Origin of the sequence: Collinsella sp. LCP21S3_C7, from assembly GCF_052118485.1 — a bacterium.
Lineage (GTDB): Bacteria > Actinomycetota > Coriobacteriia > Coriobacteriales > Coriobacteriaceae > Collinsella.
Genome location: NZ_JBQKHC010000019.1, coordinates 1 through 41,351 on the forward strand (window position 1 = coordinate 1; position 41,351 = coordinate 41,351).

At 59.0% G+C, this 41,351-nt stretch carries 30 protein-coding genes and 1 pseudogene; 4 read left to right on the forward strand and 27 right to left on the reverse strand.

The window, feature by feature from the left end; translation table 11 throughout:
• Positions 1-73 (forward strand): IS3 family transposase (locus ACTQ1E_RS07255; RefSeq protein WP_441015707.1); only part of this gene is annotated, 73 nt, incomplete at its 5' end.
• 244 nt (positions 74-317) lie between these two features.
• Here the strand turns inward: ACTQ1E_RS07255 and rpoD are convergent.
• The 11 genes from rpoD to ACTQ1E_RS07310 all read right to left on the reverse strand — a co-directional run bounded on the left by rpoD (position 318) and on the right by ACTQ1E_RS07310 (position 16,397).
• Positions 318-1,661 carry an RNA polymerase sigma factor RpoD gene (rpoD, locus tag ACTQ1E_RS07260; RefSeq protein WP_441033483.1) on the reverse strand — a complete coding sequence of 448 codons (1,344 nt, stop codon included), beginning with the start codon at positions 1,659-1,661 and terminating at the stop codon, positions 318-320.
• Between the two features lie 110 nt (positions 1,662-1,771).
• Positions 1,772-3,880, reverse strand: coding sequence for a DNA primase (gene dnaG / locus ACTQ1E_RS07265; RefSeq protein ID WP_441565573.1), 2,109 nt, complete (start codon positions 3,878-3,880; stop codon positions 1,772-1,774).
• Entirely contained in the window at positions 3,873-4,880 is a 1,008-nt protein-coding gene (gene ribF / locus ACTQ1E_RS07270; protein WP_441565575.1) for a riboflavin biosynthesis protein RibF, read from the reverse strand. Before ribF ends, dnaG begins: the two co-directional genes overlap by 8 nt.
• A complete protein-coding gene (gene truB / locus ACTQ1E_RS07275) occupies positions 4,877-5,809 on the reverse strand; it encodes a tRNA pseudouridine(55) synthase TruB (RefSeq protein WP_441565577.1) in 933 nt (310 codons plus the stop codon). The genes ribF and truB overlap by 4 nt, the downstream gene beginning before the upstream one ends.
• 15 nt (positions 5,810-5,824) lie before the next feature.
• Positions 5,825-6,868: a DHH family phosphoesterase gene (locus ACTQ1E_RS07280; protein ID WP_427719632.1), complete on the reverse strand. Its 1,044-nt coding sequence runs from the start codon at positions 6,866-6,868 to the stop codon at positions 5,825-5,827.
• The gene (gene rbfA, locus ACTQ1E_RS07285; RefSeq protein WP_006234038.1) at positions 6,861-7,271 is read right to left on the reverse strand and encodes a 30S ribosome-binding factor RbfA; all 411 of its coding nucleotides are present in this window, start codon (positions 7,269-7,271) and stop codon (positions 6,861-6,863) included. Before rbfA ends, ACTQ1E_RS07280 begins: the two co-directional genes overlap by 8 nt.
• An 11-nt stretch (positions 7,272-7,282) precedes the next feature.
• On the reverse strand, positions 7,283-9,958 hold the full coding sequence (infB, locus tag ACTQ1E_RS07290) for a translation initiation factor IF-2 (RefSeq protein WP_441033496.1): 2,676 nt from the start codon (positions 9,956-9,958) through the stop codon (positions 7,283-7,285).
• A 91-nt stretch (positions 9,959-10,049) separates the two neighbouring features.
• On the reverse strand, positions 10,050-11,297 hold the full coding sequence (nusA, locus tag ACTQ1E_RS07295; RefSeq protein ID WP_154515419.1) for a transcription termination factor NusA: 1,248 nt from the start codon (positions 11,295-11,297) through the stop codon (positions 10,050-10,052).
• 1 nt (position 11,298) lies between these two features.
• Positions 11,299-11,793 carry a ribosome maturation factor RimP gene (rimP, locus tag ACTQ1E_RS07300; protein ID WP_427794683.1) on the reverse strand — a complete coding sequence of 165 codons (495 nt, stop codon included), beginning with the start codon at positions 11,791-11,793 and terminating at the stop codon, positions 11,299-11,301.
• Between the two features lie 256 nt (positions 11,794-12,049).
• Positions 12,050-14,626: a leucine--tRNA ligase gene (gene leuS / locus ACTQ1E_RS07305; protein ID WP_427747319.1), complete on the reverse strand. Its 2,577-nt coding sequence runs from the start codon at positions 14,624-14,626 to the stop codon at positions 12,050-12,052.
• Between the two features lie 259 nt (positions 14,627-14,885).
• Positions 14,886-16,397, reverse strand: a complete 1,512-nt coding sequence (locus ACTQ1E_RS07310; RefSeq protein ID WP_427794684.1) for an IMP dehydrogenase — start codon at positions 16,395-16,397, stop codon at positions 14,886-14,888.
• A gap of 193 nt (positions 16,398-16,590) precedes the next feature.
• Here ACTQ1E_RS07310 and ACTQ1E_RS07315 point away from each other — a divergent pair, with 193 nt between their 5' ends.
• Positions 16,591-16,935, forward strand: coding sequence for a winged helix-turn-helix domain-containing protein (locus ACTQ1E_RS07315; protein WP_427719637.1), 345 nt, complete (start codon positions 16,591-16,593; stop codon positions 16,933-16,935).
• A gap of 104 nt (positions 16,936-17,039) precedes the next feature.
• On the opposite strand, the gene ACTQ1E_RS07320 is transcribed toward ACTQ1E_RS07315, so the two are convergent.
• The 14 genes from ACTQ1E_RS07320 to ACTQ1E_RS07385 all read right to left on the reverse strand — a co-directional run bounded on the left by ACTQ1E_RS07320 (position 17,040) and on the right by ACTQ1E_RS07385 (position 37,132).
• On the reverse strand, positions 17,040-18,029 hold the full coding sequence (locus ACTQ1E_RS07320; protein ID WP_441565579.1) for a PLP-dependent transferase: 990 nt from the start codon (positions 18,027-18,029) through the stop codon (positions 17,040-17,042).
• 66 nt (positions 18,030-18,095) lie between these two features.
• Entirely contained in the window at positions 18,096-18,761 is a 666-nt protein-coding gene (locus tag ACTQ1E_RS07325; protein ID WP_427728733.1) for a DUF4956 domain-containing protein, read from the reverse strand.
• 3 nt (positions 18,762-18,764) lie between these two features.
• Positions 18,765-19,556, reverse strand: a complete 792-nt coding sequence (locus ACTQ1E_RS07330; protein ID WP_441048824.1) for a polyphosphate polymerase domain-containing protein — start codon at positions 19,554-19,556, stop codon at positions 18,765-18,767.
• Positions 19,543-21,312, reverse strand: coding sequence for a CotH kinase family protein (locus ACTQ1E_RS07335; RefSeq protein ID WP_441565581.1), 1,770 nt, complete (start codon positions 21,310-21,312; stop codon positions 19,543-19,545). Before ACTQ1E_RS07335 ends, ACTQ1E_RS07330 begins: the two co-directional genes overlap by 14 nt.
• Positions 21,302-22,846: an exopolysaccharide Pel transporter PelG gene (gene pelG, locus ACTQ1E_RS07340; protein ID WP_441565583.1), complete on the reverse strand. Its 1,545-nt coding sequence runs from the start codon at positions 22,844-22,846 to the stop codon at positions 21,302-21,304. Before pelG ends, ACTQ1E_RS07335 begins: the two co-directional genes overlap by 11 nt.
• Before the next feature lie 3 nt (positions 22,847-22,849).
• On the reverse strand, positions 22,850-24,277 hold the full coding sequence (pelF, locus tag ACTQ1E_RS07345; protein WP_441565585.1) for a GT4 family glycosyltransferase PelF: 1,428 nt from the start codon (positions 24,275-24,277) through the stop codon (positions 22,850-22,852).
• On the reverse strand, positions 24,274-26,154 hold the full coding sequence (locus ACTQ1E_RS07350) for a DUF2194 domain-containing protein (protein WP_441565587.1): 1,881 nt from the start codon (positions 26,152-26,154) through the stop codon (positions 24,274-24,276). The genes pelF and ACTQ1E_RS07350 overlap by 4 nt, the downstream gene beginning before the upstream one ends.
• Entirely contained in the window at positions 26,151-27,056 is a 906-nt protein-coding gene (locus tag ACTQ1E_RS07355; protein ID WP_441565589.1) for a hypothetical protein, read from the reverse strand. The genes ACTQ1E_RS07350 and ACTQ1E_RS07355 overlap by 4 nt, the downstream gene beginning before the upstream one ends.
• Positions 27,053-29,191: a DUF4118 domain-containing protein gene (locus ACTQ1E_RS07360; RefSeq protein WP_441565591.1), complete on the reverse strand. Its 2,139-nt coding sequence runs from the start codon at positions 29,189-29,191 to the stop codon at positions 27,053-27,055. The genes ACTQ1E_RS07355 and ACTQ1E_RS07360 overlap by 4 nt, the downstream gene beginning before the upstream one ends.
• Positions 29,192-29,485: 294 nt before the next feature.
• Positions 29,486-30,304, reverse strand: coding sequence for a hypothetical protein (locus ACTQ1E_RS07365; protein WP_441565593.1), 819 nt, complete (start codon positions 30,302-30,304; stop codon positions 29,486-29,488).
• Positions 30,305-30,306: 2 nt separating this feature from the next.
• Positions 30,307-31,407 carry an AAA family ATPase gene (locus tag ACTQ1E_RS07370; RefSeq protein ID WP_441565595.1) on the reverse strand — a complete coding sequence of 367 codons (1,101 nt, stop codon included), beginning with the start codon at positions 31,405-31,407 and terminating at the stop codon, positions 30,307-30,309.
• Between the two features lie 1,942 nt (positions 31,408-33,349).
• Entirely contained in the window at positions 33,350-34,291 is a 942-nt protein-coding gene (locus ACTQ1E_RS07375; RefSeq protein WP_441565597.1) for a reverse transcriptase domain-containing protein, read from the reverse strand.
• The gene (locus ACTQ1E_RS07380; RefSeq protein ID WP_441565599.1) at positions 34,275-35,282 is read right to left on the reverse strand and encodes a retron St85 family effector protein; all 1,008 of its coding nucleotides are present in this window, start codon (positions 35,280-35,282) and stop codon (positions 34,275-34,277) included. The genes ACTQ1E_RS07375 and ACTQ1E_RS07380 overlap by 17 nt, the downstream gene beginning before the upstream one ends.
• 440 nt (positions 35,283-35,722) lie before the next feature.
• On the reverse strand, positions 35,723-37,132 hold the full coding sequence (locus ACTQ1E_RS07385; protein WP_441565601.1) for a hypothetical protein: 1,410 nt from the start codon (positions 37,130-37,132) through the stop codon (positions 35,723-35,725).
• 888 nt (positions 37,133-38,020) lie between these two features.
• On the opposite strand from ACTQ1E_RS07385, the pseudogene ACTQ1E_RS07390 reads away from it, so the two are divergent.
• Both ACTQ1E_RS07390 and ACTQ1E_RS07395 read left to right on the forward strand, forming a co-directional pair.
• Positions 38,021-38,398 (forward strand): annotated as a pseudogene (locus ACTQ1E_RS07390) (hypothetical protein); the annotation flags it as partial.
• A 433-nt stretch (positions 38,399-38,831) separates the two neighbouring features.
• Complete coding sequence (locus ACTQ1E_RS07395; protein ID WP_441565607.1) at positions 38,832-39,275, forward strand: RICIN domain-containing protein; 444 nt, start codon at positions 38,832-38,834, stop codon at positions 39,273-39,275.
• Positions 39,276-39,446: 171 nt separating this feature from the next.
• Here the strand turns inward: ACTQ1E_RS07395 and ACTQ1E_RS07400 are convergent, their stop codons facing one another.
• Both ACTQ1E_RS07400 and ACTQ1E_RS07405 read right to left on the reverse strand, forming a co-directional pair.
• Positions 39,447-40,274 carry an ATP-binding protein gene (locus ACTQ1E_RS07400; protein ID WP_441565603.1) on the reverse strand — a complete coding sequence of 276 codons (828 nt, stop codon included), beginning with the start codon at positions 40,272-40,274 and terminating at the stop codon, positions 39,447-39,449.
• Entirely contained in the window at positions 40,271-41,218 is a 948-nt protein-coding gene (locus ACTQ1E_RS07405) for a DDE-type integrase/transposase/recombinase (protein ID WP_441565605.1), read from the reverse strand. The genes ACTQ1E_RS07400 and ACTQ1E_RS07405 overlap by 4 nt, the downstream gene beginning before the upstream one ends.
• Positions 41,219-41,351 lie beyond the last annotated feature (133 nt).

Here is a 41,351-nt window from a genome sequence, read left to right on the forward strand (position 1 = left end):
CACGAGGAGGCGCCAGGTTAAACTGAAGGGACTGACCCCGGAGGAGTTCCGGAGACAGTCCCTTGCGGCGTAGTTCTTATTTAAGCCGTCCAAGTTTTGGGGTGCAGTTCATTTTGGGACGGGGCTTTTTTAGCTACCCAACCTGGGGCCTTTAAAGCTTGAGCCGCGCATTGAGATAGGGCAGCTAAAAAAGCCCCGTCCCAAAAAGACTAAAAAAGCCCCGTCCCAAAAAGACTACCCGTGCCCCAACTGCCGGCCCTTGTTACATGAAAGCGCCCTCAAGCGGATGTGCTTGAGGGCGCCTCTTGTTTGCGAGGTTAAGACTCAATGTAGTCTTTGAGCTTGCTGGAGCGGCTGGGGTGGCGGAGCTTGGCCAGGGTCTTGGACTCGATCTGGCGGATGCGCTCGCGCGTGACGCCAAACTCGCGGCCGACTTCCTCGAGCGTGCGGGGATGTCCGTCGACAAGTCCAAAGCGCAGCTCAATAACCTTGCGCTCACGATCGGCAAGCGAGTCGAGCACCTGGGTGAGCTGCTCCTGCAGCATGGAGAAGCTGGCGGCATCGGGCGGAACGATGGCCTGGGAGTCCTCGATAAAGTCGCCCAGCTGGGAATCCTCTTCCTCGCCGATAGGAGTCTCGAGCGACACGGGCTCCTGCGAGATCTTCTGGATCTCGCGGACGCGGTCGGCACTCATGTCCATCTCGGCACCGATCTCCTCGGGGGTCGGGTCGCGACCCAGATCCTGGAGGAGCTGGCGCTGCACGCGGACCAGCTTGTTGATGGTCTCGACCATGTGTACGGGAATACGGATGGTACGGGCCTGGTCGGCGATAGCGCGCGTGATGGCCTGACGGATCCACCACGTGGCGTACGTGGAAAACTTGAAGCCCTTCTGGTAGTCGAACTTCTCGACGGCGCGGATCAGACCGAGGTTGCCCTCCTGGATCAGATCCAGGAACAGCATGCCGCGACCGACGTAGCGCTTGGCGATGGAGACGACCAGACGGAGGTTGGCGCTGATGAGCGCCTGCTTGGCCTCGAGGCCCACGTTCTCGATACGAGTCAGACGACGCATCTCGGCGCGAGTGAGCTCGATCTCGCCCGCCTCGGCGGCCTCGAGCTTCTCGGTGGCCTCGAGACCGGCCTCGATCTTCATGGCCAGATCGACCTCTTCGGAGGCAGTCAGCAGGTCGACCTTGCCGATCTCCTTAAGGTACATACGAACCGGGTCACCGGTCAGCATCACCGTGGAGGCATCGATGCCACGCACGCGAGAACGCGAACGGGACGTGCGGACGGTGCGCTTCTTTTTGCTCTTGCAAGAACCCATCTCGGCATCGGCCTGACGGGCCATCTTAAGCTCATGATCGTCGAGCGAGCCGGAATCGTGCTCCTCGTCGTCATCGAAATCGTCGGTATCGTTATCGTCATCGTCGACGTCCATGGGGGCGTCGTCGTTTCCGCTCGCGGAGATAATCTGGATGCCGCTGTTGCGCAGCGCGGAATAGACCGCGTTGAGCTGCTCATCAGAAACATCGATATCCTTCAGGACGACCTGGATCTCGTCCTCGGTTACCGAAGTCCTGTTTGAGCCGTTGCCCATGAGCTTAGCAACGTAGGATTCCAGCTCAGTACCCGTGCTCTCAGTCTTATTTGGCACAGATTCTCCCTTCGTAGTCCACAGGACACATTACTTTAGCACACACTTATACGTCTATACCCAAAATTCAGACTGGATATAGCAGATAACATGCCGATTGACCACAACATCTAGGCCTGATCGGGACCCGCGGCCTCCAAACCAATCAACCGGAACGGATCGGCCACGCCGCCAATCGACTTCTGGAGCTCGCGCTGGCGCAAAGAATCCTGCGCGGCCTGCATGGTCAATGCACGGCGCGCGTCATCGTCGAGCGACCGGTCCTGGCGCAGCTTGGCCTGGGCAGCCCGCATACGGCGCTTGATGGTGTAAAGCTCAAGCGTATCGAGCATAAAGACGATGTTCGTCTCGGTGGGGTGCTTGCTCGTCGCCGAGATGCGCCCGGCGCTGACAAGCGAAGCCGCCTCGGGACACACCGCGCGCGCGGCGTCCATGCACGCCGCGGGGTCGGTGCCCGGCGGCGTCGCGAGCACGGCCCACGCGATGGACTCGTGACGGGGGTCTACCCACTCAATCGAGCAGATGCGATCGGTGTACGTGCGGAATAGGTCGGGGTAGCTGGTGAGCATCGTCAACAGCTCGCGCTCCCCCGCCAGAGACTTCCGCTCCAGATCGGTCAGCACAATCGGCGTCGCCGGAACGGAAGCGGTCGAAGCAGACCCCGCGGGCGCCGCGTCCATGCCAGCAGGCACATCGATCGGCGGCATATCGTCGACGACCTCGACCGGCGCGGCCCCGTAGGCCTCGAGCGGCACATAGTCGTACGGTTCCTCCTCGACCGGTGCGGATACCGGCGGCGTCGTCCCCGACGCCCAGGCGCCGCGAGATGCCCCCTGCGGACCGGACACCCGACCGCCCGCGCTGCCTGCGCGCTCGGCCTGTGCCCGCTGGCGCTCGTAGTTCTGCTCGCGACGACGCTCGGCGTCCTCGCGCTTGGCGACATCGCGAAACACACGGCCCGAGCTCGAGCGTACCGTCTCCAAATCCAGGCCCAGAAGGTCGGCGATCTGGATAAAGTACGTATCGATCATGTAGCTATCGCGCAGCGGATAGATGAGCGTCAGCGCATCCTCGAGCGCCTTGGCGCGACCGCCCGGCGTGGTAATGTCGCTCGACTCCTGCAGTGAGCGGTACACAAAGTCCATGAGGGGCTCGGCGGCGTCGATACGCGCCTGCAGTGCCTCGCCACCATGCGCCGTGACGAACTCCATAGGGTCGTTGCCGTCGGGAAGCACCACGCAGCGCAGGTCCATCGAGTCCTGCTCGATAAACTGAATCGCGCGGCGCGAGGCCTTTTGACCGGCGGCGTCACCATCGAACATATACACAATGCGCTTGGCAAAACGGGTGAGCGTCTTTACGTGATGTTCCGTCAGTGCCGTGCCCAGCGTGGCGACGACGTTTTTGATCCCCGCCTCCCAGCAGGCGATGCAGTCGGTATATCCCTCCACCACGATGGCGGTATCCTGCGCGACGATAAACTCCTTGGCCCAGTTAAAGCCGTAGAGGTTTCTCTTTTTATGAAACACGCTCGTCTCGGCGGTGTTGAGGTACTTGGGTTGGCCGTCGCCCATAATACGACCGCCAAAGGCGATGTTATGACCCTGTTCGTCAAAGATGGGAAACATCACGCGGTCGTAAAAACGATCGGCGAGCTGTCCGCGCCCGCGGCTCACGGCCACGTTGGCGTCGATCATCTCCTGCGGGGTAAAGCCCTTCTGCGACAGATGGGCCACCAACATATTGCGACCCGGCGCAAAGCCCAGGCAGTAGCGACGGCAGACGTCGCCACCCATACCGCGGCTGGCAAAGTACTCACGCGGACGGCTGTCCTTACCGCGCATGAGCATGGTGTGATAGAACTGGGCCGTCTCGGCGCACAGGTCATAGATGCGGGCGCGCTTGGTGCCGCGATCGCGCTGCGCGCCGGTATCGTGCAGCTCAATGCCGGCACGATCGGCCAGGTAGCGAATCGACTCGGGAAAGCTCAGGTTCTCGCGCTTCATGATGTAGGTGAAGACGTCGCCGCCCTCGCCGCAGCCAAAGCAGTGCCAAACCTGCGTAGCGGGGATAATGTGAAACGATGGGGTCTTTTCGCCATGGAAGGGGCAGCAACCCCAAAACTCATGGCCGCGGGGCTTGAGCTCAACCGTTTCCTGCACAATGGCAACCAGGTCGGACGCAGCGCGCACCTGGTCTTTCTCCTCATCGCTAATCACGGATGCTCACCCCCTGCTCACCCAAGTTATGACGGATATCGTCAATATTACCCTCGACGGTCGCGATAAGCTCGTCCAGCGAATCGAACACGCGCGAAGGACGCAGCCAACGCGTAAACGCCAACGAAACCGAACGTCCATACAGGTCGCCCGCATACCCGATCAAGTTGGCCTCGAGATGCGCCGAGGCGGCATCGTCGGCATACGTCGGCGGCAGGCCCACGTTGACGGCAGCGGGCCACACGGTATCGTCGACCAGCACAAGGCCCTCGTAGACGCCATCGGCAGGCAGCTGGATTCCGTTTGGCACCAACAGGTTTGCCGTAGGAAATCCCATATCGGAGCCCTCGTGGCGACCGTGAATCACGCCGCCGCGCACCATATAGGGACGGCCGAGTAGATCGGCTGCCAGCTCAACGTGGCCCAAGCTCAGCTCACGTCGAATGCGGGTGGCGCAGATAGCCTCGCCGGCCTCGCACAGCAAATTGTGCCCATACACGTCAACACCGCGCTCAGCGCCCCATGCCTGCATCTCGGCAACGCCCGAGGCACCGCCGCGGCCCAGCCTAAAATCGCTGCCAACGCGAATGGAGCGAATGTCGACAACATGCGCCAACAGCTCAAGAAAGCCCACGTGATCGAGCGACGCTACCGCAGGCGTAAAGGGAACAGCCACCACGGCATCGACCCCAGTCTGAGCCAGGGCATGCAGGCGGTCGGCCGTCGTCATCAATTTTTGAGCGGGCGCAGGGCTCACCACAACATCTGGATCAGGGTCAAACGTTACGACAACCGCTTTGCAGCCGTGGACGCGCGCATCGCGAATGACCGCGTCGATCAGCTCACGATGTCCCCTATGCACGCCATCGAACACGCCGATGGCAATCGAGGCGGCACCCATAGACTCGCAGTCACCAAAAGCATCAGCCAAAACGATGCGGACCTCCGCCGCCGCGCCCACAAAAAATGTGCGCGCGAGCTCGCGAGGGTCCAGCATCATCGAACACCGCCGATCGCCTGCGGAAAGACGTGCTCCATCACAAAGCGACCATCCTCGATACGAGCCAAAGCCTTGAGCCCGCCATCGAGCACCAGCGCAAACGGTGCCTTCGACACATCGAAGCCGGCGAACGCGCGATCAATAGGAATACGACGACCGCACAGCAGATCTTCCGCAAGATTGCCCGGCAAGTCGACGCGCGTGGCGCCGAGGGCCGCAATGGGGTCCAAGGCAAAGCCGGCAGCGGACTCGGCAGAAAGTTCCTCGACCGCATGGCAGGCACCGATGGAGACAATGCCAGAAGCGGTACGGCGCAGCGCGGAAATATGCGCGGCACTATCGCAGGCGCGACCCAGGTCGCGAGCGAGCGCACGGATATAGGTGCCCTTGCTCACCGAGAAGGCAACGGTCCAAATGCAGAAATCGCCCTCGCCACTCACGGCGATCAGGTCGGCAGAATATACCTCGACCGGGCGCGCGGGCAACTCAACGGCATTGCCCTCACGTGCAGACTTATAGGCGCGCACGCCGTTGACCGAAATAGCCGAAAACGCCGGCGGGATCTGCATCTGAGGGCCCAGCATGGCGCTCAAGCGCTCACGGGCATAGGCCGGATCGCGCAGCTCGGGTGCAATGGCAACCGTACGGACGGCCTCGCCTTCCGCATCGTCGGTATTGGTCTCGGCGCCAAACGAGATATCGGCGACGTAACTTTTGGTATCGAGGGTAAGCATGCCCAGCAGACGCGTAGCCTGGCCCACGCCCACCACCATGACACCCGACGCCATGGGGTCGAGCGTGCCGGCATGACCGACGCGCCGCTCATGGAGGGCGCGCCGGCACCGCGATACCACGTCGTGGGACGTGCAGCCCACCGGTTTATCGACGGCGAGCAGCATATTCAATTGAGAAGGCGTACGACGAGCCATGTACCATCCAAAAAGTTAGAGCTCGACGGTCACCGAAGCGGGATCCTCCCCCACCAGCTCGGCCAGCATGGGAAGTGCCGCGGTGAGCGTCTCGAAAATCGTTCCGTTATTGGTAAAGCCGGCGGCAGCGTGATGTCCGCCTCCGCCAAAGTTGGCCGCAATCTCGGAGACATCCATGTCGCCCTTGGAGCGCAGGTTTCCGCGCACCTTGGTATCGCCCTCGATGCCCTTAAGGAACAGGCAGACCTCGACACCCATCACCGAGCGCACCACATCGACCAAGCCGTCGCACTCATCCGAGGTGACGCCACATTCCTTAAGATCACTTTCGTACGCGTAGCTATACGCCACGCGCCCGTGCGCGACCGTCTTGATGCGGCCCATGACGATGGACTTGAGGTGCAAGAACTCGACGCGCATGCTCTGATAGACCTCGAGCGCGACACGCGCCGGGTCGGCACCGTGCGCCACCAGGCGCGAAGCCGCATGGAACGCAGCGGCATCGGCATTCTGATACTGAAAACGACCGGTATCGGTAACCAGGCCGCAGAGCAGACAGGTGGCGATGCGATCGCGAACGACAATGCCGCAATCATCCAAAAAGCGGTCGATAATCATGGCGCACGCCGCGGCATCGACACGCCTCAGGCTTACCTCGGCAAACTCCTCGCGCGCCGGATGGTGGTCAAAGCACACCACATGTTTGGAGCGGCGGAGCACGTCGGCCGAGTTGTTCAGACGCTCGACAACCGGCACATCCACCGAGATAAACAGGTCGGGATCGCCCGTAAAGCTCGAAGCCGGCACCAGACGATCGGCGCCTTCCATAAAGCGGTAAATACGCGGAACGGGATCGTCGTCTGCGAGCAGCAGCGCGATGTCCTTGTCGGGGAACGCCTTCATGAGCGAGAGGCCCAAGCCCAACACGGAGCCCAGGGCATCGCCGTCGGGAGAGGTATGACCCGAGATCGCAATGGAGGACGCACCCTCGATAAGCTCGAGGATGCGTCGTTTAATATCTGCAGACTCGCACGAGACGAGGTCGGCGGAATTAGTCATCTAAAGCTGCCTCCTGGGCGGCATCCGCTATGGGATAGCCGTCCTCGTCCTTTTCGATCGCCAGCGTGGCCGGGACATTCTCCAGCGCACGCGTAATGCGCTCGGCCTCATCGGTCGAGCGATCGATGCGAAAATCGAGCTCGGGCGTGACGCGCCAGTCGAGCGAGCGAGCCAACAGGCTGCGAATACGGCCCTTGGCGCTGGCGAGCGCCTCCATGACCTCATCGTAGCGGCTCGCATCGCACGACACGTACACGCGCGCGAACGAACGGTCCACCGCGACCTCGACCGCGGTCAGGGTGACCAGGTCGAGACGCGGATCGGAAACCTCAAAGAGAAGGATATAACCGAGCTTCTCGCGAAGCTGCTCGCCCAGACGGCGGGTTGCCTGCGTTTGCTTCATAGCGCTACCCCCTACTCGGTACGGGCAACCTGGTCGATACGGTAACCCTCGATCTGGTCGCCGGGCTTGATGTCCTGGAAGTTCTCCAGGCCAATGCCGCCCTCGGAACCGCTCTTGAGGCTCTTGGCCTCGTCCTTGTAGTGGCGCATCGAGGCGATCTTACCGTTAAAGACAACGATGCCGTCGCGCACCAGGCGCACGGAATCGGTCGCGGCGATCTCGCCCTCCTCGACGCGGACACCGGCGGCGATACCGACTTTGGGCACCTTAAAGGTGTCCAGGACGGTCGCGGTACCCGTGGAGACCTCGACCTCGGTGGGCTTGAGCATGCCGATACGGGCAGCGTCGAGCTCCTCGAGGCACTTGTAGATAACGTCGTAGCAACGAATCTCGACGCCCTCGCGCTCGGCAGCGGAGCGGGCCTTACCGTCGGGACGCACGCCAAAGCCAATGATGATGGCGTTGGAGGCGTCGGCCAGGACGACGTCGGTCTCGTTGATGGCACCGACCGCGGAGTGGATCGTGTTGATGCGGACCTCGGACTGATCCATCTTGTCGAGCGAGTCCTGAAGGGCCTCGATGGAGCCCTGGACGTCGGCCTTGATGATCAGGTTGAGCTCCTTGACCTCGGCGTCGGCGATGGTCTCGAAGAGGTTCTCGAGCGTGACGTGCTTCACGCGGCTCTGCTCCTCGATACGGGCCTTGAGCGAGCGCTCATCGGCCAGGGCGCGCGCCTCGCGCTCGTCCTCGAACACGCGGAACTCGTCGCCGGCGTTGGGGACGGACTGCAGGCCCAGGATCTCGACGGCGTCGGAGGGACCGGCCTCGGTGACGGCGCGGCCCTTGGGGTCGAGCATGGCGCGAACGCGGCCATAGGTAAGGCCGGCGACCAGCGTATCGCCCACGTGCAGGGTACCGCGGGTCACGAGCACGGTAGCGACCGAGCCGCGGCCCTTGTCGAGCTTGGCCTCGAGGACGTTGCCCGAGGCGAAGGTATCGGGGTTGGCCTTGAGCTCGAGCACGTCGGCCTGGAGCAGCACGGTCTCCAGAAGGTCGTCGATACCGATCTTCTGCTTGGCCGAGATGTTGACGAACATGTTCTGTCCGCCCCACTCCTCGGGGATGACGCCGTACTCGGTGAGTTCCTGGCGCACACGGTCGGGGTTGGCGCCGGGCTTATCGATCTTGTTGACGGCGACGACGATGGGAACGCCGGCGGCCTTGGCGTGGTTGATCGACTCGACCGTCTGGGGCATGACGCCGTCGTCGGCGGCGACGATCAGGATGACGATGTCGGTCACCTTGGCGCCACGGGCACGCATGGCCGTAAAGGTAGCGTGGCCCGGGGTATCGATGAAGGTGATCTTGCGGTCGTTGATCATGACCTGCGAAGCGCCGATGGCCTGGGTAATGCCGCCAGCCTCGCCGGCAGCAACGCCGGTGTGGCGGATGGCGTCGAGCAAGCTCGTCTTGCCGTGGTCGACGTGACCCATGACGGTGACGACCGGGGCGCGGGGCTTAAGGTCGGCGGGATCGTCGTAGAACGAGAAGGTGTTCTCCTCCTCGGGGGTGATGATCCTGATCTGACGGCCCAAGTCGTCGGCAACGAGCTCGACAAGGTCGTCGGACATGGACTGCGTCATGGTGAGCGGCGTGCCCAGCAGGAACAGGCGCTTAATGATGTCGTTGGCCGGAACGTCAAGCGCCTCGGCAAGCTCCTGGACGGTAACGCCCTGGGAGACCTTGATGGCGTCGAGCTCCTCGGGGTTCACGCCCTGGGCCAGCGCCTCCTCAATCTTGCGCTCCTCCTGAGCCCTAGCGGCCTCGCGCTCGCGCTTCTCCTTGCGCTTCTTGCGGCGACCGGTGGACTCGCGAGAGGCCTCCTCGACGGCGGCACGGGCCTCCTCGAGAACCTTCTCGCGGCTGTACTCCTCGGCCTCGCGCGCCATGCGGCTGTAGTGGTCCTCTTCGCTGTTGTGACCACCCTTGCGCTTCTTGCCCTTGCCCTGCTTATCGGGGTTGGGAAAATCCATGCCGGCAGCGACATTGTTGCTGGCGTTGGTGCGATGGCTGTGCGGGCGGTTCTCGGAGGCGTTGCGGTCGTTGCGACGGCCGCCACGACGATCGTTGTTGCCACCGCGACGGTTGCCGCGCTCGGCCTTGGCCTTGTCCTCGGCGTCCTTCTTCTCCTTGAGCACGGTCTCCTGTGCGGCGATCTGATCGAGCAGCGAACGGAAGCGCGAACCGGAGTCGGAAGCGGGAACGGCGCGGCGCTGGGCCTCGCGAGCAGCCTCCTCCTTTTCGCGGGCAAGGCGCTCCTGCTCGGCCTTCTTCTTGGCCTCGGCCTCGGCACGGGCTGCCTCCTCGGCGGCCTGGGCGGCGGCAAACTGGCGGCGCTCCTCCTCGCGTGCCTTCTCGGCGGCGATGCGCTCGCGCTCGGCCTCGGCGGCACGCGCTGCCTCCTCGGCGGCGGCAGCCTCCTCCTCGGCCTGCTTGGCGGCCTCGACTTCCTGGGCGCGGGCCTCGATCACCGAGGCAAGCTGCTTTCGGACCATGGCAACATAAGCGTCCTCCAGCGCGGAGGAAGCAGACTTAGCGGGAATCTTCATTTCGGCGAGGTGACCCATCAGTTCCTTGGAGGTCATGCCGAACTCTTTGGCCAGGGTGGAAACACGGACTTTTGCCATATGACTTCACCTACCCTTTCTGGCACCTTGGGTGCCTAGAGACTGAACGAGCGTGGGATGTGCGCCGGAACCTGTCCAGCGCAACCGCGCGCTAGATCAGGTCCTCCGCATCATCGAAGGCGTCGGTGTCGTGGACACCGCAGAAACGGGAACCGGGACGGGCCTGGTTGCGGCACTGGATGCCGTCCTCGGACACGTACTCGCAGCGACGGGCGTCGTCATCCTCCTCGTCACCGATCAGGTCGGCGGCAGGCTCCTCGTGAACGGGAACGTTCTTGAGGATGTCGGCGGCAAGGGTCTCGGACTTAATGTCGATGTGCCAGCCGGTCAGGCGTGCGGCCAGGCGGGCGTTCTGGCCCTCCTTGCCGATGGCGAGCGAAAGCTGGTCGTCGGGCACAATGACGCCGGCATAGGCCTTCTCCTCGTCGATAAGGACGCGAGTGACCTTGGCGGGCGACAGGGCGTTGGCAACGTAGACGGCCGGATCGGCATCCCACAGGATGACGTCGACGCGCTCACCGCGCAGCTCACCCACGACGGCGCGCACACGGCTGCCCTTGGGGCCGACGCAGGCGCCCACGGGATCCAGGCGGTCATCGAGCGAGTGGACGGCGACCTTGGAGCGCTGGCCGGGCTCGCGGGCGATCGACTTGATCTGGACGGTGCCCTCATAGATCTCGGGCACCTCCTGCTCAAACAGACGACGCATGAGCTCGGGGTGGGTACGCGAGATAACGATCGGCGGACGGCTGTGCTCGCCGCGAACCGGCGGAAGCGTGGAGTTGGGGTCGCGAACGTCAATGATCACGGCCTTGATGTGCTGGTTGTGCAGATAGCGCTCGCCCATGGGGCGCTCGTTGCGCTCGTTCTCGTAGCGGCGCTGATCAAAGTGCGGAAGCTCGGCCTCGACGCCTTCGCGGATCTTGACGATCGTAAAGTCGGGTGTGGACTGCAGTACGGTACCGCTGATGAGGTCGCCGATACGGCCGGAGAACTCCTCGTAGATCTGCTCGCGGGCGGAGTTGCGCACGATGGCGTTGATCTCGGCCTTGGCGTGCTGGGCGGCGATGCGGCTGGTGTTCTTGGGGGTGACGTCGATCTCCTCGAACTCGGTGAAGTTGCCCTCCTCGTCCATGGAATCGTCGATCGGCTCCAGGCGGTAGACATAGATCTTGCCGGTGGTGCGGTCGATGGTCACCTTGGCGCCCCACTCAAGATGCAGGATCTCGGCATAGCTCTTGGCGAGCGACTGCTCCAGGCGGTCGATCAGGTAGAGCTGGTCGATGTGCTTCTCCTGGCAAAGCTCCATCAGGGCGGACATCATGTCGGATGCTGCCATGTTAGTTTCCTTCCTTCGCGGGCTTGAAGTCATAGACGGGCTTCAACTTGCACTTTTTAACATCGGAAAAATCGAGGGTGACAGACTCGCCGTCCTCGAGCTCGAGGGTTACGTTGGTCTCGGTCGCGGCGGCAATCTTGCCGGAGTACTTGCGACGGCCCTCGGTGGCGGTGGAGGAAAGCTCGCAGTCCTCGCCCACAAAGCGGGCAAAGTCACGCGGACGGCGCAGCGGGCGCGCCATACCCGCGCTCGACACCTCGAGCGTATAGCTCGAAGAGATGGGGTCGAGCTCCTCGATCACGTCGCCGACCCACTTGGTGTTGGCCGTGACGTCGTTGAGCGACAGGCTCTGACCCTCGGCACCCTCGATACGCACACGCACGCAGGGGGCCTTGGTGGCACCCACGAGCTCAACGTCGACAATATCGACATCGTGCTGGGGGGCGACGGCCTCGAGCGCGTCGATGATCGCCTGCTCGATCTTGGTCTTGACCATTGCGGCACCTCCATCCATACAAAAAAGAAGCGGGGCCGAAACCCCACTTCTTTCAATTACAACTTCATTTGCAAGCAAACTATACCAATACCTGCGAAAACGTGCAACCATAGCACAAACCCGCAGGTCAGCGTGAGCACAGGTTCTCCACAAGAAATGGATAATTGGATGTAGTCGCAAGTATCCATATCCAAAAAGAGGGACGACCCAGCCGGATCGTCCCTCGTCTATTGTGCATCAACTATATGCGCGAGGTTTACTTAACCACCAGGTTGACCAGCTTGCCGGGCACGCAGATGGCCTTGACGACCGTCTTGCCCTCGAGCCACTTGGCAACAGCGGCCTCGGCGGCAGCCTGCATCTCCTCGTTGGAGGCATCGCGGGCCACATCGATGCGGCCGCGGACCTTACCGAGCACCTGGACGACGATCTGCACCGTGTCCTCGATGGACTCGGCCAGGTCAAACTCGGGCCAGGCGGCGGTGTAGGCGTTGCCCTCGCAGCCGAGTGCCTCGTGCCACAGCTCGTCGGCCCAGAACGGGCAGATGGGGGCAAGGACGCTCACGATGTCCTTGGCCACGCCGTAGCACAGTGCCTTGTCGCGCGATGCGCCCTCGGTGGCGTTGAGGTAGGCGCTCGCCGCGTTGACGAGCTCCATGACGGCCGAGATCGCGGTGTTAAACTGGCCGCGATCGAAGTCCTCGGTGCACTTGGCGATGGTGCGGTGACGCTCGCGATAGAGCTTCATCGCGGTCTCGTCGAGCACGGACTTGTCGAAGGCAACGTTGGCGTCACCCGACTGGACAAGCTGCCACACGATACGCCAGGCGCGCTTGATAAAGCGGTTGGCACCCTCGACGGCCTTGGGATCCCAGTCAAAGTCCTTCTCGGGCGGGGCGATAAACAGGATCGCCAGACGCATGGTGTCGGCGCCGTAGGGCTCGATAACCGAGCTCGGAGGCACGACGTTGCCCTTGGACTTGGACATGGTGTCGCCGTTCTCGTCCTTGACCATGCCCTGGCACAGCAGGTTGGTAAAGGGCTCGTCAACGCTCAGCAGACCCAGGTCGCGCAGCGCCTTGGTAAAGAAGCGGCTGTAGAGCAGGTGCAAAATGGCGTGCTCGATGCCGCCGATGTAGTTATCGACGGGCATCCAACGGTCTGCCGCCTCGCGGGAGAAGGGCAGCTCGGTGTTGTGCGGGTCGGTATAGCGCAGGTAATACCAACTGGAGCAGGTGAAGGTGTCCATGGTATCGGTCTCGCGCTTGGCCGGGCGGCCGCAGACCGGGCAGGTGGTCTCGTAGAAGTCCTTGCACTCGGCGAGGGTCTCGCCGGCGCCCAGGTCCAGGTTCTCGGGCAGCGTCACCGGCAGCTGGTCCTCGGGCACGGGCACAATGCCGCAGTGCTCGCAATGGATGGCCGGGATGGGGTTGCCCCAATAGCGCTGACGGCTGATGAGCCAGTCGCGCAGGCGGAACTCGACCTTGCGACGACCGCAGCCCATGGCTTCGAGGTCGGCCACGATGGCAGCCTCGCCCTCGGAGTGCTTACCGCCGCGCATGCCGGTGTACTTGCCGGACTGGACGAGCGTGCCCTCGGCAGCGTGGGCGCAATCCCAGTCGACGGTCTCGGCATGGAAGGTATCGATGGTCTCGCCACTGGCCTCGACGGCAGCGCGGTCGTCATCGTCCAGGATGATCGGGACGATCGGGAGGTCGTACTTGCGGGCAAACTCAAAGTCGCGCTGGTCACCGCAGGGAACGGCCATGACGGCGCCGGTGCCGTAATCGGCAACGACATAGTCGGCAACCCACACGGGAACCTTCTCGCCGTTGACGGGGTTAACCACGTAGCGGCCCGTAAAGGCACCGTGCTTCTCGAGGGTGCCCTGGGCACGCTCGACGGCAGAGATATGCTTGGAGTCCTCGACGATCTTGGTCACGGCCTCCTCGTACTCCGTGCCCTCGACGAGCTCGTGCAGACGAGCGTACTCGGGAGCCAGGACAAAGAAGGAGACGCCAAAGAGCGTGTCGGCACGCGTGGTGAAGACGGTGATCTTGCCCTCGTCGCCCTCGATGGGATCGCCGTTGGCATCACACAGGGTAAAGTCGACCTCGGCGCCCTCGGAGCGGCCGATCCAGTTGGCCTGCATCTGCTTAACGCGCTCGGGCCAGCCGGGGAGCTTCTCCAGATCGTCGAGCAGCTCCTGGGAGTACTCGGTAATCTTGTAGTACCACTGCTCAAGGTCGCGCTTCTCGGGCTCGGTGCCGCAGCGCCAGCACTTGCCCTCGGTAACCTGCTCGTTGGCCAGAACGGTCTTGCAGTTGGGGCACCAGTTGACCGGGTTCTTCTTGCGGTAGACCAGGCCCTTTTCCCACATCTTCTCAAAGATCCACTGACCCCAGCGGTAGTAGTCGGGGCTGCAGGTCTTGACCATGCGATCCAGATCGTAGGAGAAGCCCATGCGCTTCATCGTGGCGAGCGCCTGGTCCATGTTCTTATACGTCCAGGCGGCAGCCTGCGTGTTGTGCTTGATGGCGGCGTTCTCGGCGGGCAGGCCAAAGGCGTCAAAGCCAATGGGATGCAGCACGTCAAAGCCGCGCATACGGGCCTGACGGGCCATGGCATCGCCGATGGTATAGTTGCGCGCGTGGCCCATGTGCAGGTCGCCCGAAGGATACGGGAACATCTCGAGCACGTACTTCTTGGGCTTGCTGGCGTCGGTGTCGACGGCAAAGAGGTTGGAGTCCTCCCAGGCCTTCATCCACTTGGACTCAATGGCCTGCGCGTCGTAGGCAGGGATCTCGTCCTTATGATCTGTGCAATCGCACATATCAGCTCCTTTAATCTTAGCTGGGGTCGGTCGGCTTGGCTTTGTTCGCTACTGCGGACAGTCCTGCGCAAGACGAAGAGCACATTAAGTGCTCTTCTTTGCGTGCGGAACTTGTAGCGAACAAAGCCAAGCCGACCGACCCTAAGGTTAACTTGACTGATGATAGCAAATACGACAAGCGAGATGCCTGCGACTTGCAGGCATCTCGCTTTATCTTAATAACGTGGTTGGAACTCAACCTTTATGTGCGGCTCTTATCCTATCGATAAGACACAGACTGCTGCGAATCCTTGACGACTACGTCGTGGGCGCCGCCTTCGACGATCGAGGTCGAGCTCACCAGGGTCAGGCGTGCCTTTTCCTGGAGCTCGGGGATCGAGAGGGCACCGCAGTTGCACATCGTGGACTTGATCTTGTAGAGCGTGCCGCCCACGCCGTCCTTAAGGGAGCCGGCGTAGGGAACGTAGGAGTCGACGCCCTCGACAAAGCTGAGCTTTGCGGCGCCGCCCAGGTCGTAGCGCTGCCAGTTGCGGGCACGCGCAGAACCCTCGCCCCAGTACTCCTTCATGTACTGACCGTTGACGTTGACGCGCTCGGTCGGGCTCTCGTCAAAGCGGGCAAAGTAGCGGCCCAGCATCATAAAGTCGGCACCCATGGCAAGGGCGAGCGTCATGTGGTAGTCGTAGACGATACCGCCGTCGGAGCACACGGGCACGTAGACGCCGGTCTCCTCGTAGTACTCGTCGCGAGCGCGGCAGACGTCGATCAGCGCGGTGGCCTGGCCACGGCCGATGCCCTTGGTCTCGCGGGTGATGCAGATGGAACCACCGCCGATACCCACCTTGATAAAGTCGGCACCGCAGTCGGCCAGGAAGCGGAAGCCCTCGGCGTCAACGACGTTGCCGGCACCGACCTTAACATCCTCGCCGTAGTTGGCGCGGATCCACTCGATGGTGCGCTTCTGCCACTCGCTGAAGCCCTCGGAAGAGTCGATGCACAGGACATCGGCGCCGGCCTCGATGAGCAGCGGCACGCGCTCGGCATAGTCGCGGGTGTTGATGCCGGCGCCGACCATGTAGCGCTTGTCGCCGTCGAGCAGCTCGTTGGGGTTGGTCTTGTGGCTGTCGTAGTCCTTGCGGAAGACAATGCCCATAAGGTGATCGTTGTCGTCGACGATGGGCAGGGCGTTGAGCTTGTTGTCCCAGATGACGTCGTTGGCAACCTTGAGGCTGATGTTCTTGTCGCCCACGATGAGCTGCTCACGCGGGGTCATGAACTCGGAGACTTTCTTTTGGTGGTCATCGCGGCTGGGGCGATAATCACGGCTGGTAACGATACCCAGGAGTTTACCCTTGGGAGTGCCGTCGTCGGTGACCGGCATGGTGGAGTGACCGGTCTTCTCCTTGAGCTCGATGACCTGCTCCATGGTCATGTCGGGGGTCAGCGTGGAATCGGACTGAACGAAGCCGGCCTTGTGATCCTTGACGGCCTTGACCATGGCGGCCTCGGACTCGGGGGTCTGGGAACCGTAAATGAAGGACAGGCCACCCTCGGTAGCGAGCGCGACACCCATGTCGACGCCCGAGACGGACTGCATGATGGCGGAAACCATGGGGATGTTCAGGGTGATTGCCGGCTTCTCGCCGCGCTTAAAGCGGGTTAGCGGCGTCTTAAGAGAGACGTTGTTGGGGATGCACTGCGAGGACGAATAACCAGGGACCAGCAGATACTCCGAAAACGTGTGGGACTCACCGGGAAAGAACGTAGCCATGTTTCTCCTTTTTCCATGCGACCGGTCGGCTGCAGGCCTCGTAGGACCCAGCCCAACCTTGGGCGCCCAATACTGGGCAAGTATCTTAACGCACTTTGACTGCTACAATGCATGATTTAAGAAGAGCACACGAGGGCTTAACGCAGGCTTTGCGTTTGCCCAGCAGACACTTTAGCGGAGAGACGTGGAGCGCATGGAGTACAAGACGACGGCAAAACTGGTCATTCAGTCGTGCGACAAAGATCTGCCGGGCGTGTTCGGCCACGGCTGCGTCTTGCTGCTGCAGGGTATCGCCCGCGAACACTCGATCAACCGCGCCGCCAAGAGCATGGGCATGGCCTATTCCAAGGCATGGCGCATTGTGAACGAGGCCGAGGGGCAGCTGGGGTGCAAGCTCATCGAGCGCGACGGCGCCCGCGGGAGCTCGCTCACCCCCGCCGGCGAGCGAGCCATAGCGGCCTACGAGGAGCTGCAGGCAGAGATCAACGAAGTCATAGCCGCAAGGGCCAACGACCTGATCGACACCATCAAAGAGTAGCTAATTTGGGACGGGGCTTTTTTAGCTACCCATCCAGAGCATTCTTAACTCATAGCCAAAAATTGACATTGGGTAGCTAAAAAAGCCCCGTCCCAAATTAGCTACTATCGGAGGGCGTTATCGAGGGCGGCGGCCACCGTCAGGGGATCGTCGGTGCCGGCGAAGAGGCGGATGGTGTCCCCCCGCTTGCCACGTGGGGCCGAAAGACGCGTCGTTGCGCCGCCGGCGAACGATGTGCGAAACTCCCCCGGCAAAGCGTCGAACAACTCTCCCGCGCTACGCTCGATAAGGTCAAACTCAACTGCCGGGCCAAAGCCATGCTCGAGGATTCCCGTTGCAACCGCATGGTCAGGATGCGAGCTCAGCCCGGGATAGCGCACGTTGCGCACCATCTCGTTCGCGGCCAGATACTCGGCCAGCGCACGGGCGCGGTCGAAATGCGCCTGCATGCGAGCGTTAAGCGAGGAAAGCCCGCGCTCCAGCACGTCGGCCTCCTCAGCAGAAAGATCGAGCGCCGACGCACCGCAGCCCGCAAACAACGCATGCGCGCACTCAGCCGCGGCATCCACACGATGGCGCTTGAGCTGCGATCGCGCCACCGAAGCGGCAACGAGCTTACGCGGGGCCTTACCGGCACACACGCGGTCGAGTGCCTCGAGCGACAGCACGGCGCCCAAGCTCAGCGGATTGCAGCCAAAGACGTCAGCCACGGTGTTGTCAACAACCAGCAGCGCATGGGCCTCACGCGCGGCGCGGCCTAACGCGCGCAAATCGGGCACACGCAAACCGAACGCGCCAATGGAGTTGGCGAACCAGCACAGGTGCGGCCCCTCGGCATCAAGCGAAGCATCAAAGCCCTCGGACGCAGCAGCAAACGACTCGGCGGACGGCGAGCCCACCAGCACGACATCGCAGCCCTCAAAGCCGCAAGCAAACGCTTCGGCAAAGTCATCCGCAAAGACCACCAGGCGATCGCCGGGACGCACAATCCCCAACAGAGACAGCGCCGCCGGCACATGCGAGGCTGCAACCAGTCGCGCCTCGCGTGCGCCAGCCCTTGCAGCCCAGGCCTCTTCTAGCTGTTGTGCGTCCACGTGACACCGTCCCTTCAAAACAAAAGCCCACGATGCGGATGTTTCCCCAATCTACTCGATAGGGTTCTAGCCGTGGTATTCGCCGTTGTATTGGATAAGCGTTAGGTCCTCCACGCCATCGAGGGCACGGATGGCGTCGGCATAGGGCATATCCACACCGTCAGAGAACACCTCGACGGCCATCTCGACCTTGTCGCCGCGCATGGTCTTGGACTTAACGGTGAACTTGGTGCGCCCAAACGCGCGCACGATATCGTCGCCAGTGGTCTGGCCCGTGTAGTGAATGACCATCATGTACACGCGCGACTTGTCCTGGCGGCTCGCAAAGCCGGCGATCATCAGCACGATCACTGCTGCCGTGAGCCCCACGAGTGCATACATGCCGGCTCCCGCCGTAATGCCCGTGGTAATGGACCAAAACAGATACAGCAGGTCGAGCGGGTCCTTGACCGCCGTACGGTAGCGGACGATGGACAGAGCACCGACCATACCGAGCGAGATGACCACGTTTGTCGAGATAGCGAGCGTGACCATGCAGGTGAGCACGCACATGCCCACGAGCGTCACGGCAAAGCTACGCGAATACACCACGCCGGTAAAAAAGCGCTTGTACACGTAATAGATCAGGATGCCCATGGCGAGCGCCACGAGCAGCGACAGGCCGATCTTGGCAGGGTCGACCTGACCAAACGCCTCCAAGACGGAGTTCTTAAAAAAGTCCCTGGTGCTCATGGTCTAAATATCCCCTCGGTTCTCAAAATCCGATTCCCAGTAGTTAAAACCGCGCAGGTAGGCGGTCTTTTCGTAACACAGGCAGTACTTGGAGACCGCCGTAAGCTCGGCCGCGCCCGGCGGCACCATATCGCGCACCAGCTGCGGACAAAACTCGGTAAACTTGACCTCCATCACCAGCTTGCCGGGCTCCAGCACGGGCAGCGCGGGCAAGGTCGCGTCAAAGATGTCAAAGCTACCCACCGCGGCACGCACGTTCATGTCAAACGTAATGCGCACGGTGCCCTCATCCATCACCCACGGCTCGCGCTCGTAGTCCACGATGGTCCGCGGGCGCATCATGTTGCAGATACACTCGATGTAGAACTCGCGGCAGAGTTGGTGCGGGCTCCTCAGCAAAAAGCCGTAGTCGCCAGCCAGGATCTGCTCAAACTCGCCGCGCGTGAGCGGCGCGTCCTCCTTGTAGATCCAGCTGCCGTACTTCTTTTTGCGCTCGAGCTTAATCACCCTGTCGCTGCCGTTATAGATGCGCACGCGATACTTTTTGCGCATGAGAATACCAGCGTCTTTTTCCTCGTAGGCCGAGTTGCAGTAGTCGTCAAAGTACAGGCTGCGAATGGTGTAACCACCCGAGCGCGCATGCTTGTCCAGTTTAAAAACCGGCGCCATGCGACAGGCAAGCGCGGAGTGCTCGCCCTCGTTAATGAGATATTTGAGCTCGTGGCGATAACGCTCCTGCGTGGCACGCGCAGGCGGGGCCGCCAGGCGCTCAAGCAACGCGCTAGCCCTCCTCATACGTGTCCTCCACGACCTTACCGCCGTCTTGCACGTAAAAGCACTTCATGCCGTACTGCTTGCCATCGTCGGTCACATAGCAGTCAAACGCATCTTGCGTATAGCCATCGGAGTTGGTGGCACGCACGCGTACAAAATACTGACCGGTATCGGGCGCTTCGCACGTCACCTCAGGCAGCAGCACGTCTTCGGCCTTAAAAAGCACGTCATTGATGGCGTAGTCGCGCGCAAGCTCCACGGTATAGCGAATATCGCGCGCCTCAAAGTCGTACGCGGCATCCCAGTTCACACGCAACTTGCCGTTTTCAATCTGCGGCACGCCAATGTAGAACGGCATGGGCTTTTTATAGCTTTCGCAATAGCTCTTGTAGTTCTCCTCGATCTCGGAGGGAATCGCCGCGGCGATCTGCTCGTATTGGTCCTTGGTGACAGGCAGATTGTCGATATCGGGCGAGGCAAAGACCAGGGATTCGGTAACCTCACGGTAGTGCTTGATCATCCTGGCCAGACGTTCCTCGGTCAAATACGAGCGCAAGTCCTTGACGGCACGGTCGAGTTCGCTGCGGAACGACTTACTGCGCAACGCGCGGTTAAACAGCACGTTGCCCCAGTAGTTGCTCACGCCGCGCTCCCAGTTCACAAAGTCCGAGAACCCCTTCAGGCTCAGCTCAAGCTTACGCAGCATGCTGTCGTTATCCCAAGCCAAAAAGTACCAGGTATTTGAGTTGAGCGGGCTGTACAGATAGCAGTTACGGCTCTGCGTATCGCAGTTGCCCGTCAGGATCTGAAACGCCAGCCAATAGACCAGATTCTCGGTATCAAAGTAGGTGTCGAGCACGTCATCGATCTTTTGCGATTCGTCGTTGAGCGCATCGAGCATCTCGATGAGCTTGGTATGGTCCGAGTCGCCCTTAATCTCGAGCATGCTCTCAAAAGCCACCTGGTTGTAATCGGGATCGTCGGCAAGCTTAATGATGTCCTCATAGCGACGGAACTCAAAGAAGTTCACCTTGTACAGGTGTCCATTCTTATCTAGGCCATGTGCCTTAAGCGCCGTCTTATTAAGCTGCTCTACCTGTGTAAACAGGCCGTAGTCCTCGAAGGTGTCGTTGGACTTTTCGGTCTGGTCGCACACCCACAGGTGCACAAACTGCGTGCGCAGGCCCATCATCTGGGGAATGCCGCGGATCAGATCGTAGGCCATCTTGTTACGGAAGCGCAAGCCCTCGCCCATGTGCTTGTTAAGCGCAATGGAACGCTGCTGACGCCAGGTACCCTTGCCCTTTTTGAGCTCCACCTTGTAATTTTTCTGACCATAACGGCTCGACGTCTGACCGCGCACCTGCACGGTAGCATTGGGCGCTTCCTCGCCATAGCCAACCTCGCCGGCAACTGGGCCGTCTTCGTCGCCCGCCTGAAAAAGGCCCATAACCTGATAGCGCGCCACGCCCATGTCAGCATAGTCGTACACCGAGTACGTGTTGATCTCGGCCCAGCTGTGGTCGGTGTTCTCGGAGCTGTTGCCGCGCGAGACCGTCAGGTACATGGTCACAATGCCCGAGTCGTCGTAGACCTCGTAGAGCTCGTCCTTGTCGCGCAGGTGCTTGACCTCATTCGAGGCCTCGGCCTTGTTAATCTTGCCCTGCTTTTTGACCTTTTTGGTCGAGGAGTCTTCCTGCACCGAGCAGCCCGAAAGCAACAGCGCACCGGTAGCCGCTTCAATCAGGCGACGGCGAGACATCATCCTATCGGTCATCAGAACCTCCCCAATGGTTGCGATACACACGGACCACCGTGCGTTCAAACGCGCCATGTGGCTCGCCCTTATGGCGGGCTTCCTCATAGCGCCGCTCGGCACGGTCGAGCAAGCGGCCCAGCTGTGTAAAGCGACCCGTCTTGTCGGTCGCCACCATGGGCTGCTGGCTCAGAATACGATACGGCAAGTTGGCAGTATAGGTATCGAGCCGCATCAGCGCCACGATAAAAAACACCGCCGCACCCAACAAAAAGCCAAAGCCGTAAAACTGCTGCGGCAAAAGCAGCGACACGGCAGTCGCCAGCCCCGCCACACCGGCAAACAGGCCCGAGGCCAGCACGGCCCCCTTGTAGTCGGTAAAGTACAGCAAGATAAGCATCACCGTATTGCCCACGGCATACAGGCCATAGCCCACGCACAGCGTGCGAAAATACCCGTGCATAAGACTGTTAAAGCCCAGTGGCAGGGCCGAGAGCACCGTGGTCTCGAGCGAAATGACCGCCGCCGTCACAAACAGCTGCTTGAGCGCGCAAAAGCGCAGTTCGCTGTTGAGCGTGGAGAGCATCTCCTCCTCGGCCACCACGATGTCGCCCACTACGCCGCCGTCGTTGAACAGGCTGTAGTAGTCGCGGTAGCGCGGATAAAAGTTGACCTCGACCGAGACCACAAAGTTGACGGTCGTGACCAGGATCGTCAAAAACGCGATGAGCGCCGGAACATCGTGGTAGGGCACGCCATAAAACAAGCCCTTGACCTGCACGCCAATGGGGCCGGCCCAAATAATTACCAGGTGCGCAAAGAGCCCCAGGTTGGTAAACAGGCCCGTGAGCGCCAGCGGCATAAACTGATCGAGCCAGCGCAAAAAGAGCCAGGGGCTGCGGTCGCTCTGCGGAAAATACCGGTACAGCAGCACCACGTCCCAGGCGAGCATGACGCCGTAGCCCAGGGCGATTGACGCCAGTAGGCCCTCGACCGGCGGCAGCCCCAGCGCCAGCGCGGCCAGGGCGCACAGGCACGCCACGCCAATGGCAGCCACAAAGCTGCACAGAATGCCACGGTAGTCCTTAATAGCGGTGAGGTAGTTCATGCCGTTCCAGTTGACGATCATAATGTTGAACAGCCACAGGCACAGCAGCCCCTGCAGCAGCGTAGCGCCCGAGAACAGCAAAAAGATGCCGTAGAGCACGGTGCCCGCAACGAGCATGATGGCGTTGGAGCCCCAAAACGAGGGCAGAATCTCTTCTTCGCGCTCGAGAAAGAGCATGTCGGCCAAAAAGCGCGTGACCGGCATGGAGAAAAAGCTGGTGAGCGTAAGCGACGCTAGCAGCGTATAGGTCACCATGCACACCAGCAAATCCTGGTTGGCGCGGCCCACACCCCACAAACCGCACAGCACCAAGATACCCACCTGGAGCAGCACGCCCAGCAGCATGGGGCCCGTGCACACAATGCCGGCGTAGCCGTAGGCGCGCATCGTGGCAAACAGACCCTTGCGTCTAAACAGGCGCTTAAGCTCAAAACCGATTCCGGCCACTGGCTACTCCCCCTCTCTGGACAGGTCAAACGCACGCGCCGTCTCGTCGTACAGCGCGCGATAGTTGGCGAGCATCTGCTCGTGCAAAAAGTACGTGGCAACGCGGCGCTGGCCGCGCTCCCCCATCTCGATACGGCGGGCGCGGCTTGCGCACATGCGCTCCATGGCATCGGCCAGACCTTTGCGATACATGGGCGGGCTCACGAATCCAGCCACGCCAAAGTCATCGCCCGGGGCGCCTTCGAGCAGCTCGCGGCAGCAGCCCACTTCGGTCGTCACACAGGGACGACGCGCGGCAAGCGACTCCAGCACGCTGAGCGGCTGGCCCTCGGAGATGCTCGTCAAAATGGTAAAATCCAGCTTTTCCATGTACTCGACCACGTTGACGCGGCCGGTAAAGATTAGGTCGCGCACGCCCAGGGTATCGACCAGCGCGTGGCACTCGGCACCGTACTCCTCGTCGTCCACGCCGCCCATGATATGCAGGCGCACCTTAGGGACGCGCTCGTGCAGCTCAAAGAAGGCATAGATCATGGTCTTGACGTCCTTGATGGGCGCCAGGCGCACCACCGCGCCAATGTCAACCCAGCCGTCATCAGGCTTTAAGGGAATGTCCTTAAAGCGGTCGAACTGAATGCCATTGGGGATGACCAGGCATTTGTCCGCATCGCAGCCCATATCGATCTGCGTCTTACGGGCGTTATGAAACAAACTGGTCACGCGGAAGGCGCGACGGTAGATCTCCTCCGAAAGCAGGTAGATAAAGCGAATCCAGCGGTCCTTAAACGACGGCACCACCCAGTCGGCGCGAATAATCTCCTCCTCGCGCTCGCGCGTGTAGATACCGTGCTCGGTGAGCAGCACCGGCGCATGATGAACGCTTGAGCCCAGGCAGGCGAGCAGGCCGCCGTAGCCGGTCGAGATGGCGTGGTACACATCGGCCACCGGCACCTCGCCGCCCAGCAGGTAGAGCACGGGCAGCAGCATGGAGCGCATGGTATGGAATGCGTCGGCAAAAGGCGTGTAGGGGTACTCGGCCAGGCACACGTCGCGAAAGATATCCATAAACGTTCGGCTCTGCAAAAACGAGAGCGGATGCACACGACGGCGGTGGAAGATATCGAACAGCACGTCCCAATCCGGATTGGAAAGCGACACCAGGCGGCGCAGCGCCTCGCGCTCGCGGTCGTTAAAGTCGGCCTCTTCCTGCTCGCCCGAAAGGCGCAGGGCGTCGTCCAGAAACACCTCGTGCACCTCGACCACGTTTTTGGGCAGCTCGTAGACAAACTTGCCGCGGTCGGCCGCATGCGCGCCAATCACCCACAGCACAAACTCATGCTCGGGCATGGCCTGTATATAGCCGTGCATCCAGGTGGACACGCCACCGTGCACATAGGGGTAGCAACCCTCGAGTACCAAGCAGATTCTCATTTGTCGCTACCCTCCTTGCGCGCAATGGTCACCGTCTTGTCCGTAGCTTTGACCAGGTACAGGTCGCCCATCAGATGCGTAATCTCGCCACCCGTGACTGCTCCCGGCTCGCCGTTATTGGCGCGAAACATGAGCCACGCCTCGTCGTGATAATTGCCCAGGTTGAGCGTCCAGGCATCCGCGCCTGTATTCACGCTCACCGTCACGGACGAAAAGCGCTGGATGGCGCCCGAGCATTCCGAGCCGGTCTGGCGACGCAGGTCGGGCGCAGACTTGGTAAGCCAGTCCAGGTAGTCGGTCAGGCCGCCCTTATAGATCTCCCAGCCTTGCCTGGCGCCACGATCGGGATCGAGCAGGTCGTCCGGGTGCATAAAGTGCGTACTCACATAGTGCATGTTGAGCTCGGACACGGCAGCCAGGCGCATATAGGAATCGTCGACCATGCCGCCCGAGACAATACGCGGCTGCTCCACGATGCCATCGCTCGCCACGCCAAACTCCTGCACGTACGGCAGGTCGGTGCCATCCTCAAAATACGTACTGGCGATGGTCTTAATGCGCGGCACATCCTCGCCAATAATCTTGCGAGCGCGGGCCGAAAGGATGTTTGACGGCGGCACGTAGACCGAACCGTGCGCGTTGGGTAGCACCTCGTCCTGAAAGGCGATAAGCTCGTTGAGCGATGCAACAAGCGTCTCCTTGTTCTTCCACGTCTTGTAGTCGTACAGCGTGCCATAGTCGGTGTCCCAGAGCGCCAGCGGCTGATGGTTGTAGCCGTGAAAGCCCAGCTCTCCGCCCATCTGCAGCAGCATGCCGCCAAAGTAGCGAAACTGCGTGGTATCGGCCTGGCGCGCGGGCTCGGTCTGATTGACCGCGTCCTCGTAGTTTTCGATCATCACACCGGTAAAGCGAATGCCGTATTTTTGCGCGAGCTTTTGCAGATCGGGCCACCAGACCTTGGCATAAAAGTCGGCGATGGAAAGCCCGTAGTCGCGCTTGATGTAGGTGCCGTCGCCCGAGGGCACGGGGCTGGGAAAGTCGTCCAGATAGAAGACGGCACTGTTGATGACCGGATAGGCCGTGGCATCGCCGAGCAGGCTGATCGCCGCGGCGTAAAACCCGCGCATGACCTTGTCGTAGACACCGATATTACATACCACGGTGCGTCCGCTACCGCAGTCATTGGACCAAATGAGCGGGGCGCCTGCATCGCCGGTCTTAGCCCACACACGCGCCGTCTCGCGCAGCGAAACCGAAAGCGACGAATCAAAGGGGTCCGAGAGCCCGTAGCGCTCTCCCCCGCCCAGCATAAAGTCCTCGCTCGGCACAATGCTTTCGGCTATTACATAGTCGTATCCGGCCGATTCAATACCAAGCTTGGGAGCAATCACCTGCAGATAGCTCGAATTATCCGGCGGCATGGCGAGCATAAGCGAACCGCCGGCACTCACCCAACTCATAATATCGGTCAGGTGCGTACCGAGCCCATCGAGCGACGGCATGAGCAAAATCACGCGATCGAAGGACGTCAGCGAGGGAATGGCATCCGCGCCGTCCAGGGCAAGGTCCACGTCGCGGTGCGCGATCTTCATGTCGAGCAGAATCTGGTCGAACTGCTCCTTTACGTCCTCGACGCCCGTCTGATCGGAATCGGTAATGACCAGGCACGTGGGCTTTTGACCAAATATTGCCGAGGAGGCCGGCACCGCATCGTTGGCGGCAAGCATCCCCAGCTTATGCTGGCCCGCACTGTACTGCACGCCGGCACGCTCCACCAGCAGCACGGCGGCCATGGCAATAAAGACCGCCCACACCACGAGCAGGCCCATCCAGCGAAAATGGCCCGCACGGTCGCGGATATGCTGCACCACGCTCATCGGGCCTCCTCCCCGTCGCGCCAAAAAGCCAGCTCCTCGCGGTTGGCGGCGCTCAAGTACACATGCTGTTTGTCGATCGCATCGATCACGCGGTGGACCTCGTCACCGTCGCGGCGCATCACGGCCAGGCGCAGGCAAAGCATCCAAACCTCCTGCTCCTCGGGCGCGTCGAGCACGAGCTGGTCGGTCACGGCCTGCGCCTCGTCGATCTGGTCGACATCGGCCAGCGCCGCGGCATACCGAATACGCAGCTCAAAGGTGTCCTCGCGCTCGCAGCGGCGCGCAAGCAGACGTGCGTACTGTTGACGCTGAATCTGAGCCACGCGCCCCTCAGCCAAACCCGAGTCTAAATACTCACCAAGAAAATCGCAGTATTCGTTGAGGTTTTGCGCGCTCGGGTCGGTCTTAAAGGCGCGCTCCAGCTGCTGCAGTTTAAGGTCGGACTCCTTGGAGATCTGCGCCACCGCCGTCGCGGCATAGTGCGCCACTTCAACGTCGTCGTTAAGCTTAGCCGCCTGCAGCTGCGCCAGATACGCATCGGGCTCCTCGGTAAGCATGGAGAGCATGAGGCGGCGCCGGTCTGCCGGGTCGTTGACGATGAGCGCCTCCTCGAGCGGGATCACGCCCGCATCGGCTTCACGGTCGTGCACCAAGATGCTGCGATGCAGCTCGTCGTTAATGCGCAGCGACTCTAGCGTGGCGTCCTTAAGGTCCGCGCCAAACACGGCGCTACGCGTGATAAGCAGCACCACCAGCAGCGGTCCCCACAACGGCACGAGTACCATCACGGCCAGCATATGCCCGCGCGCCGGCAGCAGGCCCAACTTCATAAGCGTCCACAACACCAGACAAACCAGCGCATGAATCAGCAGCAAGACGGCAGCAACGACAAGCGAGATCAAGCGACATCCCCCTCACCGTCACCGGTGTCAGCGATGTGCTGCAGAAGCGCCACGATGTCCTCGCCGTCGACGGGCTCCACCGCAATCCGCTTCGCGCTCAGGCGCTCGCGGATAATGGGCAGGTCGCACGGCTTTGCCTGGCGCATAAGCAGGTAAAGCACGTCACCGTCGACCAGGCCCGCCGCATCGCTCTCGCGGATTGCCGACCCAATTGCGCCCACCAGCTCGCCGACAGGCTCCATGCCCGGCACCACGCGCAGGAGCAAAAAGCTGCCCATCTTGCCATCCGACAGCGCCTGCTCGGCCGCGAGCTCTTGACCAAAGGCCGCCTGCTTGAGCACGCACGTGCCATCGACGCAGCGTTTATCCTGCGCCACCGCCTCATAGTCAAAGGCACGGCCCAGCGCGCTTTCGACCAGGCCGCACAAGATGCGGAACAGGTTTTGGTAATAGAGCGTCATTTGGTTCTCGGCCGCACGACGCACAAAAATCAACACGGCGGGCGCCCCGTCACGCTCGATTGTATATCCAAACATGGGAAGCCCCGGCGTCAGCTCGCGATTGACCCACAGGTTCGAACGACCCCCGCCGCCCAAAAGGGGTGCAAGTTGCTCAAGCGTGAGCGAGCGCGTGGCGTCTTCGGCAATCACGGGACTCGCCGCCACCAGACGTGCAAACGCCCCGCCCGAAACGTGGTAGATCGTCACCGAATTGTTTTCGAGAATCTCACCCATGAGCTCACAGCACTTGCGGTAGATGTCGCGCGGGTTGAGCACGTCGAGCTCTTGCGTCACGGCAAAGATCTTGCCAAAGCTATCGTGACGCCCCACAATCTGGCGCTTGTAGGTGCGCTTGTCCTCGATAGCATCGTGATAGAGCTGCGTGAGGAACGTATTGCGATTACGCACGAGCTCGTTTTGGTCGCGCTCCACCTTAATGGCCTCGTTGTTGCGCAGCTGCACGTAGCCGCATACGGCACCCACCACAAAGTACGCGATAAACGGCAGCCAGTTGGACGGCTCGTAAAAGAGGCCCTGGAAGGTATAGCCATACTGGGTAAAGTAGCTCACAGCCAACCCAACCGATGCCAGCAGCGCCGCAACCAGACCAAAGTCCAGGCCATACAGCGTGCCGATGAGCACGACGTAGAGCAGGCGATAATCGAGCACGTTGAGCTGGGCAGATTGCGAGAACAAATACTCCAGCACCTCGAACAGGACCCAGGCGACGCCCGTCTCCAGGCATTTAATAGGCAGCGTGTGCATCTGGATGCGGTCGATGGCGGCGCGCAAGGGGTTGACCTTCCCTGCGCGGCCAGCATCCCAGCGAGCATGAATGGTCGAAAGATCACGAAACGGGTCGTAGCGCTGAAACCAGCCATAGCGAACGCGAACGATGTCGCTGACGGGCAGGGCATAGCCGGCAGAATCGCCATAGGCAACTGAGAGCCCTGGGAACAGCGCCTTGAGGGCCTCGCCCACCTCACCTGACGTGTGATGGAAGGTATCGGCAACATCGAGCGTCTCAAAGGAGGCGTCCCAGCTGTCAAAGATGCGATGCACCAGCACCGCGAGTTCCTCGGCACACAGCAGCGGAAACGGCGCGTCCTCCGCGCCCTGCAAAGCGACCGATCCGGTTGAGCACGCGTCGAACAGCGGCACCAAAAACGGATCATCCAGCGCGGCAGACGCGGTATACAGGAACGGCACGCGCAGGATCTTGGTTTGAACGCCCTCGCGAGCAGCGTAGTAGCGGCACAGGTCGTTGGCTGCGCGCGCGATAATGCCCTTGCCCGTTCGCCCCGTGGTATCGGCGGCACCCGCGGCACCCGAGGGCCCCGCCACATACAGCAGCTGGACCCGGCGACCCGCGCACGCACGAAAGACCGAGCGCAGCAGCTCGATATCGCCCACGATATCGGTATGCGGGGTAAGGTAATTGGATAGGTAGACCACCCGGTCGAACTCGTAGGCCTGCTCCAAGTGCTGGATGAGCTCATTCCACGAGGCATGGGGCGACGATTCATCGCGGCGCGCTTCCGCGGCAGCGACGACCTTAACATGGTCCCCGGGGAACGCCTTGGCACAAAAGTCATCGTCAACATATGCGGTGTTGCCAACAACCAGCACCTCCATGGCGCACCCCTCCCCTTAATTCCACATTTGCCATAGTCAAACATGCGTATTGTACGCCGTCAACGCGAGCCAGATACAGTTTTAAGGCTGTATTAAGAACTTTTTTAGAGGATGTGGGGACATCGAGGGTGCTAAATAAGCGCTCAATCGGAGGTGCGGCGAAAATCCGATATCCGCCGACCGAACTCCTGTTTTAGACTTCGGCGACCTGCGGTTTTGTTGCAAAAAACGGGTCGCGCTCGGCGAGTTTCTATTTTTCCCGCACTTCCAGAAATAAATGGCGAAGGGGACTCTTTAGAACAAACGAATACCCAAACCCCTCTTAATCGCCTTGTTCAAAACGTCGTTAAGCCGCTTAGGCCAATTCGCAATAAAGAAAAGGCAGGTGCAGCATGCGCAAAATGAATCATTGTTCAGACGACCAATCTCATTGAGCAAAAGTTTAGAATGATTGATGTCCGCCACAGTCGCAGCTAAGTCAGCCATGCACTCGTTTGCATTTTGCGTCGCCTGTTCATTAGTTAACCATAGCGACCTCAGGGCATGAACGGCAATAATGCAAGCAAATGTATAGCCATCTATACGCCCAATATCCGCAAGCGAATCTCCCCTCCTGGCAACCCAGTCCTTGTAAGATCGCTGACCAAAAATAACATCTGAAGGAATAAGGGCATCATCCAGAGAGAAAAACTTCAAGGGATCAAAATCACGATATGCTTCAACCGATGGATAGCTTAGATATAGCTGACCCATATCAGTGCTATCGCAGTAATAGTCTTGCATTAGCTCAAGCCGCTTAAAATCGAGCCGATTATCCTGAGGATCTAAGTCAAATATGAGCAAGGTGTCAGTAAAACTGGATTCGAGAAGCCGAGCCGCAGCATCTTTGTCTGAAAGAAGCTCGGCAACAAAGGGCTTAAGATCAACGGCCTCAAAATCGCAATCGTATTCTTGAAAGAGCTTATTTAGAAAGGCGTGAACGTTGATCTCGACTGGAGCAATTTGATGAGTGTCCGCAAGGCCAAATGATTCAAACATGCGCTCCATCAGCTGAGGCTCTCGTTTAGCACCTTCGACAATGAGCAGGACGTTCTTTTCGGACGCATTGTTCATGGCTAATCAAACTCTCCGGCTCGGAGAAGCTTCTCAATATTGTTGCCAAGCCTCAATTCACGATCGGTAGAATCGGCCAAGGTTCGAATGCCCTCTTTTGCAGAAATTTGATAAACGCAGTCGGGCCTCATTACGCCATTCTTAACAAGCGAAGTATTGTGGGTTGAGCACAATATCTGACACGATGCCTTTGAAGCAAAGAGCTTCAAAAGGCTCTCTGCCATCTCAAAGTGACAAAAAGCGTCAAACTCATCAATGAACAAAAAGCTGGCCGACTCGTTAAGTTCAAGCTCAGAGAACAACTTAACCAGAGTTCTTGTACCGCTAGAGCATGCCTCGACAAACGGGATGTATCGCATGGGATGATTGAAATACAGAACAGGCGAGCCGTCGGACTCTTTAATAACGATCAGGGACTCATCGACTCCAAAATTACGAATAAATGACTCAAATTCCGCAACTTTGTTCTCGCGTATGATTTTGTCGATTACCTTTCTTGTTTCAAACCCTTTTAATCGAAAAACGTCCATGCGAATCAGCCTCATGCGCGAAACAAATTGACGCAGCTCCGCCAAGACGCCTAAAACATTAGTTGGAAGACTGCTCGTAATGTATGAAAGAAGGCTCAAAGAGGTATCAGAGAATTCGAAATTAATGCCAGCTGCACCGATTCGTTCAAGGTGGTTCTCTTCGAAAACGCCGCGTGCGTTATTGAATTCGAAAATTCGTTCCCCATCAATCAATAGGGTCTCGTGAAGCCAAGTAGTCGGTGAAGTCTTCTCATAGCAGTAATTGATTTCGCGACCGTCAAATTCAAAGACATAGGTGAACTGTGCCGTACCTCGCCCGCAGTCAGCATTCAAAAACAGACGATCATCCTGGTCAAAATAATCGAATGCCTTTGGAAAGCCAAGCGTAATGTCAAATAAAGCTGAACCGAAATTCGATTTACCAGACGCATTTCTGCCGATCAAAAGTGCGGTTTTCACGGTTCCGTTTTTAACGTTATTTTCTGCAAACTGGTAATCACGAGAAGCTGCAAAATTAAACGAAACCGGAGTCGAAAAATTCCTATAGCCATCAACAGTAAAACGCTTAAGCATGAGAGTCTCCTATCTCTTGCCGTAATTATATTACGGCAAGAGATAGGAGACCTACATCAATTACGCCACTACGGGAAAAGTCATGCAACCAAAGCCAATCTGAACTATGAAAACATACTGCAAGAGCCGCTCAAACCAGAAGTATGCGGCAAATTCTAGACATGCCGACCTCACTGGATAGCGGAAACCCTTCTACCTGCGATTTTATTGCAAAAAATCGGGTTTTGCTCGGAGGTTCCCGTTTTTTTCCCAGCATCTCCGAAATAATGACTTCGCATCAGGGTTCTATCAACAAAGACGGCATCCACGACAACATCCAGTTGTGGCGGAAACATCAAAGGGCCGTTGCCGGAAAACCGAACAACGACCCTTTTTGGTCATCGCCTCACGTAGAGCACACGACGACTGTATCACTGAGAACATCATACCCTAACGCCTATCAACCCAATAGAGCGCTAATCAGGAACGATCAGGAATGCAGATGTCCGCTCCCCAAATCTCCACCTAAATAAAACTAGGGGATGCCCTCCGTTAGGAAGGAACCCCCTTGCAAAACGATGGCCTATAGCAAGCCTTCGTTTTTCATTAAAGACATCATAGCGCAGCATCACTATTTCGAAGAGCGGTTGGACACAAATAGATTGAGAACATTAATCGCCGCAAGCCCGCCTACAAGAGAACAGGCAACGGTTGTTCTATCCAAACAGCCCAATATGATGGCGCCGGCTATCAACGTAAGATTAAAAAGTATCGTTCCATATTGCGCTCAGGGAATCTGCTCGGCAACAACCCAATTCATGACGTCAAGTCGAGCCGACTCTGCCCTCTACTGGTTTGCGATCGCGACATAAGTCATGCATCAAAACGGTAATCTGCCAAACAGGGCCATGCCCCCGGACGCCAGGCCGGTTCGCTACGGATCAGGCGCTACACCAACTTTCTCGACACTACCTTACCGATCGGTACAATCTCGCCTTCCTCGCTCAAATCACCAACGAAAGAGCCTCCGCATCATCAAAGCGATTAATTCACTTAGCCAGAATCTCGCAATCAGAAAGGATGACCTCGATGAACTCCACGTCCCTTTTATCCTGCTTCATAGAGACGCACTTCAACCTATTCAATGACTTTGCGAGACGCAGGGCGCATGTGCTCAGGCGGGCTAGCGACAATCTCGACATCTCATCCGAGCTCTTCCTCGATCTCAAGGCAGAGTCCACATAGCGTGCAAAAAATCATTGCTTCGCCGCAGACTAGACACAAATCGATATTGCTATCTGGCGTTCGCTCGTCACGGGCGAGCAAACGCCAGATAGGCATGCTTCACGGACGTCTTAACGAAACAGCATGCGGGAAACGGCAACGGATATCGACAGGGGCAATCATGGCTCAACTCAACTTTCCGAATATATTGAAGAAAATCGCCATGCGCCTGTTCCACGGCCCGATGGTTAGTCGAGTCGATGTGATCAACGAAAAATGCTGAGACTTTATTGTGGCAGAACCCCAATCTTTAAGTTTCAGAAGCTATCGATAGTCACTTCCAGTTTCTTTTCGAAGGGATTTCAGAGTTTTATCCTTCCTAGCCTTACGCCCATCAGAATTTCTAAGTGTGCCTGTTGGAAGGTCATGCTTCTTCTCGTAAGTACCAACCGTACAATCGCTTCTTGTTTTCCTGACTTTGCCAAACATATCTTTCCTCCTTAATTGGACGTAATTATAGCCGTGAAACAAACCGGCAGCGAGCAACCTACCGTGCAGCATCGACATAATCAGGGCATGCAGCGACAACAGAACGTCCGAATTCATAGCGAGACAGGTTCCCGAGGGGAAAATGCAAGCGCAAGGAGAAGCTATGCCCATGAAGCCTCTCTCGATGGAGACGAGAGAAGATAGCGCGGATTGGCAGCCATTGGAACGTCTTTCGCGACGCCGCCATCCATCACCCATAGGCGAGCTCCATCAGAGCAGGCATAACGCCTCCGCTGGACACAGCCTTACCATAGCTCGCGTACTTGGCTAAAAGTGCATTGCAATAATCCGGTTCAACCTGTTTGCAAAAGCTCAGGTGGCCTAAAACGCGATGGGCGTGATTACGATCGCACTCGTGCATAAGCACCTGGTATAAGGAGCGTTTTAGCTCTGCTTTTCTTTGAGGCCCCAGTCGAAGGACGCCATCGCAGTCGAGATAGATGCCCGTGATTTTACGTAGGTGCCCTCGTCCAAAACAGCGAGTTTTGTCCTTATTCAGATTAAAACCCTTTTGCTTTAGGCGGTCATCGACAATAGCTAAAATCTCCGCAGAGTCTATCCATTCAGTTGATGAAATGCAGATATCGTCAGAGTATCGCGAGTAGACGAATCTTTCGCCTAGTCTAGCTGCAATCTCATGGTCAAACGAAGCCATTATGCGATTGGCAATAAAGGGCGAACACGGAGAACCCGTTGCAAGAGAACCCCGATAACATGATAAAGCTACGAGAAGATCGACATCGTCTGCAGTAAGACGCGAGCGAGATTCAGCGTTTGTCGACCGATACGTTCCCCCTGAAAACAAATTCCTGACCATTTGCTGAGTGCAGGACTCAAAGAAATGGCAAATATCAAGCAGAAGAAAATGACTGCTCTTAGCATGGAGCCCGGCATTACGGCAGACGCTTGAGCCCTTTTCGTAAGCTGTAGCGTAAGGAAGATCTATATCAAACTCCGTATTTATATAATCCGAAATCCAACATTGGACGAGCTTCAAGTCTGGTTGAGGCGCAACGATCTTTCTCCCACCGGCAGAAAAACAGTGATACTTATCTGTCGTTGAGCTCGCAAGGTCCAGTAGCTGGTGATTTGTCATTCCAAGATCGAAGCAAATTCTATCCGCAATAGACACCGGCAACGCCTCCATACCCCATTGATCTCTTACGAAGGATTACCCGCGCCCTCATGTTTGAGAAATCTTGGTCTTCGCTTCCCTTAAACATGAAATAGGAATCGAGGTGTATCGTGCTTTTAATCAGATAATCCGGACCCCTATTGCATCTCACTTTAGAAACAAGACCGGTGGCTCTCATCATGCAGCAAACATCCGACCAAGATATCGGAACACCAGCGTTTTTCATATCCGCATTTAAAATAGGCGAGTATATTTTGAGCTTACTGGCACGGAAGCCTTTGGCTGCACAGTATATCGTTCGCAAATCGGTCTCTGACATGGGGCCCAATATTTGAAGCAAATCAAGTAACTCGTGGACGAGCGAGCCCACGTTAATCTCGGACTCGTCTCGATTGATCATCTTTCTAGCGGCCTTTAAGCCAGCCTTGCCCCGCTTAGTAGCATTAACACCAATAAGGGGTCTTAGTTCAGAAACAAAGCGGCACAAGTCAGGCGAAGACATTGGGTTATTTAAGTCTAAGTAAAAGACTTTGTTAAGCGAAGAGTCGCCCGTGGCTATTTCTCTCACTGGCCCATCAATCAAGAAGCTCCGAGAGCCTTTATATTGCTTTCCAACAGCAACAGAGGTAATCCAAGCGGCATGAGGCAAAGCAGAGAAAGCACCCAACTCGCAAAAAGATCCACAGCTCTCTGCAAAAATCAATATCCAGTCCGATATATCGGCAAGCATGGCCTCTTGCTGAAGTAAATTAAGTCTCGAACCGTCCATTTCCGCCGCTACGTCTTCGGCAGCAAGACAAAAAACGTTTTTTAAAGCCTTGGTATGATTGTTGGACACATAAGCTCTAAAGAAACGTCGAGAGGAATACAGGCTCTGGTCACCGCCGCATGGAAAGATAAACAAGGGCAGATTATTAACGTCACGATTAACTCTCAGATGATTTCTCAGGATATTCAAATCAGTTTTACTGATACAGTCGCAGAGCATTGCACCTCGATTCCAATAAGGACAAGGCCGCACAGTCCGTGCATATGGTCATTCCGTAGGCACGGGTTCGGGTCCGTGGCTATGGAATGACCATATGCACGGACCCGAATTGGTAAAAACGTCTCAGTCCATCTTTAACAGAGGACTCGCTCCAGTCGGGGCAATCAATGACTAGCTGCGACCTTGTCCTCAGTAACTTTACCATCAATATGCGTCTTAGGCTGGATATTGGCCGTCTTTAAAAACCATGACAGACAAATGCACTCGCTCTTGGCTATATTTGTCGTCACCGCAAATAACGACAGTCCTAAACCAAACCCGAATCAAACATCAGCAGAGCCGCAACGTTGCACCAAGTTCCATCATCAAGTGAACGTCATATTAATGCGCCCTGTCCACAAAAGCAATATCAATATTTGCAAAAAGCGGAGTTAAATTCCCTAGCCAACAACAGTCCATTCGTTACCCGCAGCACTCGGGATCATAGAGGTATCGCCGTTGCACACGATAGTCGCCGAAGCGCCGGGCACATACTTGGCCTCAAGAACGGAAACACCTTGCTCCTTAAGCCTTGAGGTCGTCTCGGTTATCTGAGTTTTATTCACATCATTTTTGCTGACCAGCTTAACGCCATTGGCATCATTTCCATTCAGGCAGGATACAACCGTATTGTAATCGGACCAATAACAGCACTCTCCAGAAAGCCATCCAAGCTCAGTGGCGCATATCGATCCCGTCGCAGAAACCGTCTTTGGAAGCAACCCATAGCGCTGCCTTTCCTCAAATTCCAGAACATCGCAAAATACGCGATTAGCATCAAGCAATCTCGTTCCACAATAGTCCCCGTAAAATGGCGCAAAGTGGTTGCGGATAGTCCGCGACAACGTCAAGTAGTCGTAGGTGTAATAGCCCATGAAAATTCGCAGACCGTCTCCCCCGGCTCCCTCAGCAGAACGGGCGAATTCAACAAGAAACTGGTCCCACATGCGCTCAATATAGGGAATTGAGAGTTTAACGCTATCCATATCAGACAAAGGAGCATCGCTCGTCTGCTGCATTATTCCAGTGGTTTTTGCCAAATGGAAATGAGCTGCCATGCGCTCGATCGTTCGGATAAACTCGGGCCGATTCCCGTCCTCAATCGCCATAATTGCAAAGAAAACACTTCTCAACAGAAGATCACTTGAAAATCGCTGAGGTAAGAGATCGCCATATTCGCGCTCGTATGAGAAGAGCCTGGCCTCACCCGTATCGATTGAAGAGTAACCAAATACGGAGTCCGAAGGAACGACATATGATGGAGCGGCATTTGAGTACACACGGCTACACTTAATTTGATAACGCTTAAAAAAGGTTGAAATCCAAAAGGTCACAACACCAAATAATGCCAGCTCAAACTCAAAGGCAATACTCGAAGTATCAAGCACATCTAGCCCCTGGCCTCCGAGATAGCCATCGATAACAAAGTGATCAAATGCGACGGACAGCAAAAGAGACATGAACGCCTCGAATGAGAAAGGAAGAGTCCGGTACCGCAATTTACCCCCTGCATGCTTGATTACCCCAAGAAACAACCAATAGAAAAGGGTAGGCATGTATCGCAGCGAAGGACCTGGAACTGAAAACGCATCGCAAATCGCAGCCATAAAAAACACCGGGAGCTGGCAACAAATTGTTGGAGCGAGAATTCGGTAGGCAACGTTTAACCTGCCCGACTCATCGGAGGGATACAGTTCTTCGACGGTGTATTGCCCTCCAATCGCCAAGGGCCCAGCAAAGCGGACAAGCTGAACGCTCGACAAACCGGTAAAGACATAAAAGACAATCCAAAGAATAGTGACCGATTCCACCTGTAAACAATCTCCTCAAGTCATACGCTTGCGATTAATTGTAGATAGACAGAATTGAACAGGAAGCAACATTATTTGAAACTGTTGTTTTACGCGCCCCGGATCAACCGACATTCCCCAGAAAGTTCGCTGATGTTGACTGTTGTTCCCGTAAAATAAACCGCAACAAAATATGTGCGGAGTGCTGGCCTGGAGCTACCTTAGAACCCTATTGGCTGCTCACCGAGAGGCTCCGCTATGAAACGACCCCTTTACTACCTGCTCTGCGCGATCGCGTGCACGTCCATGGTCAGCGCGACGATGCCCATGGTAGCCATTGCGGAAGCCATCCAGCCTCCGGCAACAGCCGAACAGCAAGCGCATGCCGACACCACGAGCAGCGACACAGGCAAGGCTGAAGACGGCGCCAGCACAAATGCGACAGTAGATACCGTTGAGGACAGCACCGCAACATCCACCGGTGCCAGCGCAGCCAAAACGGAAAGCGCCGACGGCACCGCCGCTGCAACAGGCACCACCGCCGCAACCTTCACCCCCACCCCATCCCTCCGCGCCCAAAACAACGGCACGCCCGAGGCGATCTCAGTCGCGGCGGAAACCACCTACGCCCACTCCGCCACGGCAAGCCAAAACGGCGTCACCTTCACCGTCTCGTGGAACAACGCCCCCGCGGGCACCGCGACGACCTTCCACGTAACCCAGACCAACGGCTCGCCCCAGGCCAAGGCGCGCATGGACGTGCCCACCTATTGGGACGGCGGCAGCCAGGAAAGCGTCTGCGACCCGTCGCGCCAGGCATGGGCCGGCTACCACAGCCTGGGCACCGCGGGCCACGACTTTACCTTTGACTTCACGGCGTCGGGCACGTACCGCATCTACTTCTACTTTATGGACAACGACAGAAACGACCCCCAAAACGACAAGGGGATCTACTACCTGCGCACCACGCCGGAGGTGACCGTAATCGACGCCGCCCGCCCAAGCGTCACGCAGATCGTCAACAACGCCGTGGCCCAGTGCAGGCAACAGACAAACGGCTCGGAATACGACATGGCTCTGTGGCTCCACGACTGGACGCTCGACCAGCTGGAGTACGACCACAGCCTCAACTGGTGCTCGGCCGAAAGCGGCCTCACGCGCCACCAGGGCACCTGCGAGAGCTACCAGCGCATCTACTCCAAGCTCCTTGACGCCGCGGGCATCGCCAACGGACGCATCACCGGCAACGGCCACACCTGGAACGCCGTGAAGATCGACGGCAAATGGTGCCAGATGGATCTAACCTGGGACGACACCAGCGACAACTGGTACGGAGACCTGGACCAGCGCCATCTGTACTTTGGCCTGACCGACGAGCTCATGGCAATCGCTCACTCCGATCACACGGCAAACTACCAAAAGGGCGACTACGCCTACCGCTCGACCGACCTGTCCAACAATTACTTTGCTCGAAATGGCAAAGCCGATGAATGGGCAGAGAAGTATGCCGATCGCATTCAGCAGCACCTGGATGCCAAAGAAGAGAGCTTTTCAATCGACGCCGACAACCAGTCCTTCCCGCCGAGTATCTCGGGGATTCAGAATGGGATTGTTGCTTATGCGATGAATCAGAGGGAGTGGAAGTCTGGTGGCGCAAAAGTTGAGCTTGCCGCAACATCGAACGTCACAATAATAGACGTCTATCATTGGGCCGTTAGTTATGAGTTTAAGGCTTCTCATCAACGGCCGGCTCATTCTGCGCCCCTCGCCGACGGCGACTACAGGCTCCTCTCGCCCGACGGGTCGCTCGGCGTCGGGGCCGGTCCGGCCGCCGCGGAGTCCGTCGCGCTCGAGCGCGCTCTCGTTCGAGCGCGACGCGGGGAGCGGCTCGTACACGATAACCGACAAGTCGAGCGGGAAGGCGCTCACGGCCCGCGCGCTCGAGCTCAACGGCCCGGTCACCATGGAGGAGCCCGACGGATCGGCCGCCCAGCAGTGGGACGTCACGGCCAACGGGGACGGCACCCTCAGGATCCAGCCGGCATCGGACCACTCGCTCACCGCGGACATGTGCGGCGCGTGGTCGTGGGGCAGCAGGATGCTGCTTTGGTCGTGCGGCCGGGGCGAGAACCAGAGGTTCGTCGCGGTGGCGGAAAAGAGATAATTCCTCTTCAAAAGGGAAAGAACAAAATCAAGCTTTCCGCACTTGCAAGCCCACCCCAAAACAATGTTAGCGTCGGATTATTTTAGCCAAATATAGTCGGCCGAGATTGACCAATCCCGGCCGACCCATTTTAGCCAACACGCCCGCATCTATGACTTTCCTATCGCATTCCTACATCCCCTCGGGCTGGATCCCCCTCACCTTCACCGCCTGGGGGACGGCCTCCACCGAGTAGGTGTCAAGCCCCCTGCCGCGGTAGCTCGGGCCCCGCATCACGAACACCGACGCCTTGTCGAACAGCCTGTCGAGGGCGCAGAGGAGCGTGTCGTCGCCCGTGAAGAACTCATCCCACCCGCTCGGGGCGATGTTACTCGTAAGGACCATCGCGTTCGGCCCCTCCTTCTCGTAGCGCCTGTCGACGACATCGAAGAACAGGTCGGTGCACGGCCTGTCGTAGACGCATCTTCCCACCTCGTCAACGATGAGGCACGACGGCTTGACGAGCGAGGAGACGACCCGCGAGGTGTTTCCCCGCTGGACGGCCTTCTGGAACCTGTCCCTGAGCTCGGTCGACTTTATGTAGTAGGTCTTGAGCCCCCGCATGCAGCACTCGCGCCCGTAGGCCTGCGCGAGGTGCGTCTTCCCTATGCCGCCGGGCCCGACGAAGGCGACGTTGCGGTGCGCGTAGAGGTCGGCCAGCGACGGGAGCTTGCCCAGCGCGGCCGCGTCCCGGCCCTGGATCCTGGAGAAGTCGAAACCCTCGAAGGTCTTGGGCTCGCGCCTGGGCAGCCTGCTCAGTCTCGGCAGCGTCTCGATGGAGGCGAGCCTCCTCTTCTCCGCAAGGTAGGAGAAGGTGGCTGCCACGGCGGCCATCTCCCCGTCGCCGAGGTCGAGGTCCGAGGCGAGGGCCGCGAGCTCCTCCGCCCCGACGGCGATCCCGAGCCTCGACGCGGCGTCGCTCGCGAGCTCGTAGGGGCTCGCCCCCGCGCCCGCCATCATTCGGCCCTCCCGAAGTCGAACCTCTCGAAACCGGGTTTCGTCCTGGGCGGGGCGATTTGCTCGACCACGGTCCCCACCGGCTGGGTCGGTAGCTCCTCGGGCTGCGCCGGCGATGTCTCCCACTGCCCCTCGCACCAGCTGTCGGCGCCGGCGCCGACGGCGTGGGCGACGAGCTCGCGGGAGAGGTCGTCGCTGTATATGTGCACCACGCGCCCCTCCCGGTTCACCCTGCACTCGCGGCGGACGTACCAGTAGGGCACGCCGTAGCGGTGCCCCTCGAAGCTCACGAAGCCGTCGAAGGAGATCTTCCGGCGCGGGCACAGGTACCGCTCGACCTCGGCCGTGACCTCGAGCGGCCTGGTGTTTGATGAGCACGCCGCCTCGTGCTCGCGCATCGGGACGCATGCCGCCGCGCGCCGCCAGCGGCCTCCCTGCTCGGCGCACCAGAGGGCGGCCTCCCGGTTGAGGGCGTCAAGGTCGGTGAAGGACCTTCCCGCGAGGAAGTTCCCCTTCACGAAGCGGACGAGTCTCTCCACCTTGCCCTTCGTATAGGGGTGGCGCGGCCTGCACAACCTGGTGCGGAAGCCGACGACGCCCATGAACTCGGCGTAGTCGGCCTGCCAGACAGGCCGGCCGTCGGCATCGCGGCGGACGACCACGCTCTTCATGTTGTCGGTGAGCACGGTCGCGGGCACGCCCAGCGCCGAGAACGCGTGCAACATCCCGATGAGGAGGTTCTCCTGGCGCGCGTTCGGGAAGAACTCGACGTGGGCGCTCCCGCAATGGTGGCAGACCATGGCGAAGCAGGCGATCCGCGCCCGCTCCCCGCCGGGGCGCTCGACCGCGACGAAGCCCCAGTCCATCTGGTAGGCCTCTCCGGGCGCCGTCCTGAAGCGCTGGCCGCGGCAGCCCTGCGGGGCCGCCTGCCGCCTCTTCGCGGGCACGAGGTCCCGGTGCGCAGCGATGTGTTGATGTTCACTAAGAAGTGGTCCGAGTGATCACTGGGAAATGAGCACCGTGAGCACGAAAAATTGAGCAGTTTAAGCAAGAGGGCCGCGCCCCGGGGACCGGGGGCGC

Bases quoted from the DNA above. Each gene is read 5' to 3' on its own strand.
- ACTQ1E_RS07350 (WP_441565587.1), bottom strand. From the start codon at position 26,154: ATGAGCGTGGTGCAGCATATCCGCGACCGTGCGGGCCATTTTCGCTGG.
- ACTQ1E_RS07325 (WP_427728733.1), bottom strand. From the start codon at position 18,761: ATGAGCACCAGGGACTTTTTTAAGAACTCCGTCTTGGAGGCGTTTGGT.
- ribF (WP_441565575.1), bottom strand. From the start codon at position 4,880: ATGATGCTGGACCCTCGCGAGCTCGCGCGCACATTTTTTGTGGGCGCG.
- ACTQ1E_RS07395 (WP_441565607.1), top strand. From the start codon at position 38,832: ATGAGTTTAAGGCTTCTCATCAACGGCCGGCTCATTCTGCGCCCCTCG.
- ACTQ1E_RS07280 (WP_427719632.1), bottom strand. From the start codon at position 6,868: ATGACTAATTCCGCCGACCTCGTCTCGTGCGAGTCTGCAGATATTAAA.
- pelF (WP_441565585.1), bottom strand. From the start codon at position 24,277: ATGAGAATCTGCTTGGTACTCGAGGGTTGCTACCCCTATGTGCACGGT.
- ACTQ1E_RS07365 (WP_441565593.1), bottom strand. From the start codon at position 30,304: ATGAACAATGCGTCCGAAAAGAACGTCCTGCTCATTGTCGAAGGTGCT.
- ACTQ1E_RS07380 (WP_441565599.1), bottom strand. From the start codon at position 35,282: ATGCTCTGCGACTGTATCAGTAAAACTGATTTGAATATCCTGAGAAAT.
- truB (WP_441565577.1), bottom strand. From the start codon at position 5,809: ATGGCTCGTCGTACGCCTTCTCAATTGAATATGCTGCTCGCCGTCGAT.
- ACTQ1E_RS07335 (WP_441565581.1), bottom strand. From the start codon at position 21,312: ATGACCGATAGGATGATGTCTCGCCGTCGCCTGATTGAAGCGGCTACC.
- ACTQ1E_RS07370 (WP_441565595.1), bottom strand. From the start codon at position 31,407: ATGCTTAAGCGTTTTACTGTTGATGGCTATAGGAATTTTTCGACTCCG.
- ACTQ1E_RS07330 (WP_441048824.1), bottom strand. From the start codon at position 19,556: ATGAGGAGGGCTAGCGCGTTGCTTGAGCGCCTGGCGGCCCCGCCTGCG.
- ACTQ1E_RS07310 (WP_427794684.1), bottom strand. From the start codon at position 16,397: ATGGCTACGTTCTTTCCCGGTGAGTCCCACACGTTTTCGGAGTATCTG.
- nusA (WP_154515419.1), bottom strand. From the start codon at position 11,297: ATGGCAGCATCCGACATGATGTCCGCCCTGATGGAGCTTTGCCAGGAG.
- rimP (WP_427794683.1), bottom strand. From the start codon at position 11,793: ATGGTCAAGACCAAGATCGAGCAGGCGATCATCGACGCGCTCGAGGCC.
- ACTQ1E_RS07315 (WP_427719637.1), top strand. From the start codon at position 16,591: ATGGAGTACAAGACGACGGCAAAACTGGTCATTCAGTCGTGCGACAAA.
- rbfA (WP_006234038.1), bottom strand. From the start codon at position 7,271: ATGAAGCAAACGCAGGCAACCCGCCGTCTGGGCGAGCAGCTTCGCGAG.
- infB (WP_441033496.1), bottom strand. From the start codon at position 9,958: ATGGCAAAAGTCCGTGTTTCCACCCTGGCCAAAGAGTTCGGCATGACC.
- leuS (WP_427747319.1), bottom strand. From the start codon at position 14,626: ATGTGCGATTGCACAGATCATAAGGACGAGATCCCTGCCTACGACGCG.
- ACTQ1E_RS07360 (WP_441565591.1), bottom strand. From the start codon at position 29,191: ATGGAGGTGCTGGTTGTTGGCAACACCGCATATGTTGACGATGACTTT.
- ACTQ1E_RS07400 (WP_441565603.1), bottom strand. From the start codon at position 40,274: ATGATGGCGGGCGCGGGGGCGAGCCCCTACGAGCTCGCGAGCGACGCC.